Raw genomic sequence first — 57,671 nt, 5'->3', positions numbered from 1 at the left:
GCTTTGGAGTTCACCGCTTCGGGTGCTTCTGCTCTTCCGGCTTCTGCTTGCCCTTTGCCCCACAACCATCGTCCCCGCGCAGGCGGGGACCCAGTGTCTTTGCTTCCCTTGTAGGAGCCGGTCTTGCCGGCGACCGCCATGGCGGATGCGTCTGCGTGAAACCGGGTGCCAGTGACCCGTCCGCCTCCACGGTCGCCGGCAAGACCGGCTCCTACAGGGTGGAGCAGAGCAAAGGCACTGGGTCCCGGCGTTCGCCGGGACGACGGTCATAGAAGTCCCGAACCTGCAGCGCGCAGAAGACGCGGCGGACCGGTTGTGTTGGGGCAGCGGCCAGGGATGGCCGCGGTAGCGAGTGCGCACATGGATGTGCGCCCGAGCGGCCACAACACGGCCGGTTCGCCGCGGCTCAGCACGAAGACAGCCAGACCTGACGCCGTTGCCGTTGCCGTTGCCGTTGCCGTTGCCGTTGCCGTTGCCGTTGCCGTTGCCGTTGCCGTTGCCCGCCCATGGTCAAGACGGAGGCCGGAAAACAGAAACCCCCGTGCCGAAGCGACGGGGGTTTCGTAAAGCGCCAGGCCTGCCTGCGGCAGAGAAACAACGGCCCTACATGAAAGCGCGCTGGCACCACACCATGATCGGGTTCCAGGCCAGGCCCAGCGCCAGCAGGCTCAGCGAATTCACGCCCAGGACCACGCCCAGGACCCGGTCGTTGTGCTTCGGCAAAGGCGCGCCGACCGGCTCGTCGAAGTACATCACCTTGATCACGCGCAGGTAGTAGAACGCGCCGATCACCGCGCAGACCACGCCCAGCAAGGCCAGCCACAGCATCCCGCCCTGCACCGCCGCGCCCAGCACCGCCAGCTTGCTCCAGAAGCCCAGGAACGGCGGGATGCCGGCCAGCGACGCCATGATGAAGAGCACCAGGCCGGCCATCCACGGGCTGCGCGAATTCAGGCCCTTGAAGTCGTCGATGTTCTCGGCCTCGAAACCCTGCCGCGACAAGGCGATGATCGCGCCGAACGCCGCCGCCGACATCAGCGCGTAGGCGATCGCGTAGAACAGCGCCGCCGCGTAGCCGCGCTCGTCGCCCCCGGCCAGGCCCATCAGCAGGAAGCCGATGTGCGAGACCGTCGAGTAGGCCAGCATGCGCTTGAGGTTGCTCTGCGCGATCGCCATCAGGTTGCCGATCACCAGCGACGCCGCAGACAGCCCGGCCAGCAGCCACTTCCACTCGTCGGCCAGCGGACCCACGCCCACTTCCAGCAGGCGGTAGGCCATGCCGAACGCGGCCAGCTTCGGCGCCGAGCTGACGAACAGCGCGACCGGCGCGGTCGCGCCCTGGTACACGTCCGGCAGCCACATGTGGAACGGCGCCGCGCCCAGCTTGAAGGCCACGCCGGCGACCATGAACACCGTGCCGGTCAACAGCAGGGTGCGCTCGTCGCTGCCGGCGATGGCGGCGTTGATGCCGTCCAGCTGCAGGGTGCCGGTGGCGCCGTAGACCAGCGACATGCCGTACAGCAGAAGGCCCGAGGCCAGCGAACCGAGCACGATGTACTTCATCGCCGCCTCGGTGGCCTTGCCGTTGTCGCGGTCGGCCGCGACCAGAGCGTAGGAGCTCAGCGCCAGCAGCTCCAGGCCCAGGTAGACCAGGACCAGGCTGCCGGCCGAAACCAGCATCATCATGCCGGCGGTGGCGAACAGCACCAGCACCGGGATCTCGCCCTGGTACAGGTTGCGCTCGCGCAGGTAGCTCCAGCCGTAGACCAGGGTCAGCGCGCTCATCGCCACGATCGCCAGCTTCATCACGTCGGCGGCGGTATCGCGCACGAACATGCCTGCGAACACTTCCCCCTGCCCGCCCGTGCCGGTGGCCAGCATCGCCAGCACCACGACCAGCAGAAGCACCGACAGGAAGTGGGTCCAGACCTTGTGCCGGGCGTCGATGAACAGGTCGACGATCAGCAGGGCGAAGGCACCGCCGATCAGCACCAGCTCCGGCAGCAAAGGCACAAGCTCGGCGGCGGTCGGCATCGCGTAGGACGTGGTCATCTTCGGGGAATCCTTACAGCTTGCTGGTGGCGATCTGGGTCGCCAGTTGCGCGATCGCCGGTTCCATCAGGTCGGTCAGCGGCTTGGGCCACACGCCCAGCAGCAGGGTGCCGGCGGCGAACACGCCCAGCACCAGCCACTCGCGGCCGTTGATGTCCTTCAGCTCGGCCACATGGTGGTTGCCGACCTCGCCGAAATACACCCGGCGGTACAGCCACAGGGTGTAGGCGGCGGTGATCACCAGGGTGGTGGCCGCCAAAAGCGCGATCACCGGGTGCTTCTGGAAGCTGGCCAGGATGACCATGAACTCGCCGACGAAGCCGCTGGTGCCCGGCAGGCCCGCGTTGGCCATGTAGAACAGCATCGAGAACGCGGCGAACCACGGCATCACGTTGGCCACGCCGCCGTAGTCGGCGATCCGGCGCGAGTGCACCCGGTCGTAGAGCACGCCAATGCAGGTGAACATCGCCCCGGAGACGAAGCCGTGCGAGACCATCTGCACCATCGCGCCCTGCAGGCCCAGGCGCGCGGCGTCGACCGAGCCGAAGTCGCGGACCAGGGTGAAGGCGATGAAGGTGCCCAGGGTGACGAAGCCCATGTGCGCCACGGACGAATACGCCACCAGCTTCTTCATGTCGTCCTGGACCAGGGCGACCAGGCCGACGTAGATCACCGCGATCAGCGACAGCGCGATCACCAGCCAGGCCCACTCGTGACCGGCGTCCGGGGTGATCGGCAGGTTGAAGCGCAGGAAGCCGTAGCCGCCGATCTTCAGCGCGATCGCCGCCAGGATCACCGAGCCGGCGGTCGGCGCCTCCACGTGCGCGTCCGGCAGCCAGGTGTGGACCGGGAACATCGGCACCTTGACCGCGAAGGCGATCATGAAGGCGAAGAAGATCCAGGTCTGCTCCTTGCTGGTGAGCGGCAAAGCGTACAGGTCGGCCAGCTGGAAGCTGCCGCCCTTCAGGTACAGGTAGACCAGCGCCACCAGCATCAGCACCGAGCCGAGGAAGGTGTACAGGAAGAACTTCATCGCCGCGTAGATCCGCCGCGGGCCGCCCCAGACGCCGATGATCAGGAACATCGGGATCAGCATGGCCTCGAAGAACACGTAGAACAGGATCGCGTCGGTGGCGGCGAAGATGCCGACCGTCACGCCCTCCAGCATCAGGAACGCGGCCACGTACTGGTTCACGCGCTTCTGGATCGCCTCCCAGGCGCCGATCAGCGCCAGCGGGGTGACGATGGTGGTCAGCACGATCAGGGCGATGGCGATGCCGTCGGCGCCGAGGTTGTAGTGGATGCCGTAGGCCGGGATCCAGGCGTGCGTCTCGACGAACTGCAGTCCGGGATTGGCATGGTCGAAGCCGGCCAGCAGGCCGATGCTCAGCACCAGCGTGACCAGGGCCACGGCCAGCGCGGCCCAGCGCGCGGCCGCGGGCCGGTTGCCCAGGGCCAGCACCAGCGCACCGCCGAGGATCGGCAGCCAGATCAGGACACTCAACAGGTGGTTCGCCACGTCGTGTTCTTCCGTGCAGTCAGTTCATCGCCAGAAACGCATGAGCACGGCCAGCAGAGCGATCAGGCCGATGATCATGGCGAAGGCGTAGTGGTAGAGGTAACCGGATTGGGTGCGGCGCAAAAGGGTCGAGGCCAGCTCGACCACGCGCGCGCTGCCGTTGACGAACAGGCCGTCGACGATGTTGCTGTCGATCCAGCGCGAGATCCGGCCGACGACCAGGCCGCCGCCGGCGAAGCCCTTGATCCACAGGTGGTCGAAGCCGTACTTCTCCTCCAGGATCGTGACCAGCGGCGCCAGCGCCTTGCGCACGCGGCCCGGCACGTCGGGTTTCCACAGGTACAGCACGGCGGCCAGCAGGAAGCCGGCGACGGTGAGCCAGAACGCCGGCATCTTCATGCCGTGCAGGGCATAGGCGACCGGGCCGTGCCAGTACTCGTGGCCGACCGCGGCGATGGTGTCGCGCGCCGGGTCGAGGAAGTCGATCACGCCGCTGAAGAACGTCAAAGCCTGCCCGGGAACCAGGGCCTCGGCGTGGTGGCCGCGCCAGTCGGTGCCGAACAGCATCGGGCCGATGGTGAAGAAGCCGATGAAGATCGAGGGAATCGCCAGCAGGATCAGCGGCACGGTCACCACCCACGGCGACTCGTGCGGCTCGTGCGCACCGTGGCCGTGGTGGTCGTCGTGGCCGGCGCCATGGTGGTCGTCGCCATGGGCGTGCGCGTCGTGCGCGTGGCCGGCATGGGCATCCGCATGGGCGTGGTCGTCATGGCCGTGGCCATGGTCCGCATGTGCGTGGCGGAAGCGTTCCTCGCCGTGGAAGGCCAGGAACAGCAGGCGGAAGCTGTAGAAGCTGGTGACGATCACCCCACCCAGCACCGCCCAGTAGCCGTAGGTCGCGATCCAGTGGTGCGACTCATGGGCATGGTGGGCGGCGGCCTCGATGATCGTGTCCTTCGAGTAGAAGCCGGAGAAGAACGGGGTGCCGACCAGGGCCAGGGTGCCGATCACGCTGGTCCAGTAGGTGATCGGCATGTACTTGCGCAGGCCGCCCATCTTGCGCATGTCCTGCTCGTGGTGCATGCCGATGATCACCGAGCCGGCTGCCAGGAACAGCAGGGCCTTGAAGAAGGCGTGGGTCATCAGGTGGAACACCGCGGCCGAGTACGCGGACACGCCCAGGGCCACGGTCATGTAGCCCAGCTGCGACAGGGTCGAGTAGGCGACCACGCGCTTGATGTCGTTCTGGACGATGCCGATCAGGCCGGTGAAGAAGGCCGTGGTCGCGCCGACGAACAGGATGAAGTTCAGTGCGGTCTGCGACAGCTCGAACAGCGGCGACATGCGCGCGACCATGAAGATGCCCGCGGTGACCATGGTCGCGGCGTGGATCAGCGCCGAGATCGGGGTCGGGCCTTCCATCGAGTCCGGCAGCCACACGTGCAGCGGGACCTGGGCCGACTTGCCCATCGCGCCGATGAACAGGCAGATGCAGATGATGGTGGCCACGCCCCAGGTGTGGCCCTCGAAGATCTGCACCTCGGCGCCGCGCAGCAGCGGCGCGTTGGCGAACACGGTGGCGTAGTCCAGGGTGCCGAACCACAGCAGCACGCCGGCGATGCCGAGGATGAAGCCGAAGTCGCCGACGCGGTTGACCAGGAACGCCTTCATGTTGGCGAACACCGCGCTCGGCCGCTTGAACCAGAAGCCGATCAGCAGGTACGAGACCAGGCCCACCGCTTCCCAGCCGAAGAACAGCTGCAGGAAGTTGTTGCTCATCACCAGCATCAGCATGCTGAAGGTGAACAGCGAGATGTAGCTGAAGAAGCGCTGGTAGCCCGGGTCCTCGGCCATGTAGCCGATGGTGTAGACGTGCACCAGCAGCGAGACGAAGGTCACCACCACCATCATCATCGCGGTCAGGCGGTCGACCATGAAGCCGACGTGGGCCGAATAGTTGCCGACCTCGAAGAAGGTGTACACGTTCTGGTTGAACGGCGAGGCGCCGCCGGCGACCAACTGGTACAGCACCCAGCACGACAGGGCGCAGGCCACCGCCACGCCGAGGATGGTCGCCGACTGCGCGCCCCTGCGGCCGACCTGGCGTCCGAACAGACCCGCGATGACGCTGCCCAGCAACGGGGCCAGGACGATCAGCAGCAGGTGGGTTTTGGAGATGATCATGGTGGGCCGTCTGGTTCCGGTGCGTATCGCTTGGTGCCTGTCGATGCCGGCGGGGAAGTTCCACCGCCGCGTGCCGCCTGTACAACTGTCCTGCCCGGTACTGTGGGCCGGGCGCCGAGCCGCGCGGGCCGTGGCCCGCCCGGGCTCAGCCCTTCAACGTATCCACTTCCCCGACGTTGATCGTGCCGCGGGTGCGGAACAGCGCGACCAGGATCGCCAGGCCGATCGCGGCTTCCGCCGCGGCCACGGTGAGGATGAAGAACACGAAGATCTGCCCGGCCGCATCGCCCAGCTCGCGCGAGAACGCGATGAAGTTGATGTTGACCGCCAGCAGCATCAGCTCGATCGACATCAGCAGGACGATCACGTTCTTCCGGTTGAGGAAGATGCCGGCCATGCTGATGCAGAACAGCACCGCGCCCAGCGCGAGCAAGTGCCCCAGGGTGATGCCCGTGATCATGCCTGGCCCTCCCCTTCCGCCGGGGCCGCCGGGGGCGCCGGCCGCTCCACGTCCATCTTCACGATCCGCAGGCGGTCGCCGGCCTTGACCCGCGACTGCTCGGACGGGTTCTGGGTCTTGATCCCGGTGCGCTTGCGCAGGGTGATCATCACCGCCGCGATCACCGCCACGGTCAGGATCACCGCGGCGAACTCGAACGGCAGGATGAAGTCGGTGAACAGGCGCTGGGCCAGCCACTGGGTGTTGGAGGTGTCGGCCGCCAGGGCGGCGGCGTTGTCGGCCGGGAACGGCGCGGCCGAGCGCGCCTTGACCCCGATCAGGGCCAGCACCTGCACCAGCATCACCACCGCGACCACCAGGCCGACCGGCAGGAACTTCACCCAGCCCTCGCGCAGGGCGGCCACGTCGATGTCCAGCATCATCACCACGAACAGGAACAGCACCATCACCGCGCCCACGTACACCAGGATCAGGGCAACGCCGAGGAACTCGGCGCCGACCAGCAGCCAGGTGCAGGCCACGGAGAAGAAGGTCAGGATCAGGCACAGCGCCGCGTTGACCGGGTTGCGCACGCTGATCACGGCGCCGGCCGAGGCGACGGCCACGGCGGCGAAGGCATAGAAGGCGATCTTGATCCAGTCCATCGTGGCCTCAGCGGTAGGCGGCGTCGGCGGCGCGACGCTCGGCGATTTCCGCCTCGAGGCGGTCGCCGATCGCGAGCAGCTGCGGCTTGGTGACGATGTTCTCGCCGCGCTTCTCGAAGTGGTATTCCAGCACGTGCGTCTCCACGATCGAATCGACCGGGCAGCTCTCCTCGCAGAAGCCGCAGTAGATGCACTTGAACAGGTCGATGTCGTAGCGGGTGGTGCGGCGGGTGCCGTCCTCGCGCCGGGTCGAGTCGATGGTGATCGCCAGCGCCGGGCACACCGCCTCGCACAGCTTGCAGGCGATGCAGCGCTCCTCCCCGTTCGGGTAGCGGCGCAGGGCGTGCAGGCCGCGGAAGCGCGGCGACTGCGGGAACTTCTCCATCGGGTACATCAGCGTGTACTTGGGACGGAACAGGTAGCGGAACGTCAGCCCCAGCCCCTGGAGCAGCTCCAGCAACATCAGGCTCTTGAAGTAATGGACGACTTTGTTCATCGGATCAGGCGCCCTTCTCGAACACGCCAAAGAACACCAGCACCGCGGTCACCGCGATCCAGAAGATGGTCAGCGGGATGAACACCTTCCAGCCCAGGCGCATGATCTGGTCGTAGCGGTAGCGCGGGAAGCTGGCGCGGAACCAGATGTAGGCGCTGGCGAAGAAGAACACCTTGGCCAGCAGCCACGGCCAGCCGCCCTTCCAGATCCAGTCCACCCACGGCGAGACGTCCGCCGTGACCCAGCCCTGGATCGGGCTCAGCCAGCCGCCCATGAAGAAGATCGAGATCAGGAAGCTGACCAGGATCATGTTGGCGTACTCGGCCAGGAAGAACAGCGCGAACGCCGAACCGGAGTACTCCACCATGTGCCCGGCCACGATCTCCGACTCGCCCTCGACCACGTCGAACGGCGCGCGGTTGGTCTCGGCCACGCCAGACACCCAGTACACGACGAACAGCGGCAGCAGGGGCAGCCAGAACCACTCGAACAGGCCGGCGTCGCCCGACTGGGCCATGACGATGTCGGTCAGGTTCAGGCTGCCGGCGGCGATCAGCACGCCGACCAGGGCGAAGCCCATCGCGATCTCGTAGCTGACCACCTGCGCGGCCGAGCGCATCGCGCCCAGGAACGCGTACTTCGAGTTCGAGGCCCAGCCGGCGATGATCACCCCGTACACGCCCAGCGAGGTCATCGCCAGCAGGTACAGCAGGCCGGCATTGGCATTCGACAGCACCAGCCGGTAGTCGAACGGCACCACCGCCCAGGCCGCGAACGCCGGCGCCAGCACGATCAGCGGCGCCAGGATGTACATCACCTTGTGCGCGCTGGCCGGCTGGATGACTTCCTTGAACAGCAGCTTGAACACGTCGGCGAAGGCCTGGAAGATGCCCATGCCCACGTACATCGGCCCGTGGCGCACGTGCATCCAGCCGATCAGCTTGCGCTCCCAGACCACGTAGAACGCCACGCTGATGATCACCGGCATGGCCACCACCAGGATCTTGAGCACGATCCACAGCGCCGGGCCGAGTTCGCCCAGGCCGAAGAACCATTCGCGCAGCGGGCCGACCGCATTGATCAGCAGTTCGTTCATGCCTTCACCACCTCGACCCGGCCCGCGCCTAGCGGCGCGGTGGCGCCGTGGCCGCCTTCGATCCATGCCGCGCCCGCGGCCACGCGTGCGTCCACTTCGACCGGCAGGGTCGCGGTGCCCTGGCCGCCCTTGATCTTGACCACCTGGCCGGCGGCGGTGCCGATGGCGCCGGCGTCGGCCGGGTTCAGCACGATCCGCGCGGCCACGTTCAGCGGGTGCGCCTGCAGGGCGGCGGCGCGGCGGACCACCGCGTCGGTGCGGTAGATCGCCGGCACCAGCGCCAGTTCCAGCCCGCCCTGCCCCGCTTCGCCGGCGCGGCCCGGCGCGACCTGCACCCTGCGCCCGCCTTCCAGCACGGCGCGGGCGCCGGCCAGGTCGGTGAACTCGAAGCCGGCCAGGCCCAGTTCGCCCCCCAGCGCGCGCAGCCCCCGCCAGCCCTCGCGGGCCTGGCCCGGCAGCCTGGCCGCGGCGTGCGCGGACTGCTCGATGCCGTTGAGGTTGGTCAGCGTGGCCTCGATCTCGGGCACCGCGCCGATCGGCAGGATCACGTCGGCCACCGCGCGGGTGGACTCGCAGGCGAAGTGGCTGAAGGCCACCACCTGGGCCGCGTTCAGCGCCTTCAGCGCGGCGGCGGTGTCGGCGAAGTCCAGGCCCGGCTCGATCCCGTACAGCACGTAGGCCTGGCGCGGCTCGGCGAACATCGCGGCGACGTCGCGCGCGGCCGGCAGCACGCCGGCGCGGGCCAGGCCCACGGCATTGGCGCCCTGCGGGATCCGGCACAGCGAGGCGCCGGTGGCGGCGGCGAACTCGCGCGCGGCGGCACGGATCGCGGCGGCCTGCGGATGGTTCTCGGCGATCGCGCCGACGATCAGCACCGGCCGGGTCGCGCCCTTGACCGCCTCGCGCAGGGCGCCATCGGCCAGCGCCTCGGCGAAGCGCGACGGCGGCACGATCTGCTGGCCGGCCACGGCGAAGGTGAAGTCGAACTCGACCGGGTTGACGACGTGGATGCGGGCGTTGCGCCTGGTCTGCGCCTTGCGCAGGCGCGCATGCAGCAGCGGCAGCTCGTGGCGGATGTTGCTGCCCACGACCACGATCGCGTCGGCCTGCTCGATCTCGGCCACCGGCAGCGCGAACGGCTCGGCCACGGCGGCGTCGGAGAAGTCGCGGTTGCCGATGCGGTGGTCGATGTTGCCGCAGCCCAGTTCGGCAGCCAGCAGGGCCAGCAGCCCGCCTTCCTCGTTGGAGGTGGCCGGATGGGCGAGCACGCCCAGGGCGTCGCCGCCGTTGGCGCGCAGGATTTCGGTGGCCGCGGCCAGGCCCTCGGCCCAGCTCACTTCGCGCCACTGCCCGTCCACCTTGCGCCAAGGCGCAGTGGCGCGGTCGGCGGCCTGCAGGCCCTGGTGCGAATAGCGGTCGCGGTCGGACAGCCAGCACTCGTTGACCAGCTCGTTCTCGCGCGGCACGGTGCGCAGCACTTCGCCGCGGCGCGAATGCAGGAACAGGTTGGAACCCATCGCGTCGTGGTAGCCCAGCGACTCGCGCGCGACCAGTTCCCACGGCCGGGCGCGGAACTGGAACACCTTGTTGGTCAGCGCGCCCACCGGGCAGACGTCGATCACGTTGCCCGACAGCTCGGTGGTCAGCGGCTTGCCGTCGTAGGTGCCGATCTGCAGGTTCTCGCCGCGGTACATCCCGCCCAGCTCGTAGGTGCCCGCGATCTCGCCGGTGAAGCGGATGCAGCGGGTGCACTGGATGCAGCGGGTCATTTCGGTGGCGACCAGCGGACCGATGTCCTCGTCCGGGACCACGCGCTTGCGCTCGACGAAGCGGCTGACCGAGCGGCCGTAGCCCAGCGACAGGTCCTGCAGCTCGCACTCGCCGCCCTGGTCGCAGATCGGGCAGTCCAGCGGGTGGTTGATCAGCAGGAACTCCATCACGTTCCGCTGCGCCTTCAGGGCCTTCTCGTTGCGGGTGAAGACCTTCAGGCCGTCCATCACCGGGGTGGCGCAGGCCGGCGACGGCTTCGGCGCCGAGCGGCCGCCGACCTCGGTGTCGACCAGGCACATGCGGCAGTTGGCGGCGACCGCCAGCTTGTCGTGGTAGCAGAAGCGCGGGATCGGGATACCGGCCTTGTCCGCGGCCTGGATGATCATCGAACCCTTCGGCGCGGCCAGCTCGACACCGTCGATGAAGACGGTGACGTGGTCGGGCGGCAGGTTCGGGTTGACGGGCTGCGCGCTCACGCGGCCACCTCCAGGTTGGAACGGACCACCGTGCCGTCGCGCTCGTCGTCGACCAGGAAGCGCTTGTTGACGATGGCGTACTCGAATTCGTGCCAGAAGTGGCGCAGGAAGCCCTGCACCGGCCACGCCGCGGCCTCGCCGAAGGCGCAGATGGTGTGGCCCTCGATCTGGCCGGCGGCCGCACGCAGGGTGTGCAGGTCTTCCAAGGTGGCCTTGTGCTCGGCCACGCGGGTCAGCATGCGGTACATCCAGCCGGTGCCCTCGCGGCACGGCGTGCACTGGCCGCAGCTTTCCTTGAAGTAGAACCGGGCGATGCGCTGGCAGGCCCGCACCATGCAGGTGGTGTGGTCCATGACCACGACCGCGCCGGACCCGAGGCCGGAACCGGCCTTCTGGATCGCGTCGTAGTCCATGGTCAGGCCCATCATGGTCTCGCCCGGCAGCACAGGCATCGAGGAACCGCCGGGGATCACCGCCTTGATCCGGTTGCCTCCGCGGATGCCGCCGCACAGCTCCAGCAGCTCGGCGAACGGCGTGCCCAGGCGGATCTCGTGGTTGCCCGGGTTGGCGACGTGGCCGGAGACCGAGAAGATCTTGCAGCCGCCGTTGTTGGGCTTGCCCAGGTTCATGAACCACTCGGGACCGTTGCGCACGATCGCCGGCACCGAGGCGTAGGTCTCGGTGTTGTTGATCGTGGTCGGCTTGCCGTACAGGCCGAAGTTGGCCGGGAACGGCGGCTTGAACCGCGGCTGGCCCTTCTTGCCTTCCAGCGACTCCATCAGCGCGGTCTCTTCGCCGCAGATGTAGGCGCCCGCGCCCAGCGCGTTGTAGATGTCGATGTCGACGCCCGAGCCGAGCACGTTCTTGCCCAGCCAGCCGTTGGCGTAGGCCTCGGCGGTGGCTTCTTCCAGGTGCTCGAACGGCTCGTGGTGGAACTCGCCGCGCAGGTAGTTGTAGCCCACGGTCGAGCCGGTGGCGTAGCAGGCGATGGCCATGCCCTCGATCACCGCGTGCGGGTTGTAGCGCAGGATGTCGCGGTCCTTGGCGGTGCCCGGCTCCGATTCGTCGGAGTTGCAGAGGATGTACTTCTGCATCTCGCCCTTGGGCATGAAGCTCCACTTCAGGCCGGTCGGGAAGCCTGCGCCGCCGCGGCCGCGCAGGCCGGAGGCCTTGACCATCTCGACCACGTCGGCCGGCGGGATCTTCTCGCTGAGGATCCTGCGCAGGGCCTGGTAGCCGCCGGTCTTGAGGTAGTTCTCGTACGACCACGGCTTGTCGAAGTGCAGGGTCGTGTAGACCGCCTGGTGCTCCTTCGGAGCCGGGCCGACCGGGCCGTAGCCCTCGGAAACCTTGGGGGTGTGGTGCGCCATCTGCCGTGGCCTCACTTCAATCCGTCGAGCAGCTCGTCCACCTTCTCGGCGGTGAGCTTCTCGTGGTAATGGCCGTTGATCACGACCACCGGGGCGCCGCAGCACGCGGCCACGCATTCCTCCTCGCGCTTGAGGAAGACCCGGCCGTCGGCGGTCGATTCGCCCAGCCTGCAGCCCAGCTTCTTCTCCGCGTGCGCGACCAGGTCCTGGGCGCCGTTGAGCCAGCAGCTGATGTTGGTGCAGAAGGCGACGTTGTTGCGCCCGACCTTCTCGGTCTCGAACATCGAGTAGAAGGTGGCGACCTCGTAGGCCCACACCGGCGGCAGGTCCAGGTACCTGGCGACCGCGGCGATCAGCTCGTCGGTCAGCCAGCCGTGGTTCTGTTCCTGGGCCGCGTGCAGGCCCTGCAGCACCGCCGACCGCTTGCGGTCGGGCGGGAACTTGGTCAGCCAGTGGTCGATGTGCGCGCGGGTGTCGTCGCTGAGGACGACCATCGGGTCGACGTGGCGCGCGTTCTCGAAGTTACCGGTGGCCTTCATCGATCCACCTCACCAAACACAAGGTCATAAGTACCGATCATTGCGACGACGTCGGCCAGCATGTGGCCGCGCACGATCGCGTCCATCGAGGACAGGTGGGCGAAGCCCGGGGCGCGCAGGTGCACGCGGAACGGCTTGTTGGCGCCGTCGGAGACCAGGTAGCAGCCGAACTCGCCCTTGGGCGCCTCGACCGCGGCGTAGGTCTCGCCGGCCGGCACGCAATAGCCTTCGGAGAACAGCTTGAAGTGGTGGATCAGCGCTTCCATGTCGTCCTTCATCTCCTCGCGCCTGGGAGGGGCGACCTTGAAGTTCTGGACCATGACCGGGCCGGGATTGGCCTTCAGCCACTTCACGCACTGGGCGACGATCCGGTTGGACTCGCGCATCTCGGCGACCCGGACCAGGTAGCGGTCGTAGCAGTCGCCGTTGGTGCCCAGCGGGATGTCGAAGTCGACCGCGTCGTACTTGGCGTACGGCTGCTTCTTGCGCAGGTCCCAGGCGATGCCCGAGCCGCGCAGCATCACCCCGGTCATCGACCAGGCCTTGGCCTGTTCCGGGCTGATCACGCCGATGCCGACGGTACGCTGCTTCCAGATGCGGTTGTCGGTCAGCAGGGTCTCGTATTCGTCCACGCGCGCCGGGAACTCGCGGGTGAAGTTCTCCAGGTAGTCGAGCAGGGAGCCCTCGCGCGCCTCGTTGAAGCGCTTGAGCTTGGCGCCCTTGTGCCAGGGCGACTCCTTGTACTTGGGCATCTGCCCCGGCAGGTCGCGGTAGACGCCGCCCGGGCGGTAGTAGGTCGCGTGCATGCGCGCGCCGCTGACCGCCTCGTACACGTCCATCAGTTCCTCGCGCTCGCGGAACGCGTACAGGAACACCGCCATCGCACCCAGGTCGAGGGCGTTGGAGCCGATCCACATCAGGTGGTTCAGGATCCGGGTGACCTCGTCGAACATCGTGCGGATGTACTGCGCACGCTCCGGCGCCTCGATCCCCAGCAGGGTCTCGATCGCGCGCACGTAGGCGTGCTCGTTGCACATCATCGAGCAGTAGTCCAGGCGGTCCATGTAGCCGATCGACTGGTTGAACGGCTTGGACTCGGCCAGCTTCTCGGTGCCGCGGTGGAGCAGGCCCACGTGCGGGTCGGCGCGGACGATGGTCTCGCCGTCCATCTCCAGGATCAGGCGCAGCACGCCATGCGCGGCCGGGTGCTGCGGGCCGAAGTTCATGGTGTAGTTGCGGATTTCCTGCTTCAGCTCGGCAGGATTGCTGGCGAAGCCTTCGCTCGCCTGGCGGATCGTGGTGTCGGGGGACATCTGTGCGCTCACTTGGCGGCCTCCCGCTGCGCGGCTTCGCCGGCCGCGGTCTCGTAGCGGGCGTCGTCGCGGATCACGCGCGGCACGCCGACGCGCGGCTCGACCGAGGTCACCGGCTCGTAGACCACGCGCTTGCGCTCCTCGTCGTAGCGCACTTCCACGTTGCCGATCAGCGGGAAGTCCTTGCGGAACGGATGGCCGACGAAGCCGTAGTCGGTGAGGATCCGGCGCAGGTCCGGATGGCCCTCGAAGACGATGCCGTACAGGTCGAAGGCCTCGCGCTCGAACCAGTTGGCGCCCGGCCAGATGCCGGTGACCGACGGCACCACCGGCAGGGCGTCGTCGGCGGCGAAGCAGCGCACGCGCAGGCGCTGGTTGCGGGCGTAGGAGATCAGCTGGGCGACGGCGGCGAAGCGGCGCTCGGGCACCAGGGTCGGCTCGATCCCGGCGCCGGCCTGCTCGCTGGGCTGCTCGCCCCAGGCGAAGCGGCCGGTGGCCTTGCCCTCGACGCCGCGGCTGAAGCCGCCGGAGGACACGTCGTCGGTATCCCACTCGTCGCTGCCGAAACCCATGTAGTCGATGCCGCACAGGTCCGACAACTGCTCGAAGCCGAGCTCGTCGCGCAGGGCCTGGCAGGTGGCCAGCCAGTCGGCGCCGGAGGCGGCCTCGAGGGTGACTTCGCCGCGGGGCTCGGCCACGGTGACCGTGGCGGCGGGGAAGCGCTCGCGCAGTCGTTGGGCGAAGGTGGCAGCTGGCTCGGCCATGGGGCTTGGCGTATCCGTCGGTTGTGCGCCGGAGGCGGCGCGATGGATCGAAAGGGTGGGATCAGCGGGCGATCGTGTTGGTCTTCTTCGCCACCGTCTGCGTGCGCCAGATTTTCTTCTGCAGCTGCAGGATGCCGTAGACCAGCGCCTCGGCCGTGGGCGGGCAGCCCGGCACGTAGACGTCCACCGGCACCACCCGGTCGCAGCCGCGCACCACCGCGTAGGAGTAGTGGTAGTAGCCGCCGCCGTTGGCGCAGCTGCCCATCGAGATCACCCACTTCGGGTCCGGCATCTGGTCGTAGACCTTGCGCAGGGCCGGGGCCATCTTGTTGACCAGGGTGCCGGCCACGATCATCACGTCGGACTGGCGCGGCGAGGGCCGGAACACCACGCCGTAGCGGTCCAGGTCCAGGCGCGCGGCGCCGGCGTGCATCATCTCCACCGCGCAGCAGGCCAGGCCGAAGGTCATCGGCCACATCGAGCCGGTGCGCGCCCAGTTGACCAGCGCATCGACGCTGGTGGTGACGTAGCCCTTTTCCAGCAGCGGGTTGTCGCCCTCGGGCCGCAGGATGTCGTCCACCCGCCCTTCCGGGATCGGGTTGGTCATCAGGCGGTCGATGGTTTGGATCACTCCCATTCGAGCGCTCCCTTCTTCCAGACGTAGACGAAGCCGAGGAACAGCATCCCGACGAACAGGCCCATGGTGACCAGCGCGCGCGGTCCCAGTTCCTGGAACACGAGGGTCCACGGCACGATGAAGATGATTTCCAGGTCGAAGACGATGAACTGGATGGCGATGAGGTAGTAGCGCACGTCGAACTTCATGCGCGCGTCCTCGAAGGCCTCGAAGCCGCACTCGTACGGCGAGAGCTTCTGCGGGTCCGGGCGGCGCGGGCCGAGGACGTTGCCGACGATGATCAGCGCGACGCCGATCCCGGTGGCCACGATCAGGAACAACAGGGTCGGCAGGTATTGGGCCAGCACGTGCGGTTCTCTCTTGCCTCTGCCCGGCATGCCGGGCTTGGGTGGGCGCCGCCGCATGGGACGGCGCGCCTGTCGTGTTTCCTGCCGCGGCGTGGCCACGGAGTCTCGCCACGCCCGCCCGGGGAAGGCCACCGGCCCGCCCCGAACGCTTTGTGCATAGCAGCGGAATTGTAGCGGCTGGTCCGCGACAGAGTAAACGCTTCCGCGACGATCCACATCACGGAAACCGCCGCCGGCCCAACAAAAAACCCGCCATCGGCGGGCCTTTGTCGGCCCCGGCGGCCAAGGCCGCGCGAGGTACAGCGAATGGTGCCCAAGAGGGGACTCGAACCCCTACGACTTTCGTCGCTACCACCTCAAGGTAGTGCGTCTACCAATTCCGCCACCTGGGCAAAGACGGCTGCCGGCACGCGGCGCGGCCGGCATTGTACGCGGTTACTGCGCCGGCGGCGCGGTCTCCACGGGGTTTTCCTGCGCCGGCTGCGGGGCCGGCACCGCGTCCTGCGCGGCCGGCTGGGCCGGGGCGGCGGACGGGACCTCCGAAGCCGGAGCGGCCGGCAGGGCGGGCATCTCGCCCGGCGCCGGGGCGCCGGTCTGTACGGGGGCCGCCGGCTGGGCCATCACGCCCAGGTCCTGCTGCGCGACCGGGCGGGCGCTGTGGGTGGCGTACCAGGCCATGAACAGGCTGATGCCGAAGAACACCACGGCCAGCCACTTGGTGCTCTTGGACAGGAAGTTGGAGGCGCCGCGCGCGCCGAACACGGTGCCCGAGGCGCCCGCGCCGAAGCCGGAACCGGCGGCCGCGCCGGCGCCGCGCTGCAGCAGGATCAGCGCGATCATCGCGATCGCCACCAGCACGTACACCACGTTGAGGATCAGCATCAGCATTGGTCGGGTGATCTCTGTTACCGGGCCGGCGAAACCGCCCGGGCAATGGCCAGGAAATCCGCGGCCACCAGCGAGGCGCCACCGATCAGCCCGCCGTCCACGTCAGGCTGCCCACACAGGGCGCCGGCGTTGTCGGGCTTCACGCTGCCGCCGTACAGGATCGGCAGGGAATCGGCGATTCTAGCATCGTGCGCGGCGATCTGGCGACGGATGAAGGCGTGCATGGCCTGGGCCTGTTCCGGGGTCGCGTTGCGGCCGGTGCCGATCGCCCAGACCGGCTCGTAGGCCAGGACCGCGCCGGCGAAGCCTTCGACCCCGACCAGGTCCAGGACCGGCTGCAGCTGGGCGGCGATCACTTCCTCGGCCCGGCCGGCGTCGCGGTCCTCCAGGCGCTCGCCCATGCACAGCACCGGCCGCAGCCCGGCGTTGAGGGCGGCGCGGAACTTGAGCGCGACCAGTTCGCTGCTCTCGTGGTGGTAGCGGCGGCGCTCGGAGTGCCCGCACAGGCCGTAGCGGGCGCCGACGTCGACCAGCATCGAGGCCGAGACCTCGCCGGTGTAGGCGCCCTGCTCGTTGCTGCTGACGTCCTGGGCGCCGAACACCAGCGGCGTACCCTCGAAGTCCTCGATCAGGTCGCCCAGGTAGGGCAAGGGCGGCAGCACCACCAGCTCCACCCCCGGCACCGGCGCGGACGCCGCGATCTCGGCGACCAGCGCGGTGGCGAACGCCCGCGTGCCATGAAGCTTCCAGTTGCCGGCGACGATCTTGCGGCGCATGCACCACTCCATGTGAACCGTAGGCGGACAGGATACCGCGCGGTACGGATGTCCTGCGCGCTGACAACGCAGGACATGGAGCGGACAGGATGTGTCCCGCGGTTACTTCAGCTTGATCTCGCGCAGGCGCTCCTCGAGATAGCCCTGGGCGGTGATCGGTTCGGGATAGCGGCTGGGGTTGTCGGCGCTGACCGTGGACGGCAGCACGTCGATCAGGAAGTCCGGGTTGGGATGCAGGAAGAACGGCACCGAGTAGCGCGGCTTGCGCGCCTCCCCGCCCTGCGGGTTGACCACCCGGTGGGTGGTCGAGGGATACACGTGGTTGGTCAGGCGCTGCAGCATGTCGCCGATGTTGACCACGATGGTGTCGGCGTCGGCGGTGAACGGCACCCACTCGCCCTGGCGCGAGAGCACTTCCAGGCCCGAGGCGCTGGCGCCGACCAGCAGGGTGATCAGGTTGATGTCCTCGTGCGCGCCCGCGCGGACATTGGGGATGTCGTCGGCGGTGATCGGCGGGTAGTGGATCGGGCGCAGGATCGAATTGCCGGAGTCGGTCTTGTCGGCGAACCAGTCCTCGGCCAGGCCGATGTGCAGGGCCAGCGCCGACAGCACCTGCGAACCGAGGTGGTCCAGGGCCTGGTACAGGCCGTAGCCGTGCTCGCGCATCTCCGGCACCTCGGCCGGCCACAGGTTCGGCGGCATGACCGCGCGGTACTTCGAGTCGTCCGGGATCTCGCGGCCGATGTGCCAGAACTCCTTCAGGTCGAAGTGCTTGGCGCCCTTGGCGGTCTCCACCCCGAACGGGGTGTAGCCGCGCGCGCCGCCGCCGCCGGGGACGTGGTACTGCCTCTTGACCTCCTCGGGCAGGGCGAAGAAGCGCTTGAACGCCTCGTAGGCGGCGTCGATCCCGTCCTGCGGGATGCCGTGGTTGCGGATCCCGGCGAAGCCCCATTCGCGGTAGGCAGCGCCGAGTTCGGCGACGAAGGCTTCGCGGTCGGCCGCGCTGGAAGGGGCGGTGAAGCGGGTGATGTCGAGGGTCGGGATGCGTGCTGCCATGGGAATGCTCCGGGGAATCGGCGGCGGCAGTGGAACATGCCGCGCGGCCGGGGGTATCGATCGGGGGCGGTCAGGCCGCGGCCTGACGCACCGCGGCGGCCAGGCCGTCGAGGGTGTCCTGCATCAGCGCGGCATCGTCGGCCTCGACCGTGACCCGCACCACCGGCTCGGTGCCGGACGGGCGCAGGAAGGCGCGGCCCCTGCCCTGCACCGCCGCCTGCGCGGCCTGCAGGGCCTGGCGCACGCCGGCCTCGTCCACGATCGCCTTGGCCGAGGCGCCGTCCAGGCGCACGTTGACCGTCTTCTGCGGCAGCATCGCCAGGTCCGCGACCGCCTGGCGCAGGCTCTGGCCGGCGCGACGCAGCACGTCCAGCACCTGCAGGGCGCTGACGATGGCATCGCCGGTGGTGGCCCGATCCAGGCACAAAAGGTGCCCGGAGGCCTCGCCGCCGAGCACGCCTCCGCCCTCGACCAGGGCCTGGTGGACGTAGCGGTCGCCGACCCGGGCGCGCTGGAAGGCGATGCCGGCCTCGCCCAGCGCCTTCTCCAGGCCGTAGTTGGTCATCAGGGTGCCGACCACCGGTCCGTGCAGGCGGCCCTCGGCCTGCCACGCCCGGGCCAGCACGTACAAAAGGCCGTCGCCGTCCACCGGGGTGCCGCGCTCGTCGACCATCAGCACCCGGTCGCCGTCGCCGTCGAAGGCAATGCCCAGGTCGGCGCCGGCCTCGGCCACCCGGGCGGCGAGGTTGTCGATGTGCATCGAGCCGACCCCGGCGTTGATGTTCACCCCATCCGGGGCCGCGCCGATCGCGGTGACCTGCGCGCCCAGCTCGCGGAACAGCAGCGGGGCGATGTGGTAGGTGGCGCCGTGGGCGCAGTCGAGCACGATCTTCAGCCCGCGCAGGTCGAAGCCGCGCGGCACCGAGGACTTGCAGAACTCGATGTAGCGGCCGACCGCGTCGCGCGCGCGCATGGCCTTGCCCAGCCGTTCCGACTCGACCGTGGCGAACTCGCCGTCCAGCGCCGCTTCCAGCGCCAGCTCGGTGGCGTCGTCCAGCTTCTCGCCTTCGGCCGAGAAGAACTTGATGCCGTTGTCGTAGTGCGGGTTGTGCGAGGCGCTGATGACGATCCCCGCGTCCGCGCCCAGGGTCCGGGTCAGGAACGCCACCGCCGGGGTCGGCATCGGCCCCAGCAGCTGCACGTCCACGCCGGCGGCCACCAGCCCGGCCTCCAGCGCCGACTCGAACATGTAGCCGGAGATCCGGGTGTCCTTGCCGATCACCACCGTGCGCCGGCCCGGCAGGCCGGCGGCCAGGACCCGGCCCAGGGCGTTGCCCAGGCGCAGGACGAAGTCGGCCGAGATCGCGCCCTCGCCGACTCGGCCGCGGATGCCGTCGGTGCCGAAATAGCGCTGGGCGCCGCTCATGCCGCGTCCAGGGTATCGGCGTCTTCGGGCTGCGGTTGCCGGGTCATCATCGCCAGCAGCACGGCCAGGCGATCGCGCAGCTCGCGGCGGTCGCAGATCTGGTCGATGGCGCCGTGCTCGAGCAGGAACTCCGAGCGCTGGAAGCCTTCCGGCAGCTTCTCGCGCACGGTCTGCTCGATCACCCGCGGGCCGGCGAAGCCGATCTGGGCCTCGGGCTCGGCGATGTTCAGGTCGCCCAGCATCGCCAGGCTGGCCGAGACGCCGCCGGTGGTCGGATGGGTCAGGACCGAGATGTAGGGAACGCCGGCCTCGCGCAGCCGGGCCAGGACCGCCGAGGTCTTGGCCATCTGCATCAGCGAGAACAGGCTCTCCTGCATCCGCGCGCCGCCGCTGGCGGAAAAGTTGACGAACGGCGCGCCCAGCTCCAGCGCGCGCTCGCCGGCGCGGGCGAACTTCTCGCCCACCACCGAGCCCATCGAGCCGCCCATGTAGGCGAAGTCGAAGGCGCTGGCGACCAGCGGCCGGCCCTTCAGCCGCCCTTCCATGGCCACCATCGCGTCGAACTCGCCGGTGGACTTCTGGGTGGATTTGATCCGCTCGGCGTAGCGCTTGGAATCCTTGAACTTGAGCACGTCGGTCGGCGACAGGGTGCCGGCCAGTTCGGTGGTGCTGCCGGGGTCGAACAGCCCGGCCAGGCGCGCGCGGGCCCGGATCGGCATGTGGAAGGCGCACTTGGGGCACACCTCCAGGTTCTCCTCCAGCTCCGGGCGGTAGAGCACCGCGCCGCAGCGGTCGCACTTCTCCCACAGGCCCTCGGGGACGTTGCGCTTGCGGCCGGCACCGCTGTCGGTGCGGATGCCGGACGGCATCAGTTTGCTGATCCAGCTCATTCGGAAAGGTCGGTTCCGTTCAGGGGCCGGGGTCCGGCCGGAAAGGCCGACAGTCTAGCTCACGTGCCCCAAAGCGGTGCCGGTCGCGGGTTGTCCGTACGATTGCGTACGGTACACTCGACCTCCCCTCGCCCGCCGCTCCCGCCACCGCATGAAAGCCTCCACCCTGCGCCTGGGCATGAACCTGTGGCCGCCGTTCCTGTTCACCGGCATCCACGTGGCCGAGGTCGCGCCGGACTGGCGCCGGGCCCGGGTCGAGCTGCGGATGCGGCCGTGGAACCGCAACTACGTCGGCACCCACTTCGGCGGCAGCCTGTTCGCCATGTCCGATCCGTTCTGGATGCTGCTGCTGATGCACCGGCTTGGGCGCGACTACTACGTCTGGGACAAGGCCGCGGAGATCGAGTTCGTCAGCCCCGGGCGCGGCACCGTGTCCACCACGTTCGAGGTCGGCGATGCGGCGCTGGAGCAGATCGCCGCGGCCACCGCCGGCGGCGACAAGCACCTGCCCTGGTTCGAGAACGAGGTGCTCGACGCCGGCGGCGAGGTCGTGGCCCGGGTCCGCAAGCAGGTCTACGTGCGGCGCAAGCCGGACCGGCGGCCGGCGCAGGGCGGGGCGGCGAAGGCGCAAACCCCCTGATCCGCCGGGCCGGCGGCCTTACAATGCCGCCATGTCCCCCGACCCCCATGCGCCGCAGCGCGCCTCGCTGCAGAAGCTGTTCCTCACCGGCCTGTTGACCCTGCTGCCCATCTGGCTGACCTGGGTGGTGGTCAAGTTCGTGTTCGTGCTGCTCTCGGGCATCAGCAGCCCGTGGGTGGTGCCGCTGTCGCAGCGCATCGCCGGGTCCTTCCCCGATTCCCTGGGCTGGGTCCAGGCACTGTGGGTGCAGAACACCATCGCCATGCTCGCCACCCTGCTGGTGATCCTGGGCGTGGGCCTGCTGGCGCGGCGGGTGATCGGCCAGCGCCTGCTGCGCTGGTTCGAGGCGCTGATCGGGCGGGTGCCGCTGGCCAACGTGATCTACACCAGCTCGCGCAAGCTGCTGGACATCCTGCAGACCAAGCCGGGCAGCACCCAGCGGGTGGTCCTGATCGACTTCCCGCACCGCGACATGAAGTCGATCGGCCTCGTCACCCGGGTGCTGAAGGAGGAAGGCAGCGGCCGCGAGCTGGCCGCGGTGTACGTGCCGACCACGCCCAACCCGACCTCCGGCTACCTGGAGGTGGTGCCGGTGGAACTGCTCACGCCCACCGACTGGACCGTGGACCAGGCCATGGGCTTCATCATCTCCGGCGGCGCGGTGGCGCCGGAGACCATGCCGTTCACCCGCGCGGGCGATCGCAAGTGAGCGCGGGGACGGACGCGGCCCCGGCCCGGGTGCTGGACGACCGCGCCGTCCGCCTGTTCATCGCCCTGGCGGCGTTCTTCTGCGCCAACGCGATCCTGGCCGAGTTCATCGGGGTCAAGATCTTCGCCCTCGAGGACACCCTGGGCCTGGCGCCCTTCCAGTGGAACCTGTTCGGCCAGAGCGGTTCGCTCAGCTTCACCGCCGGCACCCTGCTGTGGCCGGTGGTGTTCATCATGACCGACACCATCAACGAGTTCTTCGGCCGGCGCGGGGTGAAGTTCATCTCCTGGCTGGCCGCCGGGCTGATCGCCTACGCCTTCCTGTTCGCCTTCGCCGCGATCGCCCTGGCCCCGGCCAGCTGGTGGCGCGAGGCCGCCCAAGCCCAGGGCGTGCCCGACTACCAGGCCGCGTACGCGGCCGTGTTCGGCCAGGGTATGTGGATCGTGGCCGGCTCGCTGGTCGCCTTCCTGGTCGGGCAGCTGGCGGACGTGGCGGTGTTCCACCGCATCCGCCGCGCCACCGGCGAGAAGCACGTGTGGCTGCGCGCCACCGGCTCGACCGCGGTGTCGCAGCTGGTGGACAGCTTCGTGGTGATCTGGATCGCGTTCGTGCTCGGGCCGCAGAAGTGGCCCATGTCGCTGTTCCTGGCGGTGAGCACGCTCAACTACGCCTACAAGATGCTGTTCGCGTTCGCCCTGATCCCCTTGCTGTACCTGATGCGACGCGGGATCACCGCGTGGCTGGGCGAGGCGCGTGCGCGCCAGCTGCGCGAACAGGCGGCCTCACTGTAGGAGCCGGCCTTGCCGGCGACCGCCATGGCGGAAGCGTCTGCGTGAAACCGGCCGCCATTGATGCGTCCGCCTCCACGGTCGCTAGCAAGACCGGCTCCTACAGGTGAAGCGAAACCCGCATCCGGCCGAAGACACGCATCCCAACGCGCGAGCGTCCGCCGTCGCATGGGGGATGGACCAAGTGGCACAGGGATGTGCCACGGCCCCGAGTAAAGACAGGATGTCGTCCCGAGGGGTGGTCCATCCCCCATGTGACGGCGGACTCCCTCCGAAGCCGGCTCAACCCGATGCTTCTGCCTCTACTCTTGCTGTTGCTGCTGCAAGGAATACGACCTCCGGAAACGGGCGCCGGCGAGGCCGGCTCCTACAAAAATGCGGCCGGATGCGGCACTCTCCGGGGCCTTCACGCGTTCACGGAGCCGCCCATGTCCCTCGCCCGCTGGCTGGTCCTGCCCGTCGCCCTGCTGCTGGCGCTGCCGCCGCCGGTGGCCGAAGCGGCGCGCAAGAAGGCCACGCAGCGGCCCGCGGCGCGGAGCACGGCGGCCACGCCGCGACCGGCCGCCGCGCGCGCGCCGGCTCCGGCGCCGAGCAAGGCCCAGCGCCTGCAGAAGATCTACGCCGACTACTGGGAGGCCTCGCTCAGGCTCAATCCGCTGCAGGCCACCTTCCAGGGCGACGGCCGCTGGAACGACCAGCTGCCCAACTACCTCTCGGCGGCCTTCCGCCAGCAGGGCCGCGAGTTCACCACCGAGTGGCTGGCCAGGGTCGAGGCGGTCGGCGAGGACGGGCTGGAGGGCCAGGACCTGCTCAGCTACCGGATCTTCGTGCGCAACGCCCGCGACGCGCTTGAGGGCGAGCGCTTCCCCGGCTGGATGCAGCCGGTCAACCAGTTCAACAACCCGGCCACGCTGATGGCCATGCTCGGCTCGGGCGCCAGCGCCCAGCCGTTCCGCACGGCGGCCGACTACGACGCCTGGGCGCGGCGCGCGCTCGGGATCCCGGCGCTGTTCGACCAGGCCATCGCCAACATGCGCGAGGGCATGGCCGCCGGCGTGGTCCAGCCGCGGCCGCTGATGCAGAAGGTGCTGCCGCAGCTGGACGCGCTGATCAGGCCCACCGCCGAGGAGACCCTGTTCTGGAACCCCATCCGGAACATGCCCGAGGACATCCCGACGGCCGAGCGCGAGCGCATCGCCGCCGACTACAAGCGCCTGGTCGAGAACCGGCTGATGCCGGCCTACCGGCGCCTGCGCGGCTTCATCGCCACCGAGTACCTGCCGGCCAGCCGCGCCAGCGACGGCCTGGGCGCGCTGCCCGGCGGCGGCGAGTGGTACGCCTATTTGGTACGGCAGAGCACCACCAGCGACCTGGACCCGGAGCGGATCCACCGGATCGGTCTGGAGGAGGTCGAGCGCATCCACGGCGAGATCGCCACGGTGATGAAGCAGGCCAGGTTCCGCGGCTCGATGCAGAAGTTCTTCCGCTTCATGCAGACCGACAAGCGTTTCCAGTTCGCCGACGAGGAGGCCCTGCTGGCCTTCCACCGCAGCCTGGAACCGAAGGTGATGGCGCGGGTGCCGGAATACTTCTCGCTGCTGCCCAAGGCCGGTTTCGAGGTGCGCGCGGTCGAGCCCTACCGCGCCCAGTCCGCGGCCGGCGGCTCCTACATGCGCCCGAGCGGGGACGGCAGCCGCCCGGGCGTGTTCTACGTCAATACCTACGACCTGCCCAGCCGCAAGACCTGGGACGCCGAGGACCTGTTCCTGCACGAGGCCATCCCCGGCCACCACTTCCAGCTGGCCCTGCAGCAGGAACTGCACGACCTGCCCGCGTTCCGCCGCTTCGGCGGCGAGACCGCCTTCACCGAGGGCTGGGGCCTATACGCCGAGTCGCTGGGCCGCGACCTGGGCCTGTACCAGGACCCGTACTCGTACTTCGGCTACCTGCAGAACGAACTGTGGCGCGCGATCCGGCTGGTGGTCGACACCGGCCTGCACGGCAAGGGCTGGACCCGGCAGCAGGTGATCGACTACATGCTGGAGAACTCGGCCACCAGCCAGGCCGAGGCGGTGGCCGAGGCCGAGCGCTACATGGCCATCCCCGGCCAGGCGCTGGCCTACAAGACCGGCGAGCTGAAGATCGTGCAGCTGCGGCGCAAGGCCCAGGCCGCGCTGGGCGAGCGTTTCGACGTGCGCGCCTTCCACGCCGAGGTGCTCAAGGACGGCTCGGTGCCGCTGGACGTGCTGGAAGCCAAGATCGACGCCTGGATCGACGCCCGCCAGGGCCAGCCGGGTTAACCTGCATCCACCGCCTGCCGGCGCGACGCGAGGGGAACGCGCATGAACGCACTGCTGCCCTGGCTGGCCCTGGCCGCGCTGTCGGCGACCGCCGGGCCGGCCGCACGCGCCGAAGGCCTCGACGAGGCGCAGGCCGCTGCCGCGGTCGATGCGCTGATGCGCGACTACCAGGGCCCGGTCCCCGGCGCTTCGGTGCTGGTGCTGCACGACGGCCGGCCCGTGCTGCGGCGCGGCTGGGGCCTGGCCGACCTGGAAGCCGGCATCCCGGCCGGGCCGGCGACGAACTACCGGCTGGCCTCGCTGACCAAGCAGTTCACCGCCGCGGCGATCCTGTTGCTGGCCGAGGACGGGCGGTTGTCGATCGACGACCCGGTCAAGCGCTGGCTGCCCTCCCTGCCGGCGGCCGCCAACGCGGTGACCCTGCGCCAGCTGCTGTCGCACACCTCCGGCCTGGTCGACTACGAGGACCACGTCCCCGCCGGCTTCCACGGCCAGCTGCACGACACCGACGTGCTGCGCATCCTCGAGGGCCAGGACAGCACCTATTTCCGGCCGGGCAGCGGCTACCGCTACAGCAACAGCGGCTATGCCCTGCTGGCGCTTGTGGTCGCCCGCGTCTCCGGGCAGGACTTCGCCGGCTTCCTGCGCGGGCGCATCTTCGCGCCGCTGGGCATGGACCGCAGCGTCGCCCACCAGGAAGGCGTGGACCGCGTCGCCGATCGCGCCTACGGCTACAGCCAGGTGGATGGCCGCTGGATCCGCACCGACCAGAGTCCGACCAGCGCCGTGCTCGGCGACGGCGGCATCTATGCCTCCATCGACGACCTGGCCCGCTGGGACGCCGCCCTGTACGACGAGCGCCTGCTGAAGGCCGAGTCGCGGGCGCTGATGTTCGCCCCTGCCCCCGCCACCGCCGAGCCGGACGTGCCGCACTACGGTTTCGGCTGGCGGCTCAACGGCGACCGCGCCTGGCACAGCGGCGAGAGCATCGGCTTCCGCAATGTGATCGTGCGCTGGCCGGCACACAGGCTGACGGTGGTGGTGCTGAGCAACCGCGACGATCCGGAGCCCTACCGGCTGGCCTTGCGGATCGCCGCCCTGTTCGGCGCCCCCGGCCCGGCACCGGCGCCCTTTCCCGACCCGACGCCGGGCCGGAACCCGACCCCGCCATGACTTCCGGCCGATAGCCCGGCACGGCACCACGCCCCAGGATCCCTCCATCGTCAACGCAAGGATGTGCGCATGCTCCAGATCCGCTCGCTGTCCAAGACCTACGCCAACGGCGTGCAGGCGCTGAAGGGCGTCGACCTCGACATCCCGCGCGGCATGTTCGGCCTGCTCGGCCCCAACGGCGCCGGCAAGTCCACCCTGATGCGGACCATCGCCACCCTGCAGGAGCCCAGCGAAGGCAGCATCCAGCTGGACGGGCTCGACGTGCTGGCCGACAAGACCGCGGCGCGGCGACGGCTGGGCTACCTGCCGCAGGAATTCGGCGTGTATCCCAAGGTCTCGGCCGAGGCCATGCTCGACCACTTCGCCGTGCTCAAGGGCGTGACCGCGCGCAAGGAGCGCAAGGCCCTGGTCGAGGCGCTGCTGCAGCAGGTCAACCTGTGGAACGTGCGCAAGCGCAAGCTGGGCACCTTCTCCGGCGGCATGCGCCAGCGCTTCGGCATCGCCCAGGCGCTGATCGGCCAGCCCTCGTTGATCATCGTCGACGAGCCCACCGCCGGCCTGGACCCGGAGGAGCGCAACCGCTTCCTCAACCTGCTGGCCGAGATCGGCGAGAACACGGTGGTGATCCTGTCCACCCACATCGTCGAGGACGTGACCGACCTGTGCCCACGGATGGCGATCATCGCCTCCGGCCAGGTGCGCCTGGCCGGCGAGCCGCGCGAGGCGATCCGCTCGCTGGAGGGCCGGATCTGGCGCAAGCGGGTCGACAAGGCGCAGCTGCCGGAACTGATCCGCAGCCATGCGGTGCTCTCCTCGCGCCTGGTCGGCGGCCAGCCGGTGGTGCACGTGCTGGCCGACGCCGATCCCGGCGATGGCTTCGCGGCGGTGCCGGCGAACCTGGAGGACGTGTACTTCGGCGAACTGCGCAAGGTCGCTTTGGCCGCCGCTCCGGCACAGGCGGCCTGAGCCATGCTGCGCCACATCCTCTCCTTCGAGCGCCGGCTGCTGCTGCGCAACGGCGTGTTCTGGATCGTGCTGGCCGCGTTCGGTCTGCTCGGCTTCGGCGCGATGGCCTCCGACGACATCAGCTTCGGCGGCGGCGTAGGCAACGTTCTGCGCAACGCCCCGGCGGTGGTGATCACCCTGCTGGCGGCCTTCAGCGTGCTGAGCGTGCTGCTGGGCACGATCTTCGTGGCCGGCATTGCCCTGCGCGATTTCGAGCAGCGCACCGCCGAGCTGTTCTTCGCCACCCCGGTGCGCCGGCGCGACTACCTGCTCGGGCGCTTCGGCGGCGGCTTCACCGCCAGCCTGGCGATCATGCTGGCCGTGGCCCTGGGCCTGTGGCTGGGCAGCCTGATGCCGTGGCTGGACCAGGCGCGGCTGGGGCCGACCCCATGGACCGCCTACGCCTGGGCGTTCGGCGTGCTGGTCATCCCCAACCTGCTGTTCCTGTCGGCCCTGCTGTTCCTGCTGGCGGTGCTGACCCGCTCGATGCTCTACAGCTACATCGGGGTGATCGGCTTCTTCGTGCTGTGGACGGTGTCCGGCTACCTGACCTCCGACCTGGACTCGCGCTGGATCGGCGCCCTGCTCGACCCATCCGGCGCGACCGCGGTGGGCGAGCACATCCGCTACTGGTCCAGCGCCCAGTACAACAGCCAGCTTCCGGCCCTGACCGGGCTGCTGCTGGGCAACCGGCTGCTGTGGCTGGGTGCGGCGGCGGCGATGCTGTTCGCGGCGTTCGGCCTGTTCCGCGCCGACCGCGAGGGCCTGGTCCTGCGCCGGCGCAAGGCCGAGGCCGCACCGGCCGGCGCCGCGCCTTTGCCGGTGGTGGCCGCGGCCGCCGCCCCGCTCGCCTTGCCCCAGGTGCAGCTGCGCGAGGGCCCGGCCGCACGCTGGGCCCAGTACCGGCAGCTGGCGGCCTTCGACCTGCGCGGGGCGCTGGCCGGGGCGCCGTTCCTGGTGATGCTGGTGCTGGGCCTGCTGATGGTGTTCACCGTGCTCAAGACCGGCTCGAGCATGTACGGCACCGAGCTGTACCCGGTCACCCGGCGCATGCTCTCCACCCTTGAGGGCGGGATGAGCCTGTTCCTGGTCATCGTCACCACCTTCTACGCCGGCGAGCTGGCCTGGCGCGAGCGCAGCCTGCGGGTGGCCGAGGCCACCGACGCCTACGCCCTGCCCGACTGGATCCCGCTGGCCTCGAAGATGACCGCGCTGACCGGCCTGATCCTGGCGATGCTGCTGGCCGGCGCGCTGTTCACCACCGGCTGGCAGCTGGCCCACGGCCACACCGCGCTGGAGCCGCTGCTGTACCTGAAAGGCCTGGTGCTGGCGGCGATCCCGTTCGTGCTGATGGCGGCGATGGCGGTGTTCCTGCAGGCGGTCAGCGGCAACAAGTTCATCGGCTACCTGCTGATGATCGTGTACCTGGTCGCGCGCGCGGCCATGGGCATGCTCGACCTGGACCATATCCTGTACCGCTACGGCGCGGCCACCCCCGACCCGTATTCGGACATGAACCACTACGGCCACTTCATCGGCCCGCACCTGTGGCTGCGCGGCTACTGGACCGCGTTCGCCGTGGCCCTGCTGGCGGTGGCCCTGCTGTTCTGGCCGCGCGGCACCTCGCTGGCCGTGCGCGACCGCCTGCGCCAGGCCCGCACCCGCCTGCGCGGCCCGGTGCTGGCGACCCTGGCGGCGGCCCTGCTGGTCTTCGCCGGGATCGGCGGCTGGATCTTCTACAACACCAACGTGCTCAACGAGTACGTGCCCGGCGACCTGGCCCAGGAGCGGGCCGCGCAGTACGAGAAGGACTACCGCCGGTACAAGGACCTGCCGCAGCCGCGGATCGCCGCGATCCGCGCCGACGTGGACATCTTCCCGGAGCAGCGCCGGGTCGAGATCCGCGGCCGCTACCGCCTGGAGAACCGCACCGCCGCCCCGATCGCCGACCTGCACGTGCGCCTGGACCCGGACATCGAGGTGCGCCGGCTGGAATTCGGGCCGCACACCGTGGTCAAGGCCGACACGGTCCACGGCTACACCATCTACCGCCTGGCCACGCCGCTGGCGCCTGGGGCGTCGCTGGACTTCGAGTACGAGCTTGCCAGCGCGCCGCACGGCTTCCCGATGAACGGCGGCGGCACCGCGGTGGTCTACAACGGCACCTTCTTCAACAACTACGCCGCCCTGCCGCAGCTGGGCTACGACGAGCGCGGCCAGCTCCAGGACCGCAACGACCGGCGCAAGCACGGGCTGCCGCAGCTGCCGCGGATGAACCCGATCGGCGACGCGGCCGCACGCGGCGACAACTACCTGACCACCACCGGCGACTGGGTCGACTTCGAGACCACCGTGTCCACCAGCGCCGGCCAGATCGCGCTGGCGCCGGGCTACCTGCAAAGCGAGTGGGAGCAGGACGGGCGCCGCTACTACCACTACAAGTCCGAGGCCAGGCTTTTGCCGTTCTTCTCCTGGCTGTCGGCCGACTGGAAGGTCGCGCGCGACCGCTGGAACGACGTGGCCATCGAGGTCTACCACCACCCCGCCCACGCCTGGAACGTGCCGCGGATGATCGACTCGAGCAAGAAGTCGCTGGACTACTACAGCCGCAACTTCTCGCCCTACCAGTTCCGCCAGTTCCGGATCCTGGAGTTCCCGGGCTACCAGTCGTTCGCCCAGGCCTTCGCCGGCACCATCCCCTACTCGGAGTCGATCGGCTTCATCGCCGACCTGCGCGACCCGGAGGACATCGACTACGTGTTCTACGTCACCGCGCACGAGGCCGCGCACCAGTGGTGGGCGCACCAGGTGATCGGCGCCAACGTCCAGGGCGCGACCATGCTGTCCGAATCGCTGGCGCAGTACTCGGCGCTGATGGTGATGGAGCAGGAGTACGGGCCGCGGCAGATGCGGCGCTTCCTGAAGTACGAGCTGGACCGCTACCTGATGAGCCGCGCCGGCGAGCGGGTGGAGGAGCAGCCGCTGGCGCTCAACGAGAACCAGCAGTACATCCACTACAACAAGGGCTCGGTGGTGTTCTACGCCCTGCGCGACGCCATCGGCGAGGCGCGGCTCAACGCGGTGCTGGCCGAGTTCGTGCAGCAGTGGGGTTTCAAGGGCCCGCCCTACCCGACCACCCGCGACTTCCTCGACCTGCTGTACGCGCGCACCGCGCCGGAGCACCATCCGTTCATCCGCGACCTGTTCGAGCGGATCGTGTTCTGGAACCACCGGGCGACCCGCGCCGACGTGCGCAGGCGCGACGACGGCAAGTACGCGGTCACCCTGCAGGTGCACGCCGAGAAGGTGTCCACCGACGGCAAGGGCAAGGAGACGCAGGAGCCGGTGGACGTGATGGTGGACATCGGCGTGTTCGCGCGGCCGCCGGGCGGCAAGGAGGCCGACGAGAAGGCGCTGTACCTGCGCAAGCACCGCATCACCGCGGCCGACACCACCCTGGAGCTGGTGGTGGACGAGCTGCCGTACGAGGCCGGCATCGATCCGTACAACAAGCTGATCGACCGCGACTCCGGCGACAACCGCAAGAAGGCCACGCTGCTGCAGTAGGCGGCGCTCAGTGGCGCGCCGCGACCAGCGGTGCGTCGGCCCACTGCCAGGCCTGCGCGTGCCGGCGCGAGGTCTCGGCCGCGGCGTCGGCCCGGCCCAGTTCCCGTTGCGCCTGGGCCAGGCCGAACAGCGACTAGCCGTTCTCCGGACAGGCCTGCCGCCCGGGCATGGCAGCCGCATTGCCCCCTGCCCGATCGTGCTCCTGGTCTTGACCAATACGTTATTTCCATTATTCTGGAAATATGGAATCAATAGCCGCCCTCGCCGCCCTTTCCGCCATGGGTCACGAGACCCGCCTGGCGGCCTTTCGCGCCTTGGTCCAGGCCGGACACGACGGCCTGCCGGTAGGCGAACTCCGCGAACAGCTGGACATTCCGCCGGCCACCCTGAGCGCCCACCTGAACATCCTCCGCGCCGCAGCCCTGGTCCACGACCGGCGCGAAGGACGGGTGATCCGGGTACGGGCCAACTATCCGCAGATGAACGCGCTGATCGACTACCTGACCGAGAACTGCTGCGGCGGCACCACCTCCTGCAGCCCCACCCAGCCCTGCGCTTCCCAGGAGCCATCCCGATGAACCGCTTCCACGTACATCTCAACGTCACCGACCTCGAGGCCAGCCTCCGCTTCTACAGCTCGCTGTTCGCCGCACCGCCGACCGTGCGCGAACCGGACTACGCCAAATGGATGCTGGACGACCCGCGGGTGAACTTCGCCATCTCCCGCACCGGACGCGCCGCGGGCATCGACCACCTCGGCATCCAGGCCGACAGTGCCGAGGCGCTGGACGGCCTGGGCGCACGCCTCGATGCGGCCGGCGGCACGGTGGTCCCGGAAGCAGACGCGGTCTGCTGCTATGCACGCTCGGACAAGTACTGGACCGAGGACCCGCAGGGCACACGCTGGGAGACGTTCCACACCCTGGGGCGGGCCACGACCTACCACGGCGCCGGTGCGACCTGCGCGTCCGGTCCCGACGGCGCGGCTGCCTCCAACGCGGGCTGCTGCCCTCCGAAGCACGGTTGCTGCTGAGGACTGCCATGAGCCAGCGCCCCTATCGCGTCCTGTTCCTGTGCACGGGCAACTCGGCGCGCAGCGTCCTCGCCGAAGCCACGCTGCGGGCCTGGGCCGGCCATCGCTTCGAGGCATTCAGCGCAGGCAGCCAGCCGGCCGGGCGGGTCAACCCCTTCGCCCTGGAACGGCTCGCGGCCGAAGGCATTCCCACCACCGGGCTGCGCAGCAAGTCCTGGGACGAGTTCGCCACCGCCGATGCGGCGCCGATGGATCTGGTGGTCACCGTCTGCGATGCCGCCGCGTCGGAATCGTGCCCGGTGGTGTTCGGGGACTTCCTGCGCGTCCACTGGGGATTGCCGGACCCGGCGGCCGTCGAAGGCAGCGACGAGGACCGGCGCGAAGCGTTCCGCCAGGCGCACCGGGTGGTCAAGGCGCGCCTGCTGGCACTCCTGGCGTTGCCCGCGGACGCGTGGGCCGACCGCGCCGCATTGAAGGGGGCGCTCGACCGGATCGGCCTGGTCGAACCGGAAGACGCGGGTGGCAACGGCGCGACCGAGCATGACTGACTCCGCTCCGCGCATGGGCCGTTTCGAACGCCACCTGACCCTGTGGGTCGCCCTGTGCATCCTGGCCGGTACGGCGCTCGGGCACCTGTTCCCGGCGATCTTCGCGCGCCTGGGGGCCCTGGAGGCGGCGCGGATCAACCTGCCGGTAGCGGCGCTGATCTGGCTGATGGTCGTGCCGATGCTGCTGAAGGTCGACTTCGGCGCGATGCGCCAGGTAGGACGGCACTGGCGCGGGATCGGCGTGACCGTGTTCGTGAACTGGGCGGTCAAGCCGTTTTCCATGGCGCTGCTCGGCTGGATCTTCCTCCGGCACGTCTTCGCCGGCTGGCTGCCCGGGGACCGGATCGACTCCTACATGGCCGGACTGATCCTGCTGGCCGCCGCGCCCTGCACCGCCATGGTGTTCGTCTGGAGCCGGCTGTGCCGGGGCGACGCCAATTTCACCCTGAGCCAGGTCGCGCTCAACGACGCGATCATGGTGGCGGCCTTCGCCCCACTCGTGGCGATGCTGCTGGGCCTGGCCTCGATCGCGGTGCCCTGGGACACCCTGTCCCTGTCGGTGGCGCTGTACATCCTCGCCCCGGTGGTCCTGGCCGCGGCGCTGCGTCGCAGGTTGCTGGCGCGCGGGGGCACGCAACGGCTGCAGGCCGCGTTGGACCGGTTGTCGCCGCTGTCCCTGGCGGCGCTGCTGGCCATGCTGGTCCTGCTGTTCGGACTCCAGGGCCGGCAGATCATCGATCAACCGCTGGTCATCGCCGTCCTCGCAGTACCGATCCTGGTCCAGGTCTACTTCAACGCCGGGCTGGCCTACCTGCTCAACCGCCGGCTCGGTGTAGCGCACGAGGTGGCCGGTCCTTCGGCCCTGATCGGCGCCAGCAACTTCTTCGAACTGGCCGTGGCCACCGCGGTGGGCCTGTTCGGCATCCAATCCGGCGCGGCGCTGGCGACAGTGGTGGGCGTGCTCGTCGAGGTGCCGGTGATGCTCTCGGTGGTGGCGGTCGTCAACGCCAGCCATGGCTGGTACCTGGCCGGCGCGAAGCGTCCGCTCCACGCCGAATAGCACCCGCTGCACCGCAGCTCAGCGCAGGTCGCCGATCACCACCTGCGCCGCGTTGTGCCCGGGCGCGCCGGTGACGCCGCCGCCCGGGTGGGTGCCCGAGCCGCACAGGTACAGGCCAGGGATCGCGCCGCGGTAATCCGCCTGGCCCAGCATCGGCCGCGCCGAGAACAGCTGGTTCAGGCTCAGGGCGCCGTGGAAGATGTCGCCGCCGACCAGGCCGAAGGAGCGTTCGAGGTCCAGCGGCGACAGCACCTGCCGGCCCAGCACCGAGGCCGCGAAGCCGGGGGCGTAGCGGTCCACGGTGGCGACCATCAGGTCGGCGACCTCCTCGCGGTGGTCGTCCCAGCTGCGGCCGTCCGCCAGCTGCGGCGCCACGTGCTGGCAGAACAGGCTGGCCACGTGCATGCCCGGCGGCGCCAGCGAATCGTCCAGGGTCGAAGGCACCAGCATCTCCACCACCGGCTCGCGCGACCAGCCATGCTCGCGCGCATCGCGCCAGGCCCGGTCCATGTAGTCCAGCGACGGCGCCAGGATGATCCCGGCGGTGAGGTGGTCGCCCGGCCCGGGCAGGGCCTGGAAATCCGGCAGTCGCGACAGGGCCACGTTCATGCGGAAGGTGCCCGAGCCGCAGCGCCAGTTCGCCATGCGCTCGCGGGTGGGCGCCGGGACCGCCGCGGCCGGCAGCAGGCGCTGGTACAGCAGCTTGGGATTGACGTTGGCCACCACCGCGCGGGCGCGCAGGGTCTCGCCAGCCTCGGTGACCACGCCGGTGGCGCGGCCGCGCTCGACCAGCACTTCGCGCACGCCGGCACCGGTGCGGATCTCCGCCCCCGCCGCGCGCGCCGAGGCGGCCATCGCCTGGGTGATGGCGCCCATGCCGCCGATGGCGTGGCCCCAGGCGCCCTTGGTCCCGTCCACCTCGCCGAACACGTGGTGCAGGAGCACGTAGGCGCTGCCCGGCGCGTACGGGCTGGCGTAGTTGCCGACGATGCCGTCGAAGCCGAACAGGGCCTTGATCGGATCGCTCTCGAACCAGCGCTCCAGGTATTCGGCCGCGGAAACCGCGAACAGGTCCAGCAGTTCCTGGCGCAGGGTCTCGTCCAGCGCATGCAGGCGCCGGCCCAGGCGCGCGCCGCGCCAAAGTTCCGGCAGGGCCGCCCACCAGCCGCCGTCGGTCACGTTCGGTGGCGGCTGCAATGCCAGCGCGCGCAGCACGTCGGCGATCGCCTCCAGCCGGGCCTCGTAGGCCGGCAAGGCTTCGGCGTCGCGGCGCGAGAACTTGGCGACCTCGTCGGCGGTGCGGCCGCCGCCGGTGAGCAGGTACCGGCCGTCCGGCAGGGGCAGGAAGTTGTTGCGCCGGCGCTGGACGATGCGCAGGCCGTGACCGTGCAGGTCCAGGTCGGCGATCACCTTCGGCTGCAGCAGGGAGACGGTGTAGGAGGCGACGGAGTTGCGGAAGCCGGGATGGAATTCCTCGGTCACCGCCGCGCCGCCGACCACGCCGCGGCGCTCGAGCACGGTCACCTTCAGGCCGGCGCGGGCCAGGTAGGCGGCGCAGACCAGGCCGTTGTGGCCGCCGCCGAGCAGGATCACATCGCGGGAATCGCCGGGTTCGCTTCGCATCGGCACACATATACCACTGTGCCTATACTGCGCGCGCAGGGGGCCGGCGGATGGGGAACGATGCGCATGGCCGAGGGAGAACGGGCAGCGGGCGCCGGCGCGCGAGGACACGTGCGCAGCCGGCGTGCGTGCGGATGAACGCCGCTTCGCGCCCGCCGGGCCGGCTCCGCATGCGCGCCCTGCTGGCCCTGGGCGTCGGCCTGGGCGCGGCCATGCTGACCGCCTCGCACCTGCCCGCGGCGCTCGACGACGCCTGGCTCGCATGGATCGCTGCGCGCCACGATCCGCCCGCGCGCGCGCCGGTGCTGGTGGTGGGCATCGACGACGCCAGCCTGCGGCAACTCGGCCCCTGGCCGTGGCCGCGCGACCGCATCGCCACGGCGCTGGCGCGGCTGCAGGCAGCCGGCGCGCGCGCGGTCGCCCTGGACCTGCCGCTGGAACATGCCGACGCGGCCGCGCCGGAGGCCGATGCGCGCCTGGCGCGGCGGCTGCCCGGCAGCCGCACCGTGCTCGGCATGGCGCTGGAGGATGACGGCCATGGCGGCCTGCGGGCGCGCCTGCCCGCGCCCGAGTTCGCCGAGGCCACCCACCTGGGCCACGTCCTGCTCGAACCGGACCGCGACGGCCGCATCCGCCTCCATCGCCCGCTGTCGACCAGTGCCGATGGCCTGCACTGGCCGTCGCTGGCTGCGGCGCTGCATGGCGTGGGCGGATCGCCTCCTTTGCCGGCGGAGGAACCGTGGCGGATCCCCGCGCTGGCGGGTGCCGCGAGCCCCGGCTACCGCTCCTTCGCCGACCTCGCCGGCGGACGTATCGCCGATGCCGAACTGCGCGGGCGCTGGATCCTGCTGGGACTGGCCGCACCCGGGCTGGTGCGGGCCGTCCCCGGACCGCAGGGCAGCGGCCGGCTGTTCCCGGTCCAGCACCAGGCGCTGGCCCTGGCGGCCTGGCTGCAGGGCGCCGCGGCACGTCCGCTGGCCATGCCTTTGCAGGCGGCGCTGGCGTTCGTCCTAGCGGCCGGCGCGGCCCTCGGCGGAATGGGCGGCCTGGGCCACGGCCGCGGCGGGCGGATGCCGGCCGCGTTCGCCATCGGCGTGCTCGCCACGTTGGGACTGTCGGCGCTTTTGCTGTTCCGGCAGTGGTGGTTCGCGCCGTCCGGCACCGTGCTGGCGCTGGCGGGGATGCTCGTGCTGTGGCTGCTGGCGCGGCTGCGCCGGCGGTTACGCGCGCGGCGGCGGTTGCCGGGACTGGTCGGCCCCGGCCGCCTGCGCCGTGCGGTCGCCGCCGCACCGACGCACGTGCTGCTGACGATCGAACTGGCCGATGCCGGCGAAGGTCACGCCCCGGCCGAACTGCACCAGGTCGCCACCCTGCTGCGCCAGCGCGCGCGCCGTCCCGGCGACCTGGTCGCCCGCACCGGGCCGGGCCGGTTCGCGGTCCTGCTGCCCGATACCGGCATCGAGACCGCCGCGCGCCTGCTCGAGGAATTGTGCGAGGACGCGCGCGGAGCCGGGCTGCCGCTGCAGGCGCAGGTGCATGCGTGCGAGCAAGGCGGTTGCCGCTGCGCGGAGTGGCTGGCGTAGGGGCCGGTTCCCGCCCCTACACCTCCAAGCGCAGACCCGGCCGCGCCAGGATCGCCTGGGTGCCGAAGCGCTCGCCGATCTCGCCGGCCAGGGCCTCGCGGGCGCGGTCCTCGCCGTGCACCAGCGCCAGCGGCGGCGCGTCCCGGAACTGGCCGTACCAGGCCAGCAGGCCCTGCTGGTCGGTATGCGCCGACAGCCCGCCGACGGTGTGGATCTGCGCGTTGACCCGGTGGTCGCGGCCGTGGATCCGCACCCACGGCGCGCGCTCGACCAGGCGCCGGCCCAGGGTGCCCTCGGACTGGTAGCCGACGAACACCACATGGGTCTCGCGCCGGCCCAGGCGGTGGCGCAGGTGGTGCTGGATGCGGCCGCCGTTGGCCATGCCCGAACCGGCGATCACGATCGCGCCGCTGCCGATGCTGTTGATCGCCATGGATTCGGCGGTGCTCTCGGTGATGTGCAGGTTGGGCAGGCGGAACGGCGACGGGATGCCGGCCCACACCTGCCGCGCCTGTTCGTCGAACAGTTCGTGGTGGCGGTCGTAGACCTCCACCACCTTCCCCGCCATCGGGCTGTCGAGGAAGATCCGCCAGCGCTGCAGCTTCCACTCGTCCCAATAGCGCGCGAACCAGTACAGCAGCTCTTGGCTGCGGCCCACGGCGAAGGCCGGGATCAGCACGTTGCCGCGCTCGCGCCAGGCGTGCTCGAACACTTCCCCCAGCTCCTGCACCGTGGCCGTGCGCTCGCGGTGGTTGCGGTCGCCGTAGGTGGATTCCATCAGCACCAGGTCGGCCTGCTCGATCACCGCCGGATCGCGCAGGATCGGCGTGCCCTTCATCCCCAGGTCGCCGGAGAACACCAGCTTCCTGCCATCGGCCCACAGCTCGACGATGGCCGAGCCGAGGATGTGGCCGGCATCGCGCAGCACCAGCTCGACCCCGGGCAGGATCGCGGTGCGGGCGTCGTAGTCCAGCGGCCGCAGCAGCGGCAGCACCGCGGCCACGTCCTGGCGGGTGAACAGCGGCGCCAGCGGCGGCAGGTCCGGATCGTGGCGGCGGTTGCCGCGCTCGGCCTCGGACTCGGCCAGCGAGGCGGCGTCGAGCAGCATGATCGGCAACAGGTCGGCGCTGGCGCGCTGCAGCCAGATCGGGCCGCGGAAGCCGCGCGCCACCAGCAGGGGCACCCGGCCGATGTGGTCGATGTGGGCATGGCTGAGGACCAGCGCGTCCAGCCCAGCCGGGTCGAACGGGAACGGGTCGGCGTTGCGCGCCTCCAGTTCGCGCCGGCCCTGCAGCAGCCCGCAGTCCAGCAGGATCCGCCGGCCGGCGGCCTCGACCAGGTGCATGGAGCCGGTCACCTCGCCGGCCGCGCCGTGGAATTCCACCCGCATGTGTCGCCTCCCTGTCCTCGCCTGCCGATCCACGTGTCCGCCGCGCCGGCCGGCCCTGCGCCCCATTGTGCCCGCCCGCGGGCGCCCATGACCTCCGGCATTCCTCCGGCTCAGGACGCGGGCGTACAGTCGGCGCCACAGCCCCGCCCCGGGGCGCTTGCCATGCCCGCCCGCCGGGCCGGAGAACCCACACGTGAACATCCGCAAGACCCGTACCCTGCTGCTGCCGCTGGCCATCGCCGCCGCGCTGGCCGCCTGCTCGAAGAAGGAAGAGGCCACCCCGGCCGCCGCCACCGCCGAGGCCCCGGCCGCACCGGCCTACACCCTGGACGAGGCCAAGCTGCCGGCCTACAACGCCTTCCACGTCTCCGACCTGGACGCCGCGGTGGACGCGTGCACCGACTTCGGCGGCTACGTCAACGGCAAGTGGCTGGCCGCCAACGAGATCCCGGGCGACCGCACCAGCTGGGGCGCCTTCACCATCCTGGCCGAACGCTCGGTGGCGGTGCAGCACCAGCTGGTCGAACAGGTCGCCGCCCTGCAGAACCCGACCGGGATCGAGAAGATCGTCGGCGACTTCTGGGCCACCGGCATGGACGAGGCCAAGGTCGAAGCCCAGGGCATCGAGCCGCTCAAGGCCGACCTGGCGGCGATCGACGGGCTGGCCGACGGCGCGGCCATCGCCGCCTACCTGCGCCAGGCCGCGGCCAAGGGCGAGAACGTGCTGTTCGGCTTCGGCGCCGAGGCCGACTTCAAGAACTCGGCGGTGAACATCGCCTATGCCAGCCAGGGCGGCCTGGGCCTGCCGGACAAGACCTACTACTTCGACGCCGACAAGGCCGACAAGCTGCAGGCCTACCAGGCGCACGTGGCCAAGGTGCTGGAGCTGTCCGGCGTCGCCGCCGACGAGGCCGCCAAACAGGCCGCCGAGGTGGTCAAGTTCGAGACCCGCCTGGCCAAGGCCTCCAGGTCCAGCGTCGAGCTCTCGCGCGACGTCTCGCTGTACTACAACCCGGTGACCCTGGCCGAGGCCGATGCGCTCACCCCGAACTTCAGCTGGAGCGAGTTCTTCAAGTCCCAGGGCGTGGCCGCGCCGGAGAAGTTCTCGCTGGCGATGCCGTCCTTCCACGAGGAGGTGAGCAAGGCCCTGGCCGACACCGATCCGGCGGTGTGGAAGGCCTACCTGCGCTTCCATGCCGTGGACGCCGCCTCGCCCTACCTGGCCGACGCCTTCGTCCAGGAGAACTACGGCTTCTACGGCAGGACCCTCAACGGCCAGAAGGAGATCCAGCCGCGCTGGAAGCGGGTGCTGGGCACGATCGAGGACGACGCCGGCGAGGCCTTCGGCCAGCTGTACGTCAAGGTGGCCTTCCCGCCCGAATCCAAGGCCAAGATGGAGACCCTGGTGCAGAACCTGGCGGCGGCGCTGAAGGAGCGCATCCAGGGCCTGTCGTGGATGAGCGACGAGACCAAGGCCAAGGCGATCGCCAAGTGGGAGACCTTCACCCCGAAGATCGGCTACCCGGACAAGTGGCGCGACTGGTCGGGCCTGCAGACCACGCGCGACAGCTACCTGGCCAACGTGCGCGCGGCCGGCGAGTTCAACTACAAGTGGAACCTGTCCAAGATCGGCCAGCCGGTGGACAAGACCGAATGGGGCATGACCCCGCAGACGGTCAACGCCTACTACAACCCCTTGCAGAACGAGATCGTGTTCCCGGCGGCGATCCTGCAGCCGCCGTTCTTCGACCCCAAGGCCGACGACGCCCTCAACTACGGCGGCATCGGCGCGGTGATCGGCCACGAGATGACCCACGGCTACGACGACCAGGGCAGCCGCTTCGGGCCCGACGGCAACTTCATTCCCGACCCGGGCTGGTGGGCGCAAAAGGACTTCGACGCGTTCAAGGGTCTGTCCGACAAGCTGGTCAACCAGTTCAACCAGTACAAGGTCGGCGAGCAGAACGTGGACGGGCACCTGACCCTGGGCGAGAACATCGCCGACCTGGGCGGCCTGGCCACGGCCTACGACGCCCTGCAGAAGGCCACCGCCGGCCAGCCCGACCCGATGGTCGACGGCCTGCCGCGCGATCAGCGCTTCTTCGCCAACTGGGCCACGGTGTGGCGCACCAAGTACACCCCGGAGAACGCCAAGGTCCGCCTGGCCACCGATCCGCACGCCCCGGCGCAGTTCCGCGCGGTCGGCGCGCCCTCGAACCTGCCGGCCTTCGCCGCCGCGTTCAAGTGCGAGGCCGGCAAGCCGATGGCCCGCCAGGGCGATGCCCAGGTCGTGATCTGGTAAGCGGCCACCGCGCTGCAGCACCCCGCGAGGCCCGGCATGTCCGGGCCTCGCTTTTTCCCGCCCGCATAGCCCGAGTTTCCCTCCCGTCGTCACGGCGCACGCCGGGACCCCGCGCCTTTGCCTTGCTTCACCGGCATCCATTCACATTTCGCCGGGAAAAGCGCCTCCGCATACAGGCTCGCGGGAACGGCCTTGCTACACTCCCGCGACCTTCCGACGCGCCCATTCCCCCGATGACGCCTACGCCCCGCCCGCTCGTCCTCGCCCTCGGCCTCGGCCTGCTCGCCGCGCTCTCCAGCGCCGATGCCGACGCCCAGCGCAAGCGCTCCAGCAGCCGCACCCCCGCGGTCACCCCGCAGTGCACCGACTTCTACGCCCAGGCCAACGCCGACTGGCTCAAGGCCAACCCGGTGCCGGTCGACGGCAGCGTCAGCGCCCTGGGCCAGCTGGCCGAGCTGGCCCAGCGCCAGCAGCGCGAGCTGCTCGACGCGGCCATGGCCTCGCCCCAGAACGAAGTGCAGACCCGCCTGGGCGACTTCTGGGCCAGCGGCCTGGACGAAGCCGCGGTCGAGGCCGACGGCAGCAAGCCGATCGCGCCCCTGCTGACCCGGATCGACGCGATCAAGCGCGCCAAGGACGTGCCGGCCGCGATCGCCGCCCTGCACCAGGTCGGCATCCCGGTGGCGTTCAACTTCGCCCCGGACGTGGACCTGAAGGCGCTGGACCGCCACATCGGCTACTTCATGCAGGGCGGCATGGGCCTGCCCGACCCGGCCTTCTACACCCGAAATGACGCCGACACCCAGGCGCTGATGGGCCGCTACCGTAACTACGTCAGGCAGGTCCTGGCCCTGACCGGCACTCCGCAGGCGCGGCTGGACGCCGACGCCGGCGCGGTGATCGAGATCGAGACCGCCATCGCCCGCAAGTCGCAGTCGGTGGCCGACCTCAACAATCCCTTCCGCACCTACGTCCCGGTGCCGGTGGCCAACGTCACCAAGAGCTACCGCAACCTGCAGCTGGACAAGTTCCTCGAGGCGCAGGGAGTGAAGGACGACCTGGTGTCCCTGCCCGACCCGACCCTGTTCGCCGAACTGGACGCGATGGTCAACCGGGTCAAGCCCGAGCAGTGGAAGGCCTACCTGCGCTGGCGGGTGGGCGACGCGATGGCGCCGTATCTGTCCAAGAGCTTCCGCGACGCCAGCTTCGGCTTCCGCGGCCAGGTCCTGGCCGGCCAGGCCGCGCCGGCGCCGCGCTGGCAGCAGGTGCTGGAGGCGATCAACACCGCCGCCGGCCCGATGCTCGGCCGCGAGTACGCCGCCCGCTACCTGACCTCCGAGGAGCGCCGCCGCGCCGGCGTGGTGGTGGACGAGATCCGCGAGGCCCAGATCGCCGCGGTCGAGCGCAACACCTGGCTCAGCGCCGAAGCCAAGGCCGAGGCCAAGGCCAAGCTGGACGCGGTCAAGATCGAGATCGGCACCCCGCGCCGCGACCTGGACTACAGCGTGCAGCCGATGGGCCGCGGCAGCTTCGGCGGCAACATCCTGATCGCCTCGACCTGGCGCCACCGTGAGGAGATGAAGCGGATCGGCAAGGGCAATGCGGACCGCCGCTGGGACGTTTTGCCGCAGCAGCCGGCGCTGGCCTACGACATCGCCCAGAACCGGATCATCGTCACCGCCGCGGTGCTGCAGCCGCCGGTGTTCGACGTCGCCGACCCGGCCGTGGTGTACGGCGGCTACGGCGCGCTGGTCGGCAACCAGCTCACCCGCGCGGTGGACGCCAAGGGCGCGCTGGTCGACGCCCGCGGCGAACTGCGCAGCTGGTGGACCCCGGCCGACAAGAGCGCCTGGCTGCAGCTGGGCGAGCGCGTGGCCAACCAGTTCGCCGCCTACGACTACCCCGGCTTGCGCGGGGCCAAGGTCAACGGCAGCCTGGTCAAGGACGAGAGCCTGGCCGACCTGGCCGGCCTGGAGCTGGCGCTGGAGGCGTACGCCAAGGCCAATCCCGGGGCCAAGCCGGCCGACCAGCAGTCCTTCTTCCGCGCCTGGTCGCGGCTGTGGGGCCAGCAGCTGGCGGCCAATGCCGCCACCGAGCGCCTGACCGCCGACATCCACGCCCCCGGCCTCCTGCGCAGCAACGTGCCGCTGTCCAACCTGCCGGCGTTCGGCACCGCGTACGGCTGCAAGGCCGGCCAGCCGATGCAGCGCGCCGAGGCCGAACAGGTCCGGATCTGGCGCTGAGGCCTGGCGCCGTGTAGGAGCCGGTCTTGCCGGCGACCGCCATGGCGGGAGCGTCTGCGTGAAACCGGGCGCCATCGATGCGTCCGTCTCCACGGTCGCCGGCAAGGCCGGCTCCTACAACAGGCGTTCTAGGGCACGGCGATGACGACCCGCGCGCCCGGCCGACTGATCCGCAACTCCCCATCCTTCCAGGCGGCGGCGTTGCCATCGATCGTGGTCGCGCCCGGCATGCCCGGATACGGCCACGGCAGTACCAGCCCGCCCGGCGGCAGGCCGGCGTCGGCGGCGACGTCCAGCCGCAGTTCGCCGCCGGTACGGTGCAGCGCGTAGCCCAGCCGCCCGTGCGGGGTGTGCAGGCCTTCGACCGCGATGCCCTCGCCGCCCAGCCAGTCCAAAGGCACGCCGGCGGCCAGCACCAGGCTGTCGTCGCGCTCGCGGCGGTAGGCGAACATGTCCAGCGCCGAGCGCAGGAAGTCGGAGGCCACCCAGGCGTGCGGCAGGTCGCCGACGAAGAACGGCGTGCGCGGGGTGCGCGAGACCACCTCGGCCCACTGGTTCCAGGGCTGCGGCGCGCGGTCGTCGAAGAAATACTCCGTCGCCTCCCAGGCGCGCTCGCGCCAGCCCAGGCGCACGAACGCGGCCACGTTGCGCCATTCGTACGGGGTGTAGTCCTTCCACTCGCGGGTTCCATCGCGGCGCTGCACGAACTCGCGCCAGTAGCGCTCGAAGGTGTTCTCCAGCAGGTCGCGCGGCAGCCAGTCCTGCTCGCCGCCGGGCGCCAGGGCGATGGTGGTCGAGGTCGGGTCGAAGTCGCCCAGCTCGGCCGCGCCCGGCAGGTAGTCGATGCCATGGCGACTGGTGGCCGCACGCAACGAGGCGCCCAGGTCGGCACGGAACTGGTCGCGCGCCTTCGCCATCCGTCGTGCGTCCGCGGCCTTGCCCAGCGCTTCGGCGATCTCCACCGCGTCCTTGTAGCCGCGCAGGGCCCAGAAGTTGTCCCAGTACGAGTGCATCGGCTTGGCCGAATAGCCTTCGTGGCTGATCGATACCGGCATCATCCCGTAGAAGGCCGGATCGAGCCTGCGGTTGGCCGCAGTGCGCTCGCTGGCGCGCAGCTGCTCCATGTAGTCGAACGCGCCGCGCACGTGCGGCCACATCCGCTCCAGGAACGCGCGGTCGCCGGTGTAGCGCCAGTACTCGGCGATGTTGAACACCAGTTCGCCGTGGCTGTCGTTCTCCGGCACCGGATCGCTGCCGCGCGCGTCCACGCAGCACGGCACCTTGCCGTTCTCGAACTGGTAGGGCGCGTACCACTCCAGGTACTCGCGCACCACTTCCGGCCGGCCTAGGCGCAACAGGCCCTCGGAGATCATCGCCCCGTCGCGGATCCAGCTGCGCGAATAGGAGCGCGTGCCCGGCTGCAGGCTCGGGCCCACCCGCGAGACCAGCATGTGGCCCAACGCGGTGCGCACGGTGTCGGCGAACGCGCGGCCCTGCGGCGGCAGCCGCAGCCGCACCTGGCCGAGCTTGTCGCGCCACATCGCCTCGGCGGCGGCCTGGGCGAGGCCGGCATCGAAGCCGGCCGGCATCGCCTGCGCACCGCTCAAAGGCACGACCAGCGCCACCTCACGGCTCTCGCCCGGCCCCAGCCGCCAGCGGTAGAGCAGCATGCCCGAGGCCAGGCCGGTGGGATCCTCCACCGCCGCCTGCGCCGGGATGTCGCCCGAGGCCAGGCGCATCACCTCCAGGCCGGCATCGAACGCGGTGGCGAAGGCGGCATCCGGCGCGTCCGTGGCGAACACGCGCGGCTTGCCGTCCACGCTCACCGTGCGATCGGCGATCGCCAGCGACCCGATCCTGCTGACGCCGCCGACGGTGTTGAGGAACTGGCTGGGCGGGTTGACCTGCAAAGGCCGGATCGCCAGCGCCAGGGTGTAGTCGCGCGGGCCGTCGTGCGGGTTGTGCAGCCGGTAGCGCGCCACCAGCTGCGAGTCCTGCGCCGTGCCCTGGGCGAAGGCCTGGAGCTGCAGCGGAACGTCGGCCTGTCCCGCGCCTTCCTTGCGCGTCCAGGTCACCTGCGGCATCGGCAGGCCTTCTTCGGGCAGCGACTGCCGCGGCTGCACGTCCGCCCAGCTGTACAGGCGGCCATCGGCCAGCACGAACGGTTCGATGCTGAAGCCGCCGCGCCCGACCTCGACCGCGCCGTCCTCGCCGACCAGCCCCTGTTCCAGGCCGCCATCGATGCCGACGATGGTCCAGTACGGCTGCTGCCCGCTGAATCCGCGCGGCAGCCAGCCGCGCGGCAGGTCCGCAGCCACGGCCTCGATGAAGTCGTTCGGGTGCGCGGAGAACGCCAGCGGCTGCACCGTGGCCTCGGCCAGCGCATAGCGGCCGCCGTCGAACGCCAGGGCGATGCGTCGGCTCTCCGCCTCGGGCAGGGCGATCCAGTCGGTGTCGCCGCCGCCGTGCTCGACCTTGCGCACCTCCTGCCAGTTTCCGGATGCGTCCTCCAGCACGATGGAATAGCGCGCGGGGCGCTGGCGGGCGTCCGTCCAGCGCAGGACCAGGCCGCCGAACTCGCGCACCTGGCCCAGGTCCAGCAGCAGGCGCTGGCGTCCGCTGGCCTTCCATGCGCTGCCGCGATCGCCGTCGATCGCATGGACGGCGGTGGCCGGCGAGGCACTGGCCTCGGCGGCGACGGCCGCCGGCGGCGTGGCCGGATCGGGCGGCAGCGGTTCGAAGGTCAACGTGTCGAAGCAGACGCTGCCGCGGCCGCCGGCGTTGTTGTAGACGGTGAACTCGAGCCTGGCGCTGCGGCGCAGGGTCTTGTCCGGATCCGGGCCCCAGGCCTTGGAGATGTGCCGGGCGCGATAGCGAACCTCGCCCCATTCCCGCGGGAAGTCGTACCTCGGCCGGTTGACCCACCAGACGTTGTCGCCGCTGGCGTCGACCAGCTTGAACTGCAGATCGTTGGCCGGCGAGTCGCCGCGCAGGCGGAAGCCGAAGCGGTAGTTCTCCGGGTATTCCAGCGGCAGGTCGCGCTGGATGCCGGCGTATCCGGAGACGCCGTTGAAGTCGTAGTCCAGGCACAGCGCCGCGCCCTGCGCGCCCTCGACCTTCCGGATCGTGCCGCTGACCTGGTTGGAGACGACCACGCGCCAGGGGGAGGCGTCTTCGAAGTCATCCAGGACGCGGGGTTGGGCGATGGCCAATGCTGGCTGGACCATTGCGCAAGTCAAAGCAAGAGCAAAGGCGCGTGCATGGCTTGGGGCATGGCTCGTGACATCCGTCGTTGCTTCGACGGTGCGGGCCAACGAAGAGGCAAAGAAGAGCATCGGGCTCGCGACGCCTTTGCCCCTCCCCTCCGGTCGCCACCATTCATTGAGGGTCGATGCGATGCCCCGGGCCGGGACCGTATGCGCCATGGATGGCGCATCCGAGCCTCCAGGGATGGATTCACGGCGTGTCCCGGCCCGGGGCATCGCATCGACCCTCGAGCCACGCATGCACGCCGACGCTTTGGCTTCCGCTCCTGCCCTGCCCACCCACCACGAACGCATCATCACCACCTCACCCCTTGACGCTGCCCAGCAACAAACCCTGGATGTAGTAGCGCTGCAGCATCAGGAACAGCGCCAGCACCGGGATCACCGTCACCACCGCCCCGGCCATCATCATCTCCACGTCCTGGATGTGCTCGCGCGAGAGCGAGGCCAACGCCACCGGCAGGGTGTAGTGCTCCTGGTCGGTCAGCACGATCAGCGGCCACATGAAGTCGTTCCAGGCCGCCATGAAGGTGAAGATCGCCAGGGTCACCAGCACCGGCTTGAGCATCGGCAAAACGATCGAGAAGAAGATCCGCCACTCCCCCGCCCCATCGATCCGCGCCGCCTCCAGCAGTTCGTCCGGGATCGAGCGCGCGTACTGGCGCACCAGGAAGATGCCGAACACCGACGCCAGCGCCGGCACCACCACCCCGCCGTAGCTGTTGACCAGGCCGATCTGCTTCATCAGCAGGAACAGCGGCAGCATCGCCACCTGCGCCGGGATCACCAACGCCGCCAGCAGCAGCTGGAACACCCGCTCGCGCCCGGCGAAGCGCAGCTTGGCGAAGGCGTAGCCGGCCAGGGTGTTGACCAGCAGCGAGCCCAGCGTGATCGCCCCGGACACCAGCAGGCTGTTGGCGAAGTTGCGGCCCATGCCGGTGCGGCCGAACAGCTCGCCGTAGTTGGCCAGGGTCGCGCCCGAGGGCAGCAACGGCGGCGGGAAGCGGCTGGCCGCGCCGGCCGGCATGAAGGACACCGACACCATCCACAGCAGCGGCGCCAGGCTGACCGCGGCCAGCGCCAGCAGCGTGCCGTTGACCAGCCAGGCGTGCCAGCGCGTCTGCCCGACCTCGCGGCTCATCGCCTCGCCTCCGTGCCCGTGCCGGCGTTCATACCAGCTCCTTGCGGCGGCCGATCCGCAGCATCACCGTGGTCGCGCCGAGGATGATCAGGAACAGCAGGAACGCCACCGCCGAGGCCCGGCCCAGGTTCCACCACTTGAAGCCTTCCTCGAACATGAAGTACAGCACGCTGACCGTGCTCTGCAACGGATCGCCGCGGGTCATCACGTAGGGCTCGGCGAACAGCTGGAAGTAGCCGGACACGGTGATCACCCCGACCACCAGCAGCACCGGTCCCAGCTGCGGCAGGGTGATGTGGATCAGCTGCTGCCAGCGCGAGGCGCCGTCGATCCGCGCGGCCTCGTACAGGTCCTGCGGGATCGCCTGCAGGCCCGCCAGGAAGATCACCATGTTGTAGCCGAAGTTCTTCCACACCGCGAACAGGATGATGGTCGGCATCGCCCAGCGCGGGTCGCCCAGCCAGTCCACCGGCGCGATCCCCACATGCCCCAGCGCCCAGTTCACCAGGCCGTAGCTGGTGTGGAACAGATAGCGCCAGATCACCGCCACCGCCACCAGGGTGGTCACCACCGGGGCGAACAGCGCGGTCCGGAACAGGGCCTTGAACCGCGCCACCGGCGCGTGCAGCAAAAGGGCCGCGCCCAGCGACACCGCCACCGACAAAGGCACGCCGACGAGCACGAAGTAGCTGGTGTTCCACAGCGACTTCCAGAACATCGGCGTGCGCAACAGGTCCAGGTAGTTGTCCAGGGCTACGAAGCGCAGGTTGCGCATGTCGGCCAGCGCGTACAGGTCGAAGTCGGTCAGGCTCAGGGCCAGCGCCGACAGCACCGGCAGGCCGAAGAACAGGCCGATCACCAGCAGGGCGGGCCCGGCGAACAGCCAGCCGGCGAGCGAACGCTTCATGGCGCGGCCCCCGCGGTCTCCGCTTCCTTCGCCGCCACCGCGTCGGCGTCGCGCGCCTGCATCCAGCGGCGCTTGGCCAGGATCGCATCGACCCGCGCGTCCAGTTCGGCCAGGGCCTGGTCCTGCGGCTGGCCGCCGCGGACCACGCGCTCGGTGGCGATCCGCATTTCCTGCACGATCCGCTCCCATTCCAGCACCTTCGGCGCCGGCTTCACCCGCTCCAGCTGGTCGCGGAAGGCGCGGGCCAGTTCGTCGCCGGCCAACGAGGGATGCTCCCAGGCGCTGCGCCGCGGCGGCAGGTCGCCGATCATGGCGTGGAAGCGCTGCTGGATGTCGGGGCGCGAGAGGAATTCGACCAGCTTCCAGGCGCGGTCCTTGCGCGGCGAGCTGCGGAACAGGACCAGGCTGGTGCCTCCTGCGATCCCGGCGCCGGGTCCGTCCGGGCCGGGCAGCGGCATCGTGCCCCACTGCCCTTCCAGCGCCGGCGGCTGGCGCCTGCGGAACTCGCGGATGTTCCAGGGGCCGGACAGGTAGAAGGCGTAGAAGCCGTTGAAGAACTCGTCCCAGACGTTGGAGATCTGGGTTTCGGACATCTTCGGCGCCCAGCCCTGCTCGAACATGTTGGCGTAGAAGCCGACCGCGCGGCGGAAGCCCGGGCTCTGGAAATTGCCGCGGCCGTCGTGGTCGCGCAGCAGGGGATCGTCCTGCTGCAGGGCGAAGGACAGCTGCTGCTCGAACTCGTTGAGCGGCATCAGGATCGCGTAGCGGCCCGGGCCGGCCTGGCGCTTGATCGCGGCCATCGCCTGTTCCCACTCCGCCCAGGTCCGCGGCGCGCGCTCGACCCCGGCCTGGCGCAGCAGGTCCTTGCGGTAGTACAGCAGGCGGGTGTCCACGTACCAGGGCACGCCGACCAGTTCGCCGTCGATCACGGCGGTGTCCCAGATGCCGGGGAAGTAGTCGTCCTGCTCGATGACGGTCGAAGCGTCGACCCGGCCCTGCAGCGGCTCCAAGGTGTCCAGCGCGGCGAACTCGGGGATCCAGGTGTTGCCCAGCTGGCACACGTCCGGCAGGGCGTCGGCGGCGAACGCGGTCAGCAGCTTCTCGTGCGCGGCGGTCCAGGGGATCTGCTGGATGTCCACCTCGATCCCGCTCTCGCGCTCGAACTCCGGGATCAGCTCGGCCACCACCTCGGCCTCGCGGCCCATCGCCCAGAAGCGCAGCGGCTCGGACGCGGGCTCGCGGCCGCAGCCAGACAGCGCCAGCAGGGCGAGCACGGCCACCCACACACGCGCCGCCGCCAGGAACGGGAGCCGCGGGCCGCTCACTGCTGCGGCGGCTGGGCGCGGTTGGCCGAGGGCGTCTGGTCCTGGCGCTGCTGTTGCTGGCGCTGGGCCTCGGCCGCGGCCGCGCGCGACTCGGCCATGCCCAGCGCGCGCGCCGCCGCGGCCTGGCTGTCGGCCTGCATCGGCTCGGCCGGTTCGTCCTCGGGGGTGAGCCAGCCGCCGCGGAAGCCGGCGCGCTCCAGGCCGGTGCGGATGTACGGGCTCTTCTTCATCACCGACCACACGAACTCGTTGCGGTAGTTGGCGATCATCGCCAGGATCGGGCCCTGGTCGATGCCGATGTAGTCGCTGGCCACCCAGCCCTTGCCCGGCACCAGGCGCCCGGTCTTGAGCGGGATGTCGTAGTCGAAGCTGGGGTTGAACGAATCCAGGAAGCCGTAGCTGGAATACAGGTAGTCGCCGTAGCGCTTGTGCATCTCCTCCGTGGCCGGGATCACCACCTCCGGTGCGAACACGATCGAGGCGATCGCCGCGGTCGGGGCCAGGGTGCCGTCGTCGAAGTTCTCGCGCAGGCCGGCCCCGCGCGAGGAGTAGTGGCGGAACTCGCGCTCCTCGCCGCGGTAGATCTGGCGGGTGTTCTGCGGGCCGTCGCCGGCGGTCAGGCCCCACACGTTCTCGCCGTAGTCCTTCCACTTCATCGGGTTGGCGATGGCGTACTCGCGCTGGGCCAGCGCGGCGCGGCGGCTGTTGAGGAAGTAGTCGATCCCGCGCTCGCGCATGTACTGGTCCTGGATGTCGCGGAAGTCGATCCAGACGTGGCTGTACTGGTGCCCGAACAGCGGGCCGAAGCTCAGGTACTCCTGCCCGTAGTACACGCCCCAGTCGTTGTTGTAGGTGCGCGTCCACACCGTCCACGCGTCCGGGCTGACCGGGTGGGTCGGCGAACCCAGCGCCAGCACGTACAGCAGCATGGCCTCGTTGTAGCCCATCCAGTCGTGGACGATGAAGCCGCTCTCCGGGAACCAGCCCATCGACACCAGCGGCTCGCGCTGCTGCAGCCAGGTCCACTCGACCTTGCGGTAGAGCTGGTCGGCCAGGCGCCGGATCTCCTTCTCGCGGTCGTCGTCGCCGTCATAGTAGGCCTGGGCGAACAGCACGCCCATCATCAGCAGGGCGGTGTCCACGCTCGACAGTTCTACCCAGCTGTCGTAGCGCTGGCCCTGCTGCATGTCCAGGAAGTGGTAGTAGAAGCCCTTGTAGGCGCCCTTGCCGGTCCTTTGCGGCCCCTGCGGGATGTCGCGCAGGAAGCGCAGCGTGGTCAGGGTCCGGTCCACCGCCTGGGTGCGGCTGACCCAGCCGTTCTCGATTCCGATCGGATAGGCGGTCAGCGCATAGCCGATCGAGGCGATGCTGGCGAACGGCCGCGACGGGTAGCGGTCCGGGGTCAGCCCGTTCTGCTCGTTGGTGGTGTCCCAGAAGAACTGGAAGGTGCGCTTCTCGATGTCGCGGAACAGCGGCGGCAGTTCAGGCCGCGGCGGGCGCTCGGGCAAGACCGGCTCGATCAGGATCACGTCGGGCTTGGGTGCGGGTGGCTGCGGCGCGGGCTCGGGCGCGCGCCCGCATGCCGCCAGCAGCCCCGTCGCCATCGCCATCACCGCTCTGATCCGCCAATGCCGCCGCTTCACCACACGCCCCCTGTTGTCGCACCTGGATGCCCTCGCCCGCCTCCGTCCCGTTGTCGCGGGCGGAGGCGAAGCACGGCGACCGCCCTGGCGGGAGAGGAAGCCAGGACGGCCGCCATGCACCTCACCAGTCGATGCCGAACGACAGTTTAAAGGTACGCGTCCCGCCCACGATGCCGTCCTGGTGGGTACCGAAATTGGCGTTGGGCTCGCCCGGGCCGCCGTACCAGTCGTCGTAGCCGTCCCAGTTGGTCCAGTCGAACACGTTGAGCAGGTCGGCGCGGATCCTGAGCCGGATGTCCGAGCCGGTATCCCACTCCTTGCTCGCCGCCAGGTCGAAGCGCTTGTAGCCCAGGCTGCCGTCCGGCTTGTAGGGATCGATGAGGCAGTCGTCCCAGCCCGGCAGGCAGTTGGTGGCGTTGCGGTACTTGGTGGATTCCAGCACCAGCTTGCCGGACAGGGTGACGCCCCAGCCCGCGTCCCAGATGCCGGTGGTCACCAGCCGGTGCTCGGGCACGCCGCGCGACGGCAGCCAGCCGTAGTAGCTGGCGGTGGGGTACTCGAACATGTCGACCCAGCCGTCGGCGTTGGTGTTCTGGCGGCCGCGGGTATAGGTGTAGGCCACCGTCGCGCCCCAGCGCGAGGCCGCGCTGAACGGCTTGTCGAACTTGACCAGGACCGACTTGGTCTTGGTCTCGTACATGTTGTCGAGCAGGATCACGCGTCCGAACGGCGGATCGAAGCCCCACGGCGTGCCCCAGGTATGGCCCGCCGGCAGGAAGGTGCCGTCCGGCCGGCGGTTGCCCAGCCGCGCGGTGATGCCGTCGTGGCTACGGATGTAGGACAGGGTCACCTCGCTGTACCAGGTCTGCTCGCCCAGGTCGAAGGCGTTGCGCATGCCGAGGCTGAACTGGTCGGAGTACGGCACCTTCAGGTCGTTGTTGTTGAGCCACCATTCGCGCGGCAGGTCGACCGTGGCGGCCAGTTCGTCGAGCGCGCCGGGCTGCAGGTAGGCCGGGTCCCAGACCTCGCAGTCCCCGCCCGGCCGCCGGCACACGCCGTCGGCATCGACGAAGTAGAAGTTGTAGCGACCGAAGGAGGTGCGGTTGGTCTCCAGCTGCAGGTAGTCGAACAGGTTGCGGTCGTAGGCGCGGCCGGCGCCGCCGAAGACCACGTGCCGCTGGTCGGCGTCGATGTCGTAGGAGAAGCCCAGGCGCGGCTGCCAGGCGCCCTTGAACGCGTCGCGGTTGTTGCCGTTGGAGATGTAGTCCTCCGGGTCCCAGTCCGCGTTCTGGAAGTTGGGATAGTCGCGGATGCTCTGGGCCAGCGCCGCCGGGGTCACGAAGTCCTCGTAGTTGGGCGTGGTCTCGTAGTCCCAGCGCACGCCGTAGTTGACCGTCAGGTGCTCGTTGACCTCCCAGTCGTCCTGGATGTAGATGCCGAACTGCTTGTTGGCCGAGGTGGTAAAGCCGCCGGGGGTGCCGGGGTCGCCGGCGGCGAACTCGACCCGGTAGGGCTGCGAGGCGCCCGTGGCCAGGTCGTAGTAGAACTGCGGGTTGGAGTAGTTGCGCTCCACCGCGCGGACCTCGACGTCCTTGTACTTCACGCCCATCTTGACCGTGTGCCCTTCCCAGCCGCTGAAGGTCAGGTCGTCCTGGATCGACCAGCCTTCCTGGCCCTTTCCTGGTTGTTGGGGCTGGCGCCGCTGTTGAGGATGGTGCCGATGTTGAGGCGGTCGCTGGCGGTCGGCTCGGAGACGTTGAGGATGTAGCCGTTGCCGTCGAAGGTCGGCTGCGGCGCCCAGGACAGGTCCTCGAAGGTGAGGTGGGCGTCGTTGAGCCAGCGGTCGCCGCTGTACTGCCAGCGCAGGTCGTAGCGGTTGACCTCGTTGTGGTTGACCGTGGCCCGTTCGGCGGTGTTCTGGTCGCCGACGCCGATGCGCTCGTCCTCCTCGCGCACCTGGGCCGAGAACTCGATCAGGTTGCGGTCGTCCGGCGTCCAGGTCAGCTTGCCGAAGTACATGTCCTGGGCGAAGGGCGAGGCGGCCGGACCGATCTGGTCGCGCAGTTCCTGCGGCACCTCCGCCGGATCGTAGCGGCCCTGCGCGCCGAGGGTGACCGTCTTGGGCGTGCTGTAGTCCTTGGCCTCGTAGGCGACGAAGAAGTTCAGCCGGTCCTGGATGATCGGGCCGCCGAATGACACGCCGTACTGCTCTTCCTTGGACGCGATCTTGTCGCCGCCGGCCTTCTTCTCGGCCGGGGTGGCGGTGCGCCAGTCGGTCGAGGTGCGGTCCCAGAAGAAGCTGCCTTCGAACTCGTTGCTGCCCGAGCGGGTGGCCGCCACCACCGCGGCGCTGCTGATCTGGTCGAACTCGGCCTTGTAGTTGGAGGTGATGACCTTGTACTCGCCGATCGCCGACTGCGGGAACGGGTTGCCGCGGGTGGAGTCCTGGCCGCCCACGCCGCCGGGCAGGGTGTAGCCCTTCTGGCCGACGCCGTCGATGTAGACGTTGATCCCGCTGGAGGTCTGCGCGCCGGAACGCAGCTTGGTGTTGCCGGCCGCGTCCTGCTGGAACTGCATGCCCGGCACCGTGTCGGCGAACGCCAGGAAGTTGCGCGTGCCCTGCGGCAGGGCCTCGATCTGCTTGTTGGTGATGTAGGTGGCGACCTCCGAGGTGCGGGTCTCCACCGCGGTGCCGACCACCTGCACCGCCTCCATCGTGGTCGCGTCGCCAGCCTGGGCGGTCTCGGCCACGCCGCCCACGCCCAGGTTGACCGTCGCGGTCTGGCCGACCTGGACGGTGAGGTCGCGGCTGCTGGTCTGGCCGTTGGCCTCGACCTGGATCCGGTAGGTGCCCGGCGGCAGGCCGGCCACCGCATAGCCGCCGCTGGCGGAGGAACGCACGGTCCGGCTCAGGCCGGTGGCGGTATTGGTGACGGTGACCGTGGCCTCGCCGGCCGGCGCGGAATCGGCCATCACCTGGCCGCGGATGGTCGCGCCGGTGCTCTGGGCGAAGGCGGGCGCCGCGCCCAGGGCCAGGCAGCCGGCCAGGGCGATGCTGAGGATGGTGCGGACAGGCCTGTTGCGGAATTGCTGATTCATTGCTTTCTCCCTCCCAGGAATACTGCGGTTCGGATCATTCTTTCCGGCGTTTCGTTCGCGGACTGCGCCGCGCCTGCTCATGCGTTTCCGTCGCCGCGGCGGCCGTGGACGCGCGCACCACCAGCTCGGGTGCGAGCACGTGCCGGTCCGGGCCTGCCGGTTCGTCGCCTTCGCCTTCGCCGGAGGCCGCGTCGGCCTCGATCTGCGCCAGCAGGCGCGTCATCGCGCGTCCGCCGAGTCCGGCGATACTCACCCGCATCGTCGTCAATGAGGGGTGAACGAAACGCGCCAGCGGGATGTCGTCGAAGCCCGCCAGCGCGATGTCCTCCGGCACCCGCACGCCGGCCTGCGCGAACGCGTACAGGCAGCCCAGGGCCATCATGTCGTTGGCCGCGAACACCGCGTCCGGACGTTGCGCCTCCTGCACGATCGCGCCGCCGGCGCGATGCCCGGAGGCTTCATCGAAGTCGCCCGGGTACTCGATGCCATGGGCGTCTGCCTGGGCGGCGATCGCATCGCGGAAGCCGCGCAGGCGCTCGCGCGCGTCGTAGTTGCGCTCTGGTCCGCCGATGAAGGCGATCCGGCGGTGGCCCTGCTCCAGCAGGTGCTCCACCATCGCCCTGGCCCCGGCGTGGTTGTCGATCTCGAACGCCGGCCAGGCGGCCTCGGCCGGATGGGTGTTGATCAGCACCGCCGGCAACGGCTGCGGCAGGTTCTCAGCCAGGAAGCCGGGCTGGTCGGCGTAGGGCGACATCACCAGCAGGCCGTCCACGCGGCCGCGCATCGCCCGCAGGGCAGCGCCCTGCTCGTCGCGGTCGCCGTGGTAACTGGACAGCAGCAGGTGGCGGCCGCGGGCACGGGCGACCGCGTCGATGCCGCGGATCAGTTCGGAGAAGAATTCGCCGTGCAGGTCCGGCAGGACCACGCCGATGGTCTGGGTGCTGCGGCTGCTGAGGCTGCGGGCGGCGCCGTGCGGGCTGTAGCGCAGGCGCTGGGCGACCTCGAGCACCTGGCGGCGGACCGGTTCGGCCACGTTGCTGTGGCCGTTGAGGGCGCGCGAGACGGTGGCCACCGAGACCTTGGCCTCGCGGGCGACATCGCGGATGGTGACCGCCTGGCGACCCATGTCGCCCTCCTGCTGGCATCGACGGGCGGCACTGTAAACGTTTTCAGGCCGCTCTGCCAGACCCGTTCGTCAGCGGGAAATCCTCATACATATCAATTGGATATAAGGATATTGGGGTGCTGCGACGCAACACCGCAGCTCAGGGCAGGACCTTGCGGAACGGCCGCACCTGGATCCGCTCGTAGACCCCGGCAGCGACGTAGGGATCGGCTTCGGCCCAGGCCTGCGCCTGCTCCAGCGAATCGAACTCCGCAACCACCACGCTGCCGCTGAAGCCCGCCGCACCCGGATCCTCGGCGTCCACCGCCGGGCAGGGCCCGGCCAGCAGGAGGCGGCCAGCGTCGCGCAGCGCGACCAGCCGCGCCAGGTGTTCCGCCCGCGCCTGCAGGCGCCGCTCCAGCACCGCGTGGCCGTCGTAGCCCTCGATCACGTACCACATGCGTCTGTCGCTCCCCTTCGCCGGCCGCGCCATTGTAGGCCGGTGCCGCGCCATCGGGTCCGCTGGACAGTCCGCGGGCCAGCGCTTACCCTTGGCACCACATGCGGCCGTGAACCAGCGGCTCGTCGGCCCAGGCCCGAGGCCCGCCAAGCCCCAGGGGACCCCGCGCACCGCTCCGGCGCACGACACCCGGCCAACCCGACGACCGATCCGCTGCCCCGCGAGACGCCGCACGCAGACGACCTCCCCGGCTGTCGGCCACCGCCCCTTGCGGTGCCGGGCCTGTATTGATGTGCATCCGCGGCGCCCGTCCCGGCCTTCCGGCGACGTCCGCCAACCGCAGGTGGCCACCGCCTCCGCGTCCGTCCACGGCGCGCTCCGGTGCCTTCCGTTCCGGGCATGGCTTTCGAGCAGATGAGTTCCGAACCCGCGCAAGACGCGACTCCGACAACGCAGGCGAACCCGCACCCGCAGCAGCAGGAGATGCCGCTGGCGGTGGTGCACGGGCAGCCGGTGCTGCAGATCCCGCAGGACCTGTACATCCCGCCGGACGCGCTGGAGGTCATCCTCGACGCCTTCGAGGGCCCGCTGGACCTTCTGCTGTACCTGATCCGCCGGCAGAACCTGGACATCCTCGACATCCCCGTGGCAGAGATCACCCGGCAGTACGTGGACTACATCAACGTGATGCAGGACCTGCGGTTCGAGCTGGCCGCCGAATACTTGGTGATGGCCGCGATCCTGGCCGAGATCAAGTCGCGGATGCTGCTGCCGCGGCCGGTCAGCGAGGACGGCGACGAGGCCGACCCGCGCGCCGAGCTGGTCCGCCGGCTGCAGGAGTACGAGCGCTTCAAGCAGGCCGCCGAGGACATCGACGCCCTGCCCCGCCAGGACCGCGACACCACCCCGGTGCAGGCCCACGTCCCCGACCGCCAGGCCGTGCGCCTGCCGCCGCCGGTGGACCTGCGCGAGATGCTGCTGGCCCTGCACGACGTGCTCAAGCGCGCCGAGCTGTTCAGCGGCCATCACATCCGCCGCGAGGCGCTGAGCGTGCGCCAGCGCATGGGCGAGGTGCTGTCGCGGCTGGACGACGGCCGCTTCCATCGCTTCGAGTCGCTGTTCAGCGCCGAGGAAGGCCGGCTCGGCGTGCTGGTCACCTTCCTCTCGCTGCTGGAACTGGCCAAGGAACAACTGCTGGACATCGTCCAGGAAGCGCCGCTGGCGCCGATCTACGTCAAGTCGCTGGCGATCGGCAACACCAACGAGCCCTTGCAGTTCCACAGCGAGTTCGACGACGGCGACGCCGCCAACGAGCCGGCCGCGGGATGAACCCCGCTTCCTTCCCTTCCACCCAGACCCTGCGGGATCCATGGACCAGGCGCTGATCAACCGGATCGTCGAGGCCGCCCTGCTGGCGGCCAACCAGCCGCTGCCGCTGGCGCAGCTGCACGGGCTGTTCCCCGAGGACGAGCCGGCCCCGCCCGGCAGCATCGAGGCGGCGCTGGAACAACTGCGCGAGGCCTGCGCCGAGCGCGGCGTGGAGCTGGTCGAGGTCGCCTCCGGCTTCCGCTACCAGGTCAAGGCCGACGTCCACCCCTGGGTGGCGCGGCTGTGGACCGAGCGCAAAACCAAGTACACCCGCGCCACCCTGGAGACCCTGGCGCTGATCGCCTACCGCCAGCCGATCACCCGCGGCGAGATCGAGCAGGTCCGCGGCGTGGCGGTGAGCAGCAACATCATCCAGGCGCTGGAAGAGCGCGAGTGGATCCGCGTGGTCGGCCACCGCGACGTGCCCGGGCGGCCGGCGCTGTACGGCACCACCCGCGGCTTCCTCGACTACTTCGGGCTCAAGCGCCTGGACGAGCTGCCGCCATTGTCCGAGCTGAAGGACATCGGCGAACTGGAACCGCAGCTGCCGCTGGATCCGGACGCGGCCCCCGCCACGGCCGGGGCCTCGGTGGATGGCGGGAACGCCTCCGCGGGCGCGGCGCCCTGGCTCTTTTACACATCTCCCGTCCCCCGGGCCGGGCTGCCATCTCGCTGCCCGCTTTCTTCATT

At 70.1% G+C, this 57,671-nt stretch carries 44 protein-coding genes, 1 tRNA gene and 1 pseudogene; 16 read left to right on the top strand and 30 right to left on the bottom strand.

The genetic code is table 11. From position 1 onward, the window contains the following. Window positions 1-603 precede the first annotated feature (603 nt). The 20 genes from nuoN to accD all read right to left on the bottom strand — a co-directional run bounded on the left by nuoN (window position 604) and on the right by accD (window position 20,703). On the bottom strand, window positions 604-2,052 hold the full coding sequence (gene nuoN, locus CSC62_RS07425) for an NADH-quinone oxidoreductase subunit NuoN (protein ID WP_162405541.1): 1,449 nt from the start codon (window positions 2,050-2,052) through the stop codon (window positions 604-606). A 13-nt stretch (window positions 2,053-2,065) separates the two neighbouring features. Continuing rightward, the gene (locus CSC62_RS07420; protein WP_162405540.1) at window positions 2,066-3,571 is read right to left on the bottom strand and encodes an NADH-quinone oxidoreductase subunit M; all 1,506 of its coding nucleotides are present in this window, start codon (window positions 3,569-3,571) and stop codon (window positions 2,066-2,068) included. Window positions 3,572-3,595: 24 nt separating this feature from the next. Beyond that, a complete protein-coding gene (gene nuoL, locus CSC62_RS07415) occupies window positions 3,596-5,755 on the bottom strand; it encodes an NADH-quinone oxidoreductase subunit L (RefSeq protein ID WP_162405539.1) in 2,160 nt (719 codons plus the stop codon). A 145-nt stretch (window positions 5,756-5,900) separates the two neighbouring features. Then, window positions 5,901-6,215 carry an NADH-quinone oxidoreductase subunit NuoK gene (gene nuoK / locus CSC62_RS07410; protein ID WP_162405538.1) on the bottom strand — a complete coding sequence of 105 codons (315 nt, stop codon included), beginning with the start codon at window positions 6,213-6,215 and terminating at the stop codon, window positions 5,901-5,903. Continuing rightward, window positions 6,212-6,859 carry an NADH-quinone oxidoreductase subunit J gene (locus CSC62_RS07405; protein WP_162405537.1) on the bottom strand — a complete coding sequence of 216 codons (648 nt, stop codon included), beginning with the start codon at window positions 6,857-6,859 and terminating at the stop codon, window positions 6,212-6,214. The genes nuoK and CSC62_RS07405 overlap by 4 nt, the downstream gene beginning before the upstream one ends. 7 nt (window positions 6,860-6,866) lie before the next feature. Beyond that, window positions 6,867-7,355 (bottom strand): NADH-quinone oxidoreductase subunit NuoI, encoded by a 489-nt coding sequence (gene nuoI, locus CSC62_RS07400; RefSeq protein ID WP_052633340.1) that lies wholly within the window; start codon window positions 7,353-7,355, stop codon window positions 6,867-6,869. Between the two features lie 4 nt (window positions 7,356-7,359). Further along, window positions 7,360-8,451 carry an NADH-quinone oxidoreductase subunit NuoH gene (gene nuoH / locus CSC62_RS07395; RefSeq protein ID WP_162405536.1) on the bottom strand — a complete coding sequence of 364 codons (1,092 nt, stop codon included), beginning with the start codon at window positions 8,449-8,451 and terminating at the stop codon, window positions 7,360-7,362. Beyond that, entirely contained in the window at window positions 8,448-10,697 is a 2,250-nt protein-coding gene (gene nuoG / locus CSC62_RS07390; RefSeq protein WP_162405535.1) for an NADH-quinone oxidoreductase subunit NuoG, read from the bottom strand. Before nuoG ends, nuoH begins: the two co-directional genes overlap by 4 nt. Continuing rightward, complete coding sequence (gene nuoF, locus CSC62_RS07385; protein ID WP_162405534.1) at window positions 10,694-12,067, bottom strand: NADH-quinone oxidoreductase subunit NuoF; 1,374 nt, start codon at window positions 12,065-12,067, stop codon at window positions 10,694-10,696. Before nuoF ends, nuoG begins: the two co-directional genes overlap by 4 nt. Before the next feature lie 11 nt (window positions 12,068-12,078). Then, a complete protein-coding gene (nuoE, locus tag CSC62_RS07380; protein WP_162405533.1) occupies window positions 12,079-12,606 on the bottom strand; it encodes an NADH-quinone oxidoreductase subunit NuoE in 528 nt (175 codons plus the stop codon). Continuing rightward, window positions 12,603-13,919, bottom strand: coding sequence for an NADH-quinone oxidoreductase subunit D (locus CSC62_RS07375; protein WP_162405618.1), 1,317 nt, complete (start codon window positions 13,917-13,919; stop codon window positions 12,603-12,605). Before CSC62_RS07375 ends, nuoE begins: the two co-directional genes overlap by 4 nt. An 8-nt stretch (window positions 13,920-13,927) precedes the next feature. After that, window positions 13,928-14,683 (bottom strand): NADH-quinone oxidoreductase subunit C, encoded by a 756-nt coding sequence (locus tag CSC62_RS07370; RefSeq protein ID WP_162405532.1) that lies wholly within the window; start codon window positions 14,681-14,683, stop codon window positions 13,928-13,930. A gap of 61 nt (window positions 14,684-14,744) precedes the next feature. Next, window positions 14,745-15,320, bottom strand: a complete 576-nt coding sequence (locus CSC62_RS07365) for a NuoB/complex I 20 kDa subunit family protein (RefSeq protein ID WP_162405531.1) — start codon at window positions 15,318-15,320, stop codon at window positions 14,745-14,747. Then, window positions 15,311-15,667, bottom strand: a complete 357-nt coding sequence (locus CSC62_RS07360; protein WP_162405530.1) for an NADH-quinone oxidoreductase subunit A — start codon at window positions 15,665-15,667, stop codon at window positions 15,311-15,313. Before CSC62_RS07360 ends, CSC62_RS07365 begins: the two co-directional genes overlap by 10 nt. A gap of 307 nt (window positions 15,668-15,974) precedes the next feature. After that, window positions 15,975-16,059, bottom strand: a tRNA-Leu gene (locus CSC62_RS07355). 43 nt (window positions 16,060-16,102) lie between these two features. Further along, window positions 16,103-16,555 carry a preprotein translocase subunit SecG gene (gene secG, locus CSC62_RS07350; protein ID WP_162405529.1) on the bottom strand — a complete coding sequence of 151 codons (453 nt, stop codon included), beginning with the start codon at window positions 16,553-16,555 and terminating at the stop codon, window positions 16,103-16,105. A gap of 17 nt (window positions 16,556-16,572) precedes the next feature. Further along, window positions 16,573-17,331, bottom strand: coding sequence for a triose-phosphate isomerase (gene tpiA / locus CSC62_RS07345; protein ID WP_162405528.1), 759 nt, complete (start codon window positions 17,329-17,331; stop codon window positions 16,573-16,575). Window positions 17,332-17,433: 102 nt separating this feature from the next. Then, window positions 17,434-18,387: an isopenicillin N synthase family dioxygenase gene (locus tag CSC62_RS07340; protein ID WP_162405527.1), complete on the bottom strand. Its 954-nt coding sequence runs from the start codon at window positions 18,385-18,387 to the stop codon at window positions 17,434-17,436. A gap of 70 nt (window positions 18,388-18,457) precedes the next feature. Further along, window positions 18,458-19,813, bottom strand: a complete 1,356-nt coding sequence (gene glmM, locus CSC62_RS07335) for a phosphoglucosamine mutase (RefSeq protein ID WP_162405526.1) — start codon at window positions 19,811-19,813, stop codon at window positions 18,458-18,460. Continuing rightward, a complete protein-coding gene (gene accD / locus CSC62_RS07330) occupies window positions 19,810-20,703 on the bottom strand; it encodes an acetyl-CoA carboxylase, carboxyltransferase subunit beta (protein ID WP_162405525.1) in 894 nt (297 codons plus the stop codon). Before accD ends, glmM begins: the two co-directional genes overlap by 4 nt. A 151-nt stretch (window positions 20,704-20,854) precedes the next feature. Here accD and CSC62_RS07325 point away from each other — a divergent pair, with 151 nt between their 5' ends. The 11 genes from CSC62_RS07325 (at window position 20,855) to arsB (ending at window position 33,526) form a co-directional block, all read left to right on the top strand. Next, window positions 20,855-21,343: a DUF4442 domain-containing protein gene (locus tag CSC62_RS07325; RefSeq protein ID WP_162405524.1), complete on the top strand. Its 489-nt coding sequence runs from the start codon at window positions 20,855-20,857 to the stop codon at window positions 21,341-21,343. Window positions 21,344-21,374: 31 nt separating this feature from the next. Beyond that, on the top strand, window positions 21,375-22,052 hold the full coding sequence (locus CSC62_RS07320) for a DUF502 domain-containing protein (protein ID WP_162405523.1): 678 nt from the start codon (window positions 21,375-21,377) through the stop codon (window positions 22,050-22,052). Further along, window positions 22,049-22,843, top strand: coding sequence for a queuosine precursor transporter (locus CSC62_RS07315; protein ID WP_162405522.1), 795 nt, complete (start codon window positions 22,049-22,051; stop codon window positions 22,841-22,843). Before CSC62_RS07320 ends, CSC62_RS07315 begins: the two co-directional genes overlap by 4 nt. 425 nt (window positions 22,844-23,268) lie before the next feature. Next, complete coding sequence (locus CSC62_RS07310; protein ID WP_162405521.1) at window positions 23,269-25,140, top strand: DUF885 domain-containing protein; 1,872 nt, start codon at window positions 23,269-23,271, stop codon at window positions 25,138-25,140. 51 nt (window positions 25,141-25,191) lie between these two features. Continuing rightward, on the top strand, window positions 25,192-26,313 hold the full coding sequence (locus tag CSC62_RS07305) for a serine hydrolase domain-containing protein (RefSeq protein ID WP_425501999.1): 1,122 nt from the start codon (window positions 25,192-25,194) through the stop codon (window positions 26,311-26,313). Window positions 26,314-26,382: 69 nt separating this feature from the next. Then, entirely contained in the window at window positions 26,383-27,279 is an 897-nt protein-coding gene (locus tag CSC62_RS07300) for an ABC transporter ATP-binding protein (protein ID WP_162405519.1), read from the top strand. A 3-nt stretch (window positions 27,280-27,282) separates the two neighbouring features. Then, the gene (locus tag CSC62_RS07295; protein ID WP_162405518.1) at window positions 27,283-30,885 is read left to right on the top strand and encodes an ABC transporter permease/M1 family aminopeptidase; all 3,603 of its coding nucleotides are present in this window, start codon (window positions 27,283-27,285) and stop codon (window positions 30,883-30,885) included. A gap of 242 nt (window positions 30,886-31,127) precedes the next feature. Next, the gene (locus tag CSC62_RS07290) at window positions 31,128-31,463 is read left to right on the top strand and encodes an ArsR/SmtB family transcription factor (RefSeq protein ID WP_162405517.1); all 336 of its coding nucleotides are present in this window, start codon (window positions 31,128-31,130) and stop codon (window positions 31,461-31,463) included. Next, entirely contained in the window at window positions 31,460-31,918 is a 459-nt protein-coding gene (locus CSC62_RS07285; RefSeq protein ID WP_162405516.1) for an ArsI/CadI family heavy metal resistance metalloenzyme, read from the top strand. The genes CSC62_RS07290 and CSC62_RS07285 overlap by 4 nt, the downstream gene beginning before the upstream one ends. Before the next feature lie 8 nt (window positions 31,919-31,926). Next, complete coding sequence (locus CSC62_RS07280; RefSeq protein ID WP_162405515.1) at window positions 31,927-32,466, top strand: arsenate reductase ArsC; 540 nt, start codon at window positions 31,927-31,929, stop codon at window positions 32,464-32,466. A gap of 13 nt (window positions 32,467-32,479) precedes the next feature. Then, window positions 32,480-33,526 (top strand): ACR3 family arsenite efflux transporter, encoded by a 1,047-nt coding sequence (arsB, locus tag CSC62_RS07275; RefSeq protein ID WP_162405617.1) that lies wholly within the window; start codon window positions 32,480-32,482, stop codon window positions 33,524-33,526. A gap of 18 nt (window positions 33,527-33,544) precedes the next feature. Here arsB and CSC62_RS07270 read toward each other — a convergent pair whose 3' ends face one another. After that, window positions 33,545-35,149 carry a phytoene desaturase family protein gene (locus CSC62_RS07270; RefSeq protein WP_162405514.1) on the bottom strand — a complete coding sequence of 535 codons (1,605 nt, stop codon included), beginning with the start codon at window positions 35,147-35,149 and terminating at the stop codon, window positions 33,545-33,547. Window positions 35,150-35,319: 170 nt separating this feature from the next. Here CSC62_RS07270 and CSC62_RS07265 point away from each other — a divergent pair, with 170 nt between their 5' ends. Further along, window positions 35,320-36,732, top strand: a complete 1,413-nt coding sequence (locus CSC62_RS07265; protein ID WP_162405513.1) for a CHASE2 domain-containing protein — start codon at window positions 35,320-35,322, stop codon at window positions 36,730-36,732. Between the two features lie 16 nt (window positions 36,733-36,748). On the opposite strand, the gene CSC62_RS07260 is transcribed toward CSC62_RS07265, so the two are convergent. Next, a complete protein-coding gene (locus CSC62_RS07260) occupies window positions 36,749-38,122 on the bottom strand; it encodes an MBL fold metallo-hydrolase RNA specificity domain-containing protein (protein ID WP_162405512.1) in 1,374 nt (457 codons plus the stop codon). A 199-nt stretch (window positions 38,123-38,321) separates the two neighbouring features. Here CSC62_RS07260 and CSC62_RS07255 point away from each other — a divergent pair, with 199 nt between their 5' ends. Continuing rightward, window positions 38,322-40,424 (top strand): M13 family metallopeptidase, encoded by a 2,103-nt coding sequence (locus CSC62_RS07255; protein WP_162405616.1) that lies wholly within the window; start codon window positions 38,322-38,324, stop codon window positions 40,422-40,424. 233 nt (window positions 40,425-40,657) lie between these two features. Then, window positions 40,658-42,667, top strand: coding sequence for a M13 family metallopeptidase (locus tag CSC62_RS07250; protein WP_162405511.1), 2,010 nt, complete (start codon window positions 40,658-40,660; stop codon window positions 42,665-42,667). Window positions 42,668-42,795: 128 nt separating this feature from the next. On the opposite strand, the gene CSC62_RS07245 is transcribed toward CSC62_RS07250, so the two are convergent. The 8 genes and pseudogenes from CSC62_RS07245 to CSC62_RS07210 all read right to left on the bottom strand — a co-directional run bounded on the left by CSC62_RS07245 (window position 42,796) and on the right by CSC62_RS07210 (window position 55,613). Next, a complete protein-coding gene (locus CSC62_RS07245; RefSeq protein WP_162405510.1) occupies window positions 42,796-45,894 on the bottom strand; it encodes a galactose-binding domain-containing protein in 3,099 nt (1,032 codons plus the stop codon). Between the two features lie 343 nt (window positions 45,895-46,237). Then, a complete protein-coding gene (locus tag CSC62_RS07240) occupies window positions 46,238-47,074 on the bottom strand; it encodes a carbohydrate ABC transporter permease (protein ID WP_162405509.1) in 837 nt (278 codons plus the stop codon). 28 nt (window positions 47,075-47,102) lie between these two features. Then, window positions 47,103-47,981, bottom strand: coding sequence for a carbohydrate ABC transporter permease (locus tag CSC62_RS07235; RefSeq protein WP_162405508.1), 879 nt, complete (start codon window positions 47,979-47,981; stop codon window positions 47,103-47,105). Next, entirely contained in the window at window positions 47,978-49,282 is a 1,305-nt protein-coding gene (locus CSC62_RS07230) for a sugar ABC transporter substrate-binding protein (protein ID WP_162405615.1), read from the bottom strand. Before CSC62_RS07230 ends, CSC62_RS07235 begins: the two co-directional genes overlap by 4 nt. Window positions 49,283-49,302: 20 nt before the next feature. Further along, complete coding sequence (locus CSC62_RS07225) at window positions 49,303-50,916, bottom strand: glucoamylase family protein (RefSeq protein ID WP_162405507.1); 1,614 nt, start codon at window positions 50,914-50,916, stop codon at window positions 49,303-49,305. Window positions 50,917-51,070: 154 nt separating this feature from the next. Next, a pseudogene (locus CSC62_RS07220) lies at window positions 51,071-54,048 on the bottom strand (TonB-dependent receptor). Between the two features lie 34 nt (window positions 54,049-54,082). Then, window positions 54,083-55,174, bottom strand: coding sequence for a LacI family DNA-binding transcriptional regulator (locus CSC62_RS07215; protein WP_162405506.1), 1,092 nt, complete (start codon window positions 55,172-55,174; stop codon window positions 54,083-54,085). Between the two features lie 139 nt (window positions 55,175-55,313). Continuing rightward, on the bottom strand, window positions 55,314-55,613 hold the full coding sequence (locus tag CSC62_RS07210; protein ID WP_162405505.1) for a YciI family protein: 300 nt from the start codon (window positions 55,611-55,613) through the stop codon (window positions 55,314-55,316). 414 nt (window positions 55,614-56,027) lie between these two features. Between CSC62_RS07210 and CSC62_RS07205 the strand changes: the two genes are divergently transcribed. Beyond that, window positions 56,028-56,942 carry a segregation and condensation protein A gene (locus CSC62_RS07205; protein WP_162405504.1) on the top strand — a complete coding sequence of 305 codons (915 nt, stop codon included), beginning with the start codon at window positions 56,028-56,030 and terminating at the stop codon, window positions 56,940-56,942. Window positions 56,943-56,982: 40 nt separating this feature from the next. Beyond that, the coding region (gene scpB, locus CSC62_RS07200; protein ID WP_246194269.1) for an SMC-Scp complex subunit ScpB at window positions 56,983-57,671 on the top strand (689 nt) is incomplete at its 3' end.

Origin of the sequence: Pseudoxanthomonas jiangsuensis, from assembly GCF_010093185.1 — a bacterium.
In the GTDB taxonomy this organism is placed as follows: domain Bacteria; phylum Pseudomonadota; class Gammaproteobacteria; order Xanthomonadales; family Xanthomonadaceae; genus Pseudoxanthomonas; species Pseudoxanthomonas jiangsuensis.
The sequence above is the reverse complement of the archived record's forward strand: the minus strand, read 5'-3'. Positions and strand labels throughout refer to the sequence as shown.

Coding starts and splice junctions, on each gene's coding strand:
- arsB (WP_162405617.1), top strand. CDS start 32,480: ATGGGCCGTTTCGAACGCCACCTGACCCTGTGGGTCGCCCTGTGCATC.
- CSC62_RS07370 (WP_162405532.1), bottom strand. CDS start 14,683: ATGGCCGAGCCAGCTGCCACCTTCGCCCAACGACTGCGCGAGCGCTTC.
- CSC62_RS07340 (WP_162405527.1), bottom strand. CDS start 18,387: ATGGCAGCACGCATCCCGACCCTCGACATCACCCGCTTCACCGCCCCT.
- nuoE (WP_162405533.1), bottom strand. CDS start 12,606: ATGAAGGCCACCGGTAACTTCGAGAACGCGCGCCACGTCGACCCGATG.
- nuoL (WP_162405539.1), bottom strand. CDS start 5,755: ATGATCATCTCCAAAACCCACCTGCTGCTGATCGTCCTGGCCCCGTTG.
- CSC62_RS07260 (WP_162405512.1), bottom strand. CDS start 38,122: ATGCGGGTGGAATTCCACGGCGCGGCCGGCGAGGTGACCGGCTCCATG.
- CSC62_RS07280 (WP_162405515.1), top strand. CDS start 31,927: ATGAGCCAGCGCCCCTATCGCGTCCTGTTCCTGTGCACGGGCAACTCG.
- nuoN (WP_162405541.1), bottom strand. CDS start 2,052: ATGACCACGTCCTACGCGATGCCGACCGCCGCCGAGCTTGTGCCTTTG.
- CSC62_RS07250 (WP_162405511.1), top strand. CDS start 40,658: ATGACGCCTACGCCCCGCCCGCTCGTCCTCGCCCTCGGCCTCGGCCTG.
- nuoK (WP_162405538.1), bottom strand. CDS start 6,215: ATGATCACGGGCATCACCCTGGGGCACTTGCTCGCGCTGGGCGCGGTG.
- CSC62_RS07240 (WP_162405509.1), bottom strand. CDS start 47,074: ATGAGCCGCGAGGTCGGGCAGACGCGCTGGCACGCCTGGCTGGTCAAC.
- CSC62_RS07295 (WP_162405518.1), top strand. CDS start 27,283: ATGCTGCGCCACATCCTCTCCTTCGAGCGCCGGCTGCTGCTGCGCAAC.
- CSC62_RS07270 (WP_162405514.1), bottom strand. CDS start 35,149: ATGCGAAGCGAACCCGGCGATTCCCGCGATGTGATCCTGCTCGGCGGC.
- secG (WP_162405529.1), bottom strand. CDS start 16,555: ATGCTGATGCTGATCCTCAACGTGGTGTACGTGCTGGTGGCGATCGCG.
- CSC62_RS07320 (WP_162405523.1), top strand. CDS start 21,375: ATGTCCCCCGACCCCCATGCGCCGCAGCGCGCCTCGCTGCAGAAGCTG.
- CSC62_RS07300 (WP_162405519.1), top strand. CDS start 26,383: ATGCTCCAGATCCGCTCGCTGTCCAAGACCTACGCCAACGGCGTGCAG.
- CSC62_RS07405 (WP_162405537.1), bottom strand. CDS start 6,859: ATGGACTGGATCAAGATCGCCTTCTATGCCTTCGCCGCCGTGGCCGTC.
- nuoI (WP_052633340.1), bottom strand. CDS start 7,355: ATGAACAAAGTCGTCCATTACTTCAAGAGCCTGATGTTGCTGGAGCTG.
- CSC62_RS07290 (WP_162405517.1), top strand. CDS start 31,128: ATGGAATCAATAGCCGCCCTCGCCGCCCTTTCCGCCATGGGTCACGAG.
- CSC62_RS07310 (WP_162405521.1), top strand. CDS start 23,269: ATGTCCCTCGCCCGCTGGCTGGTCCTGCCCGTCGCCCTGCTGCTGGCG.
- CSC62_RS07245 (WP_162405510.1), bottom strand. CDS start 45,894: ATGGTCCAGCCAGCATTGGCCATCGCCCAACCCCGCGTCCTGGATGAC.
- glmM (WP_162405526.1), bottom strand. CDS start 19,813: ATGAGCGGCGCCCAGCGCTATTTCGGCACCGACGGCATCCGCGGCCGA.
- nuoF (WP_162405534.1), bottom strand. CDS start 12,067: ATGGCGCACCACACCCCCAAGGTTTCCGAGGGCTACGGCCCGGTCGGC.
- CSC62_RS07285 (WP_162405516.1), top strand. CDS start 31,460: ATGAACCGCTTCCACGTACATCTCAACGTCACCGACCTCGAGGCCAGC.
- CSC62_RS07365 (WP_162405531.1), bottom strand. CDS start 15,320: ATGGGAGTGATCCAAACCATCGACCGCCTGATGACCAACCCGATCCCG.
- accD (WP_162405525.1), bottom strand. CDS start 20,703: ATGAGCTGGATCAGCAAACTGATGCCGTCCGGCATCCGCACCGACAGC.
- CSC62_RS07215 (WP_162405506.1), bottom strand. CDS start 55,174: ATGGGTCGCCAGGCGGTCACCATCCGCGATGTCGCCCGCGAGGCCAAG.
- nuoH (WP_162405536.1), bottom strand. CDS start 8,451: ATGAACGAACTGCTGATCAATGCGGTCGGCCCGCTGCGCGAATGGTTC.
- CSC62_RS07225 (WP_162405507.1), bottom strand. CDS start 50,916: ATGGCGATGGCGACGGGGCTGCTGGCGGCATGCGGGCGCGCGCCCGAG.
- CSC62_RS07375 (WP_162405618.1), bottom strand. CDS start 13,919: ATGTCCCCCGACACCACGATCCGCCAGGCGAGCGAAGGCTTCGCCAGC.
- CSC62_RS07210 (WP_162405505.1), bottom strand. CDS start 55,613: ATGTGGTACGTGATCGAGGGCTACGACGGCCACGCGGTGCTGGAGCGG.
- tpiA (WP_162405528.1), bottom strand. CDS start 17,331: ATGCGCCGCAAGATCGTCGCCGGCAACTGGAAGCTTCATGGCACGCGG.
- CSC62_RS07265 (WP_162405513.1), top strand. CDS start 35,320: ATGCGCGCCCTGCTGGCCCTGGGCGTCGGCCTGGGCGCGGCCATGCTG.
- CSC62_RS07205 (WP_162405504.1), top strand. CDS start 56,028: ATGAGTTCCGAACCCGCGCAAGACGCGACTCCGACAACGCAGGCGAAC.
- CSC62_RS07235 (WP_162405508.1), bottom strand. CDS start 47,981: ATGAAGCGTTCGCTCGCCGGCTGGCTGTTCGCCGGGCCCGCCCTGCTG.
- CSC62_RS07325 (WP_162405524.1), top strand. CDS start 20,855: ATGAAAGCCTCCACCCTGCGCCTGGGCATGAACCTGTGGCCGCCGTTC.